Here is a 57,671-nt window from a genome sequence, read left to right on the forward strand (position 1 = left end):
CGATACAACGAGTTTAGCTATCTTACGTTGCAGGTACAGCCGAATACCGCTTGGACTATCATTTAATCAGTATGGATTTTATCCTTTGTCTATCATTTCATCCTACCATTCAGTCGCAACTTGATAGCTAATTGACTCATGGCTTTTCCTACATGCTACACTCCCCATCGTCTTTCGTTGAATGGATAAGTAGGTGGATGATAGGTCATTTCAATGTACTCTTGCCTAATTCCTTGCTAAAGGAATAGTTATTTATGCAGCCTTGACGGGCGCACCTTTGATTATGTCCAGAACAAAGAATAGCATGGTCGATTTGGTTTGTTCTCTATTCAGACTTATTTCTCCTAGTTTTTTGACGACATTATCATCGCCGGTACCGTTGAAAGTATGGGTGGCAACAGTATCTAGTAATGCATTGTATATAGACACTTTGACTTGATAAGGTTCTTTCTCTAATGTTTGGCAGTCATCAAGTAGATAGACAGGAAGACTGACTTCTTGACTGGCAAGGTTGCTGCGGTCAAACAGCATGACTGCTGCTAACGGGGCAAAAGACTTTTGCACAAAATAGTGAACGGGTTTGATGATACCATAATAGTCTACACATGACCATGATACACCAGGATAGTTATCATTCATCTTATAATAAAGTGCTCCGGTAGTATGAGGCCATAATGTGCGTGCTCGTTCTAATGTATGGCGCACTCCTACTACTTGTGCTAACTGTGACCCGAGGATGAAAGAAGCCAGCGAATCCTTTGGCATAAAATAACCGGAATATTGAGTGAGTTTCTCCATTTCTCTCATCGTTCCGAAGATAGGAGTGTGGTGCGTGAAATTACCGCTCCTTTGGGGAGGCCACACTTCTTTTTCCTCGTCCAAATATCTACGCACTGTCTCGATGTGAGGCAATGATGCTATCCCAAATTCTCCCCAAAAAGGAGCGGTCATATTCAAATTGTGATTAAGATGAGCATCGTCCCACCAGCAGTTGTAATTGTGCAGGCTGCCTCCCCAGGCTTCCCCACGATGGAAGGGACGTGTTCCGTCAAGTTCTATACTAAGTCGTCCCATCATGTCAATTGCAGGTCCGAATGGTTTATCTGATTCATTCCCTGCTCCCCACATAATAAGAGAAGGGTGATTTCTTAATCGTTTGGTATTTCTTTCCACTGTTTCTTGCAGGATAGTGTACGGTTGCGTGTTATGGCTATTCCAGGCCGTTGGCCATTCTTGCATGACTAAAATACCATATTTATCGCATAATTCGTAAAAATCATCGGTTTCGGGCATTCCTCCTCCCCAGGCTCTTAACATTTGTATGTGCTGGCTTTGGGCTATCTGGAGCAAATGCTCGTATTTATTTCTTGAGAAGTCCATTAATGCATCCATAGTGCACCAGCCTGTTCCTTTTATGAACATCGGCTTGCCATTGATGACGAATGTCCAGTTATAATAATCTTCTTTAGCACCATCAATTAATGGTCTCATCTCAATAGTCCGTATACCGAACGACGTTTTTATATGGGCTGTCTTCCCTTTTTGTGGAACGAAGAATAGGTTGAGGTCGTATAGTGATTGTTCTCCTCTGTCATTGGGCCACCAAAGATGCGGATCTTTGATTTGAAAGTCTAAAGATAAAGTTTCCTGTTTTTTCTGACTATTTATGTCGAAACGATAATATTGTGTTATTCCTTTGAAGTTCTTGGGAGATACTTCTGCATATAATACTCCTTTTAATGGAGATGATTTTTTATGCAGATCAAGAGTTAAGCGCATTTGACCATCGAGCGAACGAGTAGCGATGAAGGGTGATTCTATTTCTACTGCGGCTTGTTCTTTTAATTGAACACTACGCCAGATTCCTAATGATGGGATTTGTGCATAATGCCATCCATAAACGCAATTGAATACAACTGTATATTTCCAACTTTCATTTGCGTTGGGAGGCCAGTTGCCCAGAAACATTTGAGGGATGGCTTCTAGTTTTACTATGAGAGTGTTTTTATTCTTTAAATAGTTACCTATTGAAAAATCGGGCCCTCCGAACATACCTTCGTGTGTTCCTAAAAGTTTTCCATTGAGCCATATTGTACATTTGTTAGCAATTCCGCCAAAAGATAATATACAGTGAGATGAGGGGGAGTCTAGTTCGAACTCCCGCTTCATCCACCATGTCTTGTAAGATTGTTTTTCTGCAATAGAGTCATTCTGTCCGATGTATGGATCGGGTATGATTCCATTTTCTACTAATGCGGTGTGAATACTACCAGGCACATGGGCAGGTATTTGATCTGTCCAGATAGTGTGTAAACGTTCTTTTTCAGTTCCTCCTTCTGCCAGTTGCCAGGTTCCGTCCAAAGAGATTTTCGCAGGAGTATCCCTGACAAGAGGAATATTTCCTGCTTCAGTCATCTGTATACCTTTTACTTCTATTGGAGATAGCTTTGCTGCAAAGCTTTCCCTGTCTATCTTATCCATTGATTTTTGTGCAATAATCATTGGAGTAGATAGCAGTAAAGTGATAATGGTGATGATTCGAGTTCTCATGGACAGTATTTATTCTGATTATTGTTGTGTACTTTTATATTTCAGGAGCGTGCTTAATTGCGGACGATCCTGTGTGTAATTATTGGTCGGTTGGACAGATAAGGGATAATCACCCCATCGTGGACCGGCAGACCAATAAGTTCCGTTTATTCCATTTTCTTGTAGATATTTAAGTGCTGCATCAAGAATATCCAGCCAACGACCGTCAGTATCAGGTATTCCATATTCACCGACGAATCCACGTTTATTATTCTCTTTCAGCCAGTCAACAAAAGGTTTCAAACGAGCCACCCCTGTTTGAACGGTTGCACCATCTTCATCATATCCTTTATTATAGTTTCCGGAAGAATCCGAATCGAAATATATATGTGCCTGGAATATCAGGTTATTACTTGGATCTGTAAGAGTTTTCAGATTGTCACTGCATTCTTTCCATCGTCTGGCAGAACTGAATTCGTCTCCGCTAACTATGATGGTTGTTTTAGTATCTATAGTGCGGATGGCATTAATGCAAGCTTGGGCTATGTTAACCCACGGTGTCGATGCCAGCATTTCGTAGGGTTCATTCATAATGTCGTAACCCCAGATATTTTTATAGTCTTTAAACTCCTTTGCCAGTTTTTTCCATACGTCACAGAAATTGTCAACAGTGCATCGTGCATTACCAATGATTGCATATTGATTATTTTGTGAACTTTGCCCGTCGCAATATACACAATATCTTCCAAAGTTATGCATATCCAATAGTATCTGTATGTTTCTATCTTCGGCAGCTTTGACGAATTTCTTCATTTTTGCCAGTTCTGTTGCATTTAATTCTCCATTCATTGTGGGTTGTATGCGTTCCCAACGAAATGGAAAACGTACCAGATAAAGACCTTTGGCTTTAAAGTAATCCAAGTCTTTTTCTGTGGGATAACCATAGTGAGTACCATCTACCCCCGGATATACATTCCCAAATTCAGCTCCTGACAGGTTAACTCCGAAATAAGCTGTTTGTTTGGTTGGTTGAGGTTCATCACCATTTTCTTCTTCGTCTGATTTGGAACAAGATGAAAATAGAAGTGCTATAATCGTTAATAATGAAAATAAGTCTTTTAACATAAATCGAATTGTTTTTGTTTATGAGGGAACGCTTTAGTACGAGCGTTCCCTTTTTATTTTTACTTATGAACAAACCTGAAATTACACATACTTAAATCAAAATCTTGAGCAGATTCGGGAGAAAATATGATTTTGAAAGCTGTGTTGGTACTAGGATCGATAGGATTAGGCAACAATGCTTCTGTATCGGCACTGATCCGTACAGTTTGCCATCCACCATAAGTATTAACAGGAATTCCTCCTTTGGAAGGATACCATCCATAATCTCCTAAAATGATACGCGCCTGGGCTGATATCGGAAATTTAGCTCCAGTACAGATTTCAAATCTTAAATCGTAAGATGAAGGGTCTGCGGCTACTTCTGCCGGTACAGTAATATATCCGGCCCACATAACCATCCATCCCCAAGCTTTCACGGAATTATTGAAGCGAATATATTTTCCTCCTTCTACTAATGGTTCCGGTTGTCCTTCTAATGTGCCGTCACATAAGAAATCTTTCGGGGCATCAGGGAATTGGCTGGAATGTGTAAAGGCACCGCTTCCCGGCCAATTATTGAAATCGAAAAGTTGAGATACTCCCGGATCCATGTATGTGAGCTTGTATGCTTCATCCATGTTTGCCCCTTTTATAGTAAGAGTAGATTTCGGAGCGGCATTTGCAGGAATTTCTATTGTCAGCTCTGTACGAGTAGCATCAATTACATTTACTGGTAAATTGCCTAGATTAACAATTGCTTCCTCGATTGTAATACCGTAGAGGTCAAAATTGTCACCTGTAATAACCGTCGTATCTCCCGGCTGGGTAAATTCATTCTTGAGTCCATTGATTGTTAAATCAGGGATGGAAACGACAAAAGGAATACTTAGTTCTCCGTGTTTGGTTGTAATATAAATTGTGTTTGTCACTTCTTTAGGAAGTGCACGGGGAATAGGTGCGAGAAGCATATCGTATGTCGAATATATCTCCTTACTGTCCACCTCGATATCATTGAATTTTAGGGAAGTGATATCTCCGAGGTTTGTTCCCTCGATTCGTACTACTTGTTCGAAATTTGCTCCCTCAATGGGAAATTCAGCATCTGTTGCCAAAACGACTTTGTCTACAGTCGGAGCACCTGTTGACGGTTTGTTTTCTTTGGCTTTCAGATCGTCGACTTCAACAATATCCGTACAGGATGTTAAAGTAAATATGGATGCTGCGATTATTGCAAAATATTTTATTTTCTTCATAATCTGTTTTTTACATGGTTATAAGTGATTAATCCCAGCCAGGATTATTCTCATTAATTCCTTGGTTTGTCAGGATTTCAAGAGTCGGAATCGGGAATAGCAGATGTTTGCTGGAACGTTGTTTTACGTTGTTAGCTTCATCCATTCCGCCTAGAGCATTCATTGCCTGCAAATAAATTCCCCAACGTATTAAATCCCAACGACGATCGCCTTCCAAGGCTAATTCCATTGCACGTTCTTCAAGGATTGCAGAACGCAGGCTGGTTTTATCTGTAAAGTTTGCCAGTTCTTTGCCTGTTGCATTACTACGGGTGCGAACATCATTTAAAGCATCTACCGATTCTTTTGTCGGGCCATTTAATTCATTAGCTGCTTCTGCAAAAATTAGAACAATATCAGCATAACGTAAAAATGGGTAATTGGCATCTGTACGAGGTTGAGTCTGATCGGCTATTTGTTGTGAATATTTGGTCGTGAAAGCGAAGAACTGTTCTGATCCTCCTTCATCACATCTCCATCCGGAGGTTACTTTAGGATTATCGAACGGAGGTTCTTTGGCTTCAACCATACGTTGCCATTTCCCAAAGTTCGGATAGTATGAACCACCCCCCCAACTTGTATCAGAGTTCTGACGTATCCAACAATGCAACACTCCCTTGTCCACGCGGTAGTCTTTTTCTTCAAATAATAGATACCAGTGTTTTCTACATCCTACCGTTAAGCTATTGTCTATATTTCCTGCTGCATTGAGTCTGCCACAGTAGTGCGAGCTGAATAATGTACCGTATAATTCATCACCGGACTTAGTTTGTAAGCTGAATAAATGTTCGCTACAAGTCTTGCCGGAAGGAGACCAAACCAAATCATAGTCCTCAAGTTTGTGTATTCCATATTCTCCTCCTATTATATCTCCTGCAATTTCGTAGGCCAGTCTATAATATTCTTGAGAGGAAAAGCTTTCGTAACCGGCAACTTGATCCTTGGAGAATGTTGTCGGAACAGGTTCTGTATATACTTTGGTCATAGTGCCGTTTACATTCTGCATGACAAACGGTGCGCCGGTTTTTACTGTTATTTGTTCTCCGGTAGCCATGGACGCAGAGCCGATAGTCGCATATACTTTGGCTAACAAACCTGCCGCAGTTGCAGCACAGACTCTTCCGGGTTTAAATCCATTGTCCGAATTTTTATAAATCATATCTTTGGCGTCTTTAAGCAAAGGTATGATTGTTTCCGTGTATACTTGTGCAATTGGAATGCGCGGATTATTAGTATATTGCCCGGATTCGTTTACACTGACGGAATAAATAGGGATAGCTCCATAAGCACGTACCAGATAGAAATATGCCCATGCTTTAAGAAAATAGCATTCTCCTAATGCATTCTTTTTAAATACTTCTGATACATTTTGCATCTTGTTGATTTCAGAAACCGCTATATTTGCTCGGTTAATCAAAGAGTACATTCCGGTCCAAAGTACATCGGCTTGTCCGTCACCTCCCTGGAAGTTACCACTTCCAAATTGGCTGAACTGCCATACTGCACCGGAAATATAGTCACAGTCATAATCCAGCGGACGTGGGAAACTACCGTATCTGAACATGGCTTCGTGTAATGTGTTATATACTCCTGTTACCCACATGTCGGCACCGTTATCAGAATCCTCAACATCTTCAGGGACAATGAAGTCGAAAGGCTTTTCTTCGATCATACTTTCGCATGATGTCATTACTGCTCCGGATAATAGGAGGCTGGATGCCATCAGATATATGAATATATTTTTCTTTTTCATTATTTCTTGAGATTATAACGTTAATTTAAAACCTATTGAATATGTTCTGCTGCTTGGATATGAGAAAATATCAACTCCTCTTCTGGAAGCGTCAGAACCAAAGGCGTTTACATCCGGATCAAACCAACTATAACCTGTAATCGTGAATACGTTTGTTACTGTACCGAAAACAGACAAGTTGCTAATTCCTTTTATGACTGAACCGAAATTGTAGTTTAAGTTGATCGTTTTTAGTCTGAAGTAAGAACCATCTTCTACATAACGGTCGGAGAGTTTCATGTCACGGGTCATTGCAGTAGTGACGCGAGGCCATTTGGCGTTAGCTGCATTCTCTGGTGTCCAGCGGGAATCATAAGCATCTTGAGTGATGTTTGCAATACTGCTCATTCCGATATTTGTCAAGTTACCATTAAAAATATCATTACCATGAGTACCTTGGAAGAACAATCCCAGAGTCAGATTTTTCCATCGTAAATTGGCATTCAGCCCGTAAATAAAGTCTGGATTAGTATCACCGATGATAGCTCGGTCTTCTGACGTTATTTTTCCGTCATTGTTTTTGTCCAGGTATTTGATTTCACCGATCATTCTGCGAGCCTCATCATCAGATGCTTTGGCATATATTGGATCTGCACGGACTTCTGCTATATTATCATAGAAGCCGTCTTCTATATAGCCGAAGAGTGTTCCGATAGGTAATCCATTTCTTTGCAGAAAGACTTCTTTGGCACTATACCATAATTGGTTAGCATATTGATCGGCCGTTAAACCTCCGATTTCATTTTTATTAAAAGAGATGTTACCGTCGAAGTCTAAGGTCCAGTCTTTTTTATCTAATGCAATGATTTTACCGGTTAGCTCAAGTCCTTTGTTTTTTACATGACCGAAATTCGTCCACATGGTAGTATAACCGGTACTATTCGGTATAGATACATTTTGTAGCAGGTCATTAGTTTTTTTATAATAATAGTTAGCTGATAAACTAATCCTGTTATTCCAGAATCCCATGTCGAGTCCGACATTATATTGGTCGGTTGTTTCCCATTTGAGTTTGTCATTCAAAGGACCTTTGTAAGTTTGTCCTGCAAATCCACTGCTCAATGTTCCGTCCAGAGGGTAATTGGATGGTGCAAGTGAAGCGATGGTCTGGTAACTGCTGATCGCTTGATTACCGGTTTGACCGTAGCTGAATCGCAACTTTAAGTTACTGAATATATTTAGGTTTTTGATGAATTCTTCTTCAGATATAGTCCATGCTACTGCTCCTGAAGCGAAGTTCGCGAATTTATTTCCGGGAGCGAAACGGCTTGAACCATCACGACGGAACGATGCTGTGAAAATATAGCGTTCCTTGAGTGTATAGTTGGCGCGTCCTAATAAGGAGACTAGAACTGCTTGTCCTCGATAGCTGGCTGGTGTCTCAATATTTAATGCCTGGCTCATATCGAAGTCCTGTGTGATGTCAGTCGGGAAGTTGGACGCATTCATTGTTTTGCCACCCCAGTCTGATTTTTCGTAAGTGAAACCGGCTACTACATTGAGATGATGTAGTTTGTTGAATGTCTTATCGAAAGTAACCAATGATTCTGCTGTTAAGTTCTGCCAGAAATTGTCGCTTTTACCAGCTCGTCCGTTGGAAGCTTTACCTTCTCCTGTTTCACGATTGTAGTAACTTGCACGATCGTTTACTGAATAACTGATACCTAGATTCTGACGGAATTTCAAACAGTCGAAGATTTTAATCTCGGCAAACGCAGAAGTAAATACATTGATTGACTTCAGCTCATCTTTAGCTGTATTAACGTATGTACGTGGATTGGCTGACAACCATGCATAAGAATCATCTTCTGTCTTGTCTCCTACATATAATGTCGGTAAATAAAGCATGGCAGAACGGATGATACTATAATCATAAGAATTTGACTTGGCAAACTTAGTTAACGAACGGGTGAAGTTGATATTTAGTCCCGTATTTAACCAGGGTTTCACATGGCTTCCGATGTTGGCACGAACAGCAAAACGTTCATAACCAGAATTCTTGATAATACCTGTCTGGTCTGTATAGTTGCCTGAAAATGCATAGTTGCTCTTTTCATTTCCTCCTGATACACTAAGATTGTATTCCTGTGTTAATGCATCTTGTAGGATCTCGTCCATCCAGTTGGTACCCTCTACCCATTCTTTATTGCCGTATTCGTCTTCGCGATAACCCGGATTGAGATAATCTTCCGGTGAAGCATAGTATTTACCGGAGTTGGGAACGATTTTATCGTTCTCGTCGCGACGGTAGTTCCATTTACCACGATAAGGAAGGTATGAATAAGGAAGATTGTCATAAGCAGCTCCATTGATTACACCCTCATTTACATAATTAGCATAGGTGTAAGCATCCAGCATTTTAACCATTTTGGCTATTTTGGAAAGTCCGAAATTGGTCGAGAACTCAACTTTAGCGTCTCCGGCACGACCTCTTTTAGTGGTAATCAATACGACACCATTCGCTCCGCGAGAACCGTAAATGGCTGTTGCCGAAGCATCCTTTAAAATGTCGATTGATTCGATGTCATTAGGATTGATCAATGACAGAGGATTAGTGGTGGAGTTGTTGCCCTCGTTGGCTTTACTGCTTGGAGTATCTCCTACTTCAAACGGAATACCGTCGACAATGTAAAGTGGTTGTGAATTTGTAGAGAATGAGTTAGCACCACGGATGGTGATACTTACACCTGAACCGGGAGCACCGTCACTCTGGTTTACTTGTACACCAGCTAATTTTCCTTGTAGGGCTTGGGAGATGCTGGTCGGGTTACCAAGCATCAAGTCATCACTTTTAATAGAAGCAACGGCTCCGGATAAATCTTTTTTCCTCATTGTACCATAGCCGATAACTACTACTTCATCCAAAGATTGAGTATCATCTTTGAGTGAAACATTGATTGTTTTACGGTTTCCTACAGTGACTTCTGTTGTTTTATAACCGATAAAAGTATACTGAAGAACAGATTTTTGGCTTTCTACTGTTATAGTATATTTACCATTTAAATCACTGATGGTACCATTGTTTTTTTTAACTCCTAACTCAACAATATTAACTCCGGGAAGAGGTTCACCTTTACTGTCTGTTACAGTACCTTTAATTTCAATACCTGCTGCTGATGCAGCTGTATTTATCATCCAGAACATAATCAAAAAGAGCCAGACTCCTTTTGATCCTTTTAGCATCCGCACTTTTGAGCGGGGAAAAGAAAAGAGATTCTTTTTCATTTTTATCAAATTTAAAATTAACTTTAGTATAAAATCTCGTATATTTATTATTGATGCAAAGCTAGTAAATAAGGAATGTAAATTATTGACGTTATTTGCCTAAAACTGATATTATTTTATCATTCTTTATTTTTATAAATATGTGAGTTGTATTGTCGGATAAACTTACGGCTTTGACGTCCTGCAGGTTTTATTAAAGACTCGTCCCATCCTCCGTTTTTGTTTGCTCGCGGAAGAATCATGGAGCAAGTTTCGTTCTTGTCTGAAATGGACCAGTTAACCCAGCTGATCTTTTTGCTTTCCAGCCATTCTACCCAACGGGTCCATTCTGGTATATCTAATGGGCCATCGCCAGTACATTCCATGCCTGCACATTCAGACACAAAAATGGGAATTCCTTTTTCCCATGCTGCTTCAGCTCTATCCCGTAACTCTTGTTTATGAGTGGCGGCATAGAAATGGAGGGTATACATTATATTATCGGATCCTTCTAAAGGACTTTCTGCTACCAGGTGTAAGTCTTGGTCCCAGTGTGGGCTGCCTACAAGAATAATATTATCAGGATCATATTTACGTATTTCAGAGATAATATCAGTTGCATATTCTTTCACACTTTCCCAACTGTCTTCCATAGGTTCGTTGTATATTTCATAAATAATATGAGGATATTTTCCGTATTTCTGTGCCATCATTGAGAAAAATGCTTTTGCTTCTTTTTTTTGTGGATAATAAGTATGCCAGTCGATTATTATATAGAGGTCGTTTTTAATTGCCGCTTTAATCACTTTATTCATGCATTTTAATGCAAATTCCGGATTTTCAATGTAGTTGTCTTCAATAACTGTTCCCATGGCGGCGCGTAAAACGGTACATTTCCAATCTTTTTTCAACCATTTCACAGATTGCTTATTGTAAAATCTGGGCCATAGGTTGTGCCAGCCATAACTAACCCCTCTTAATACAATAGGGTCTCCGGTTTGGCTGCATAATTGATTACCTTTTACTTGTAGTTGTCCCCATTGTTTTACAGGATCTTTACTGTAACTGAATAATGATATCATGGAGAATAAGGTGATAAACAAAATGACTTTCTTCATTTTCATAATAAATTAGGTATAACATATAAGATGGACGTTGCAAAGTAAGCACAAAAAAAATATGTAAAAAAGTGCTTTGTTATCATATACTGATACTTTTCTTACTATTTATTTAAGGCAAGAGTATATTACCTTATTATATATATACAAAAAAGATTAAGCCGGAAAATAAATATGATAACAGATGGCTTGAAGGTTAAAATAGTATATTGATTTGATAATAAAGTGGTTGTATGCTTATATAAGTTGCCGTACTTTTATGAATTAAATTTTATAGATAGATTCATGTTTTATTTTATATTTATCACCTTATGAAAAGAAGTATTTTTTTAGTTTGTTTTGTTGTTTTCGGGGTTGTGTCATTGTCGGCAATTGGCTCGATAGTCTCTGTAGCACAGTCGGGTTGGCAGACTGATAGTATATCTTATGGTATATCTCGAATGGTTGATATTGCATCTTTGCCCCTGTTAGATCGTGGAATCTCTGTCCATTATGAAGGTAGTATTGATAAAAGAGGAAAGAATGCCGACTGGGACTGGAGTCTTTACCAGGATCAACGTGGAGAATGGGTAATATTTGATGTTGATGGTCCGGGATGTATTTATAATCTTGTACAACATCGCTATATGAGTTCAAGTGATCCGCTCTTCCGTTTTTATTTTGATGGAGAAGAAACACCTCGTTTTAGTTTACATTTATCTGAATTCGGAGAGAAAGAGCCTTTTATAAAACCTTTGGCTGAAAGTTATATTGGCCCGTTTGATAACGGAAGAGGGCCCATACGTGTTGCACGGAGTTTTGTTCCAATGCCGTTTAACAAGGGATGCCGTGTAACTACCGATGTGAAACTGGAAGGTTATGAAAGAACCAAAGGTGAAGGAGGTTGGGGACATGTTGTATACCACACTTATGCGGACAATGGTATCAAGACCTTTACCGGGAAGGAGAATTATGATACTTTGATACAATTATGGAAGAAACAAGGTAGTAATCTTTTGTGCAAAGATCAATTGGCATATCATCGTAAGTCGGAACAAAAGATTAATGCTGGCGAATCCATTACTTTATTGGATGAAAAAGGAGAGGGAGCTATTGGTTCTTTAAAATTTTATCTTCCGGAGATTAATGAGCAGCACTTGCAGGATGTATGGATTCATATGTTTTGGGATGCTCATCAGCAACCCGATATTTCTTGTCCTTTAGCGTGTTTGGGAGGCAACTCTTTGGGCTTTCACGATACCAACTATTTGCTGTCAGGATATAACACAGACGGTTGGTTTTATAATTATTTTCCAATGCCATATTGGAAGCATGCGAAGATAATAATTGAAAATCGTAGTGGCGTTCCTGTTTCTTTGGGATTCTCAGAAATAGCTGTTTCCAGGTCGGTTTATCCCACATCTAATACCGGATACTTTCGTAATACACCATATTATACCCGAAAACATGTGGCAGGAATAGATAGTCCGATAGCTGCTATTCAAGGAAGAGGGAAGATGGTTGCTGCTCATGTTACATGTCATGCCGAACGTTCACATATCATTTCTTGCGAGGGGGATGTTCGTGTATATATTGACGGCAAACGAACACCACAAGTTGAGAGTGACGGTTCTGAAAGTTATGTTTGTTATGGTTGGGGATTCCCGACCCCGCCTGAAGTGCATCCAATGGGAGGGTATGACGGTCTTTCGGATAACCCATGGTCTATGACTCGTTTTTGTATAGGCGATAGTTATCCTTTCTATTCAGAACTGAAGTTTGGAATAGAGTCGGGCGAATATAACAATCAGTATTTGGAACACTCGGGTACTATATTCTATTATGGTCAAGATAAAAATGTACTGGTGAAAACTGATAGTTTGGATTTAAACTCTTCTCGTTCTATTAAACGGCACTCTTATAAAGCTATGGGTAATGTACGCAGAACAAAATTGGAAAGTTTCTTTGAGGGAAATGAGGATCGTATTTTATATGTAGGAGAAACCGTCCGGTTTGAAAGTTTTAGTAGTTTTAGAGTGAATATATCTTCTCAAAATGAAGGAGTGCGTTTGCGTAGGTTGAGCGACCAAAACGATGTTCGACAAGCAGCCCGTGTTTTTGTTGATGGTGAAGAGGTTACAGAACGTTTATGGTATGTAGCTGATAGTAACCCTTATAAACGCTGGCTGGAAGATGACTTTGAAATTCCAGCCAAGTATACTAAGGGAAAGAAATCATTAAATATTCGTATCGTACCAGTTTCTATGTCTAAAGAGGGAAAAAATACTTGGAATGAAGCTGAATATCAGGTGTTTTGTTATAATAATTAAATATTATAAATCAATACCACCGTGTACGCCACATAACAAAGTATCATAATCCCTCCTTCGATTCTTGTGATAGTCCTTTTGGCAAAGAACAGCCCGAATAACCAGAGCAGGATACCGGAACCTACTAGCGTAAACAGGTCGAAGTTGGTAATTCCGCTAAGACGGAGAGGAGTGATGCTGGCGCTACATCCCAGTACAAAGAATATATTGAAGAGGTTACTACCGATCACATTTCCAATGGCAATTTCCGGATTCTTCTTTAATGCGGCAACGATAGACGTAGCCAGTTCAGGAAGAGAAGTACCTCCTGCAACCAGTGTCAATCCGATAATCGATTCGCTGACACCCAGGTTGCGGGCGATGCCTGTGGCGCCGTCAACAAACAACTGACCTCCAAAAATGAGGGCAGCCAAACCTCCGATGATATAAAGAATGGATTTCCACCAGGGGAGTGATTTGATTTCTGTCTCCTCTTCTATGGTCGGAGCTTCTATCTGTCCCGCCTGTTCTGTTGTGCTCGGCTTGGAGGCGATGGCAAAGGTGTAACCCATGAAGATAACAAAAAAACAAAGCAATAATAAGCCGTCTACTCTGTTCAGGATATTCTCCGGAGCTTTATCCAGGAATACATCATTGGCACAAATCAGCAAGACAATAGAAGAAAGTATGCAGAGTGGTATCTCTTTTCTAAGTGTATTGCGGGTGATGACAATCGGGGCGAATAAGGCCGTGCAGCCCACAATCATCAACGTATTGAAAATGTTACTTCCCACCACGTTGCCTATGGCAATATCCGCGCTGCCTTTGATGGCAGAAGATACACTGACCGTCAGTTCCGGGGCAGAAGTGCCGAATGCAACGATGGTAAGTCCGATCACGATGGGAGGGATATGAAAACGCTTGGCTACCGAGGCGGCACCGTCTGTTAATCCGTTGGCTCCTAGAAGAATGAGGATTAATCCCCCGATAAGTAATAATATATTCATGCTTTTTTCTCTTTTAGTGGCAAAGATAATCAATTTGGAAATGGTAATGTCAAAAACAATCCGTATGTTTGCTCTGTTTTTAATGAAATGTTAGATTAACCTTAATTATAATCAAGGAATATAAGGTATGGAAATAAATAAAATAAAACGGTCGTTACTGGTGTTGTTCTTTTCTTTCCTGGCAATCGGGGCGCAAGCACAGTTGGAACAGGCGGTTAAGAAGATATTTGCCGGAGATACAATAACGGGCGGACATGTTCCTTTGAAACGGGATTCGGACTCTATCCATCTGGTAAATATGCAGAAATCATTGGAAGAAGCCCGGCTCAATGAGGCGAATATGAGGATGGAAATGGAGCAGATGAAACTCCAGATGGCTACCGCCGACTCCGTAAAATATGCACAGCAACGACAGCGTATCGACTCCCTGCGGCAGTTCACAAAAGGAATACCGGTAGTGGCGGACGGTGATACCTTATTTTACCTTTTCACCAAACGGGGTGGATATACTCCCCAGCAACGTGCCCAAATGACCGGTGCGGCAATTGAAGAAATAGGAAGACGCTTCAATCTACAACCCGATTCTGTGGCTATCGACCATTCGGACATAGTTTCCGATTTGATGTACGGCAGCAAAGTATTGCTTTCTCTTACCGATCAGGATGCCTTATGGGAAGGAGTTTCCCGTGATTCGCTAGCTAAGGAAAGACAGCAGAGTGTCATTACCAAACTGCATGAGATGAAAGCCGAGCACGGACTTTGGCGAATGGCAAAGCGTGTGCTCTATTTTGTGTTGGTAATTACAGGACAGTATTTCCTGTTCCGCTTGACCAACTGGTTGTTCCGTAAACTGAAAGCGCGTATCCTGCGCCTGAAAGACACGAAGATAAAACCGGTAGCCATCCAGGGATATGAATTGCTGGATGCGCAGAAACAGGCGAATCTGTTAGTATTCCTGTCCAGTATCGGGCGGTATATACTGATGGGATTGCAGCTACTGTTTACCGTACCGTTGATTTTTATCATCTTCCCACAGACAGAAGGACTGGCATATCAACTGTTGGGCTATATATGGAATCCGATTCGCGGTATCTTTGTGGGTATTATCGATTATGTGCCCAAACTGTTTACCATCATCGTCATCTGGTATGCCGTGAAGTATTTGGTACGTCTCGTCTTGTATCTGGCACGTGAAGTGGAAGCAGGACGACTCAAAATCAACGGCTTCTATCCGGACTGGGCGATGCCGACTTTCCATATCGCCCGTTTCCTGCTCTATGCATTTATGATTGCGATGATTTATCCTTATCTTCCGGGCTCCGATTCCGGTGTGTTCCAAGGGATTTCGGTATTTGTCGGATTGATCGTTTCGCTCGGATCAAGTACGGTTATCGGTAATATTATTGCCGGACTGGTGATTACTTATATGCGTCCGTTCAAGATGGGCGACCGGATCAAATTGAATGATACCACCGGAGATATCATCGAAAAAACTCCTCTTGTCACCCGCATCCGGACTCCTAAAAATGAGGTTGTGACTGTTCCCAATTCATTTATCATGTCGTCTCATACAGTAAACTACAGTACTTCAGCGCGTGAATATGGATTGATTATTCACTCGGAAGTATCTATCGGTTATGATATTCCCTGGCGGCAGGTTAATCAGATACTGATTGATGCTGCGTTGAACACTCCCGGAGTGGTGGATGATCCGCGTCCGTTTGTGTTGGAAACTTCGTTGAGCGACTGGTATCCGGTCTATCAAATTAATGCTTATATCAAACAGGCAGATAAGATGGCACAGATTTATTCGGATTTGCATCAGAACATTCAGGATAAATTTAATGAGGCCGGCATTGAAATTATGTCACCGCACTATATGGCAGTTCGGGATGGGAATGAATCGACAATTCAGAAAGGCGCTGTGAAAAACAGCGGTCCTGCGAAGACAGCGGAGCAGGGTGATGTATCGGAAAAGGCATAGAGTTACGTCCCGATGATGATTGCGCATCCGGAGAACACTAATAAGATGAAGTAAGTAGCTGACTATTGGTTGGCTGCAAACGTATATTATCCCACAAAATAGGTTCAAGGGTAATTATATAAAGAAGCGTCCCTTTCATCGCGAAAGGAACGCCTCGGGTTGTGTGTTTTTTCACTGAGAGTAGAATTTATATCATCAAGAGAATTTATTTCTTTCGGGTCACCGTATAAAGTATATTCCCTTTTTTATCTATCATACGAAGGTTGAGCTCTTTTTTGTCGATAGAGCAGACAGAGAAACCCGGTTCGGGGCTGCAGAACTTTGTACCTTCGATAGGTTCCACTTTGCGTGCCAGTGAGCCGGAGGAGTTAACGACATAATCGATGTCACTTCCCGGAACCCGGATATGCTGGAAGTTATGGATGTGTCCGCAGATGTACATATCTACCTTGTGCTTGCGTAAGATGGTGTCAACCCGTTTCTGCATGTCCAGTCGTTCGCTTTCCTCTTTGGGAGTATAAGCGTAGATGGGATGGTGTCCGGCTACGATAACCCAGTCTTCTTTTGCATTGGCAAGCACAGATTCCAGCCAGGATAGTTGCTTGTTGACATCCTGTTTGCAGGCATCGGGATATTTATCACTTTCCTGGCGGTATTTCTCAATCAGAGGAGTCGTGTCAATCCAGACGATGCGGATGGTGGCACCTTTCTCTTCGAATGTTTGGGTGTAATAACGGGCGGGCATTGTCCAGCGGCGGCTGATATGGGTGTAATCCAATACGGCTTGCGTGTTTCCGCGATATTCATGGTTTCCCAGGATAGGGAACCAGTCGATCATTAGTTCCGGATGGGAGTAGATTAATTCGTAGTTGGTCATCCACAAAGGGTCGTTCACGCTGCGAACTCCTTCGAAGTGATGGACATCTCCGGTGGCCAGAACAAATTCAGGACCGATCTCTTCGCCCATCGTACCCATTAATTCGGCTATTGGCTTTTGGTCGTAATATCCGTTGCGGCCTAAATCATTCGCTACGTAGAAGTTAAACTTCTTGTCAAATATAGAGTAGTCCGTCAACTGTGCCTGAACGAATGTACAGACGGAGACTAATGCGAGAATCAATAAACTCTTAATTTTCATATTCATATTCTGTTGTATATTAGTTGTTTATATATAGATAGTTATTCTGAATCTTTTGGCTTGTTGGTTTAAAAGGAAGAGAACGTTTCTTTTAAACCAATGCTCTGTTCCTTTTAAACCAACGGGGGCTTCCTTTTAAAGGAATGAATATCGTTGTTTGGCTCGCATCAGAAGTTCACTTTTACGCCGGCGTTTATCTTTACACCGTAGTGTTCAGACTGCATGGTACGGTCTTTAGTGCCCTGATAATAACGCAATGGTTGGTTCAATAAGTTGGTAGCATCTGCGTAGAATGTTGTTTTGAACTTCTTGCCGAATGTATAGCTTGCGTTCAGGTCCATATAGTTCACGGCATCATAGTAACGGTCTAGTGCGGCAACTTCTCCCATTTCGTCGATAAAGCTGGATGCAAAGTTGTAGGAGAGACGTACGTTAAAACCTTTCTTTTCGAAGTAGAGTGAGGCGTTTGCCGTATGTTCGGGAGAACCGGGTAAGGAGAGGTCTTTCTCATTTTCGCGCCCTTCGAAATTGAAGTTGTTCACTTTGGTGTGAGTGTAGGTGTATGTACCGTAAAATCCGATGCATTTCAATGCCGGAGCGATGAAGCTGAAATCACGTTGATAAGCCAGTTCCACACCAAGCAAGTCGGCATCACCTGCGTTTTTGGGTTGGGTGAACTTCTTGTATTCATTGTTTTGGTAGGTATAGTCACCAATCACCTGATCGACAATGAAATCGTTGATTTTCTTATAGAAGATACCTGCACTGACCAGACCGACGCTCTTGAAATAGTAATCGGCACTTAAATCGAAGTTGTATGAGAGGGTGGGAGTCAGGTCAGAATTACCCATCACGAGTTCATTGTCGCTGCGGTTGATATTGACACATGGAATTAATGCGGAATATTTGGGGCGGCTCAATGTTTCTGTGAAAGAGGCGCGAACTTTGAAATCATCGGTCACATCGTATTTCAATAATACGCTGGGGAGCCAGTTGACATAGTTGTTTTTATGATCTCCGGTCGGTTCAAGCGTTTCGTTTTCCTCTTCATCCACCATCCAGTTCCAGCCGTCGTATTTGATATGAGTGGCTTCCATGCGGAGACCCAGCATCATTTTTAGTTTCTTTCCCAGGTTTTGGTCGAAGCGGAAAAAAGCGGAAGTCACATTCTCTTTAGCATGATAGTTGCCGGAAGATTCTTCGAGCACCTGTTCACCCTCCATGTTTTTCAGGTCGAGCGAACCCAGATATTCTTTGGATACGAAATCGGTGGCTTTATACTGATTGCCGGGCATGAAGCCGTCGCGAATCTCACTCGTGAGGTTGTCCATATACGCTGTTTTGTATGCATCCTTGTAGGCGTCTGCGTAGTCGTAGACGGTTACATCGCGATTTTTAGTCTTGGATGCATATTTGGCTCCGAATTTCAGGCTGTTTCCATAGATTCCGTTGGCCAGCGGCAGTTCGAAATCTACTTTGAACTTCAGGTCTTTTTCGTAGATTTCCTGGTTGCTTTCGGTTAGTTCTTTCACTTTCCATTTTCCTCTTTCACCGTCCACTTCTCCGTTGTGCAGGTTTACATCGGTTGTCACATACGGAAAACGGCCGCCTGCATCCACGATGTCAAATCCGAGAAAGTCTTGTTTCAGATTGAAGTATCTTTCGTTCGGACGGTCTTCGCTGGCACGTGCGTAAGAAGCTCCCCAGTTCATTGACAGTTTGCCGAACTGATGTTCTCCGCCCAGGCTGAAATCCATTGTCTGTTGCAGTTCCAAGCGGGCGTTTTTGTTGTTGGGAGTACCTCCCTTAGTCTCTATTTGGGCAGATTGCTGCATTTCGCCTTCATCGTCCGGTCCTGTTTTGTCGAGGTCTTTGTAGGTGACGCGATAGCGGTTTTCCCAGTCGTGACGGCGGTTGTAGATGCCTTGCAGTGTCAGTCGGTGATTCGGGTTTATTTCGTAATCGAAAGCCAGTGAGTAGCTTTGGCGTTCACGTGTCACGTAGTACTGGCGTTTTTGTGCTTCTACCATTACTACTTCTCCTTTCTTATTCACATCGTATTCAAATTCTACATCATCCGAACCTACCGGAGCATTTTGATAAGAAACGGCTGCCATCATTCCCAATTTGTCGTTGAAGAAGCGGTCGCCATAAGTGAAACCCAGGTTCAGTTGGGCTTTCTGGCTAATCCAGTTGTATCCGGTTCCTGCTGTGGCACTGATGGTTCGTTTATAAGGAGTACTTTTAGTAATCAGATTGATAGAACCGCCAATGGCATCTCCATCCATATCCGAGGTGACTACCTTGCTTACTTCGATGGTTTGTATCATATCGGCAGGAATAAGGTCGAGCTGCACATTACGTGTGTCGCCTTCGGCAGAAGGGAGACGGTTGCCGTTGATTGTTACAGAACTAAGATCGGCCGAAGTTCCGCGTACTTGTCCGAAGCGGGCTTCTCCCTGATCGTATTGTACGTTAATACCATTGATACGCTTCAGTGCGTCTCCGATATTGGAGTCAGGGAATTTACCCACCTGATCGGCTGAAACGACATTGGTGATCCCTAGTGTGTTCTTCTGCGAGTTGATGGCGCGGCGTTGCCCCTGAAAAGCTCCGCCTACTACTACCTCTTGCAGTTCGAGTCCTTCATTCAGGATTACGTCTTTTTCGAGTGTCTTTCCGGCCGGAATGGTGATTTTCATTTCAACGGGTGAGTAGCCTACGTAGCTTACTTTTACGGTGTATGTGCCCGGAGTAAGATTGGCGAAAGTATAATAACCGTTGACATCACTGGTCACCCCGGTATGTAGCTTTTCGATATAGATGGATGCTCCCGGAAGGGTCTGTTTGGAAGTATCTACGATGCGTCCGCGGATAGTGCCTTGTTTGACTACGTTCACTTTTTCTTCTGCGAAAGTGTTACCGCTTGTGCTCATGACCAAAAGAACAAATGAGACAAATTTCAAAAATCGTTTCATAAATGTTAGCGTGCGTTAATTATTTGCTGCAAAAGTAGAGGGTTGACGTTTCTTACTTTTTACAGTTGGTTGAAGAACGCGTAACAAATATGCTACGTTTGTATTACAGCTTCCGGAACCGGTGATTGACGGGTTTTCTATCCTGGGAAACTATGGATTTTGCGGAAATGCATAGGCTGTATCAGATTATATCAGGATTGGGCTCCGGTATTACTGTTGTGTTCCGTATAATGAATATCAAAACGTCCGTTAGTCAGCCGTTTGCCGTTACCGAATGTGACACTGATAATTTTCATTTCTGTGTCGAAACGGCTTATGAAAGCTGTTCCGTCTTCCAGCTCTTCTCTTCCGAACTCTATATCGGTAATCGTTGATTCTTTGCCTTCTTGGGGCGATAAAATAGTGAAAGATAGATTGATACCGGGCTTTACGGAAACACTAACAGAGAGTTTGTCTTCTTCTGTGTAATAGTGGAATGAATCATACGTCCATACATACGAGTGTCCCCAATTCAGGTATCGCCCTCCCACATAAATCCAGCCGTCCATCAGGCAACCGAATGTGTTGGCTCCTGTAGTGGTGGCAGAAGGCAAAACGGTGATGTCGATCGATTCATCTTCCGTTTCTTTACAGCTCCAGAGGCTGATGATGGAAAAGAGAATGAGTATATATTTCTTCATAGTGCTTTTTTTAGTGGATGTTAGAAATAATAGGATAATCCCGTAGTGATGTTTAGTCGCGTGAGGTTGACATCATCATTTGAATTGAGTTTTACAGTAACCTTTTCTTCGTGATAGTAAGTCCTTATTCTAAGTAGCTCACTATACATATATTGTACTCCTAAACTGACTCCCAGGTTGGAATTCAGCTTATAGGTAAGATTGGCATTGGTGAGGAGACCGATAGTGAAGGCTCTCACTTTTCGTGTGTTGCCGAATACCTCGCTGTTGTTCCGCAGAATGACTCCGCCGGGACCGGTTGTCACCCGGATTTGCCAATGTTTGGTATTGGCATTACACATTCCGATTTGCGTGCCGATGAAATGAACCCATAAATGGTCTTTTCCTTCAGGATGGCTTCCTTTGGAAGAAAATCCGGTGTAGATTCCTCCGAAGATAAAGCGTTTGAGAGGACGGAAATGGTATTGTCCATCCCAGCTTACGCCTTGTGCAAGTGTACGTTGGTAGCTGTGGGTACTTAACGTTAGTGTGGGAGGATTATGAAACATCACACCGTAGCCGGCATGGAACGAGAACTCATGTCGCTCAAAATCTCTCTGTGAGAAAAGTGGAGTGTGACAGGACAGAGTGAATACGATTAATAATAGAATCGCTTTTATGGGTGTTTGATTCATCTGAATTAGTTTAGATTGTGTTTCTTTTCGCAAAAATAGCAAATAGTTCAGACTTTCTCACAGCGGATGATAACTTTTTGTCCATTATTTAATGTGCTGGCAAATAAGTAGGTATCTCCTCCCTCTGTCAGATGGAGCCGTTTGCGAAGTTCGGCTACTGTGGCGGGAAAGTTGCGGACAGTCACATTTGCTTTTTTCAGGTCTGCCAGATTCTCTTTTACTTCTTTTTTATTGAAACTGCACTGGTTGACAATCCGGAAGATTCTTCCGGGGAAGTTTTCAATGAAAGAATCGGAGGTATAAAGATGACTGTTGGGGTGCAGTTTCCGGACAGGGTAGGCTGCGGCAATGCTGCGGAAGGCACCGGCTTTCAGAAGAGATGCATTCGGCTCGTAAAGGTAATTTCCTAAAGAATCGGTATAAGTACATTGGCTACGCTGCTCCTGTTCGCGGGTGAATACGAGGTGTTGTTCTTCTTGAGTCCCTTTCGTGAGGAGGTTTACACAATGAATGGTGATTTCTGTCGGTGATGTTTGTCCGAGTAGGATGAGTAGTTCCTTACATTCGTTATTGACGGATAGGATATGAATTTCCTGCGTATGTTTCAGCTCTTTCAGTGCCAATGAAAGATCGAGCATGGGAGAGAGTTTTATCATTACCCGGTTGGCTTTGTTAAGCAGAAGAGCTTCGAGTTCGGCTACGTTCGGTTCACAGTCAGAGATGGCGACCGTTTTTCCGCCGTGTTCATTGCGGCGGGCAGGGTCGAGGAAGATACAATCTATGGGGGACATTGATTGCAGATAGGCTACTCCATCCTCATTTCTTACGTTTATATGGTTTAGATTCAGGATGGGAAAGTTGTGTGCCGCTATTTCACAAAGCTCTTCTTGACGTTCTACGTAAGTGGCGGACTTGAATCCGGTGGCAAGAAAAGAACAGTCTATGCCGAAGCCTCCGGTGAGGTCGGTCAGCGAATCTCCCTGAAAAAGACGGGCTTTGTAGCGGGCAGTGATTTCAGAAGAGCATTGCTCTAGCGACAGATGTTTCGGATACCATATCTCTTCTATTTCCCGCCATGAAGGAATCTTTTCGGCGGCAACCTGTCTTCCAGCAATTTGGGTGATGGCAGTCGGCATATTTATATCCGGATACTTTTTAGCTTGTAAAGCTAGTGCACGTACATCGTCCGATGAATGTTCGCGGATAAAAAGTTGAGTTTCGGGGGAGATTTGTATCATGGCGTTATTGTGTTATAGGATATTACAATGAATTGTTGAGCACTGGTTATGATCTTGCCGAGCACCGATTTATGGTATTAACTTATATTTCTGTCTGGCTACATCCCGGCTGCAAAAATTGAAATGCCACCACTCGCTGGGTAATGCACGGAACCCGGCTTCTTTCATTACTTTTCGCAGCAGTATCCGGTTCTGACGTTCTGTTTCACTCATTTTTCCGTTATGTACCAGTTCGTTTTCGTTTGTGATGTGGGCTTCCACACCTAAATGGTCTACTTGGGTTCCCATAGGTAAAGGCTGCCCTAAAGAGTCTTGAATACTGATGTCTACTGCCAGTCCGTAGTTGTGTAGTCCGCCTCCACGGTTTGGGTTAGAGACATATTTGTATTTGGACGTTCCTTTCACTACGTTCCACATCTTCTTTTGTACCGACATGGGGCGGGCTGCATCGTAAATGATAAGACTATAAGACGGGTGTAGCTTTTTCAAGGCTTTTTGTGCTTCTATAAGAGCGTATGCCGCATCCGGATGCAGATAGGCTTCCGTTAAGTTGTCGTAAAGCACTTCGCCAGTGAAATTATCAGCTTGCGTATACATTAACTTAACAACGAGGCTGCTATCCAGATCGGTTACGTTGACGAGTCCCAGTGAATCCATGTAGAGAGCCATTGCGCTTCGCTTTGGCGGTGGCGGTAAGACGGTGGCACTTTCTTCGCCGGATTGCATATCGTCCGTCGTATATTCATATTCCGTCAGGGCGGGGTTCTCCTTTTCCTTTTGGCTGGAAAAGAAGGAGCATCCTGTCAGCAGCAAACAGAAGATAGCTAAACTATATTTTAGAATAATCATTCAACCTTTTGTATTTAGTGTGCCAAAGATACTTCTTTTTGGCTTTTGCTCCAATAAGCTACCTTTAAATCCTGATTGTTTAAGTGGTCAGGTCGTGCCACTATATTGGCACAGTTATGCCTCTACGTTGGCACAACTTTGCCACTTCGATGGCACAGCCGTGCCAATACGGTGGCACAAAGTAAGAGATTAAGTAGTTGCAACAATCTTCTTAATGTTGGATATTAGCCACTGCTTTCTTCAGATTAGCGACCCCTTTCCAAACATTCAACAGGTGTAAAACCTGTTCGTCTTTGGCTTTGCTGTGGTTGATTGATAACAGTTCCGCATAGATCTCCAACAACTTCTTTAAATCTTTGATCGGCTTCTCCGGAAGTCCGGCCAGCATTGCTACGATTAGATTCTCCAATTCCCGGTTGTGCAGGGGACTGACATTCATCATTTGTTGCTGTATCAAGCCGGTGAGTCTTTTCAGCGGTCCCCAGCCGGTATGTTGATGTGAACCTAAGATTTTACCTATGCGCTTACTGTCTATGCATCCTTTGCTGACACGGTCTATCCAGATTTCGGCGGCATAAGAACGGGAAGTCTTATCTGCTACCAACATACAACTGGCTTCCAGTATGTAAGACGCCTCATGCCAGGTGTGTCTTAACTGATGAAGTGCTTCGATGGTGGCTTTGGTGATGCCTATTTCCCTAACCTCATTTAACATCGGATCGTAAATGGCACTGCGGATACACCATACTAATAATGGTTCCGGCATATTGGGAGTTAACCATGCTAAACGTGGCAAGTCATTTTGTATATCGTCGAAGCGCTCTATCAGCGGATACATTTCGACTACTAACGGATGCGAATCGTATGAATGGTAACTGATTTTCTCATTGTATTCGTTTTTATTGGCTACATGAGAGTTCTTGCTTTCCGGAATATCGAAAGTAAGAGTTGCAGAGTTCCATTCTACTACTTTTTTGTTGTAATCGGTATATGAGTGAGTACGCAGATAAGTTCTCCACGTAAAGTTTCCAGTCAGGAACTCGCGTGGACCTTTATTGTATGAGAAATCTTTGAATTCGGAGTAGATTGTTTCCGGCGACTTGATTAGTCCTGCTGTCATCCACCAGGAAGGATGGGTGAAGGGTGCTTGGGGGAGTACATCTTCTGCTCCCAACAAGAAAGAAAGTAAGCGCTGGTATTCTTCCTTTAAGTCTTGGAGGATAATAGGAAGTTCTTGTGATGAATTATCCAATGCCACTCGTGAGAGTGCTATTTGCATATCCATATCGTCTGGCTCAGTGTTTGCTTGCTGATATTGTTTTAACCTTTCTACCAGGGTTGCCGGAGCGATAAACATAGGAGTATGGGTAGGAGTGGACAATAGGGGTAAAGGTTTCTCCTTACTCTCTAAAAGATCTAATGTCCGGCATAATAGCTGCTTGTGAACAGGGAATTTCTCTTTTTGGTTCGTTTTCTGACGGATGGTGAGTTTCTGCAGATTACGATAGTTCCATTTACCTTTCTGCAGTTCGTCTTTCTGTACCATTTTCTGATGCAAGTCACTTAGCTCTTTTCCTTCTTTAGGGAAGCGTTTAACCAGTAGTTTTGCATAATCAAGGAGGAAAGTTGCCATCAGTTGGTCTAATAGGCCGTTTCGTGAACTTCCTCCGCTCATCAGTAGTTTGTAAGCGCGTTGAAGGATGGGTGCCCATTGTGAGATTTGTTTTGTGTCCTGTTGACGGTCCCATTGCACTAAGGCACCGAGTAACAGGTCGAAGTGATAGATCTCGTTCCCATCCAGCACTTGGCTGGCAAGAAATAGCAGGTCTTCGGGGGAAGCAATTTCCTGTATCCGGTTGTCCTCACGGATAATGGGGAGTATCGGTTCATACACGAAAGAGGCGGAATCGTTGTCGGGCTGCTCGGAGTGGGCGGGAGCTGCTTCATTATGGGCAGAAGTATGGCCAGACTCATTATTCTCCAGATAAGCCTTCAGCTCTTTTTTAGTGTTTGCCAACATCGTTTCCGTATATACGGCGAGTGCTTCTCTTAATGTGGCAGATTCCGTCTCTCCATACGCCAGGATCAGTTTGACTATTTTGCTTTGAGTAGATTCTTCCCGGCTCATCAACCCTTGTGCGGCAACACAACAGATGGCGTCACGAAATTCTTTTCTTTCTTTTGCCAGTTTATTGAGTACGGCCAATGTGTTTTGGTGAATTGCCTTCACATCTGAAGCGAAAAGAACGGAAGTCTGATTCAGAAACTCTTCGATCCGGAATTGCGGATGATTGCATAAGCCCTTCAGCAGTCCGAGCATGATATTGACCGGGCGGCTGTGAGGGGCGGACAGGACGGCTAATATTTCCGGTTGTAACGTGAGTTGTTCTTCTATGCTGGGGGTAAGTGCGGTAAACATGCCTGCAAACCAGCCGCATAGGTTCTTGTTCATATTTCGGTTGACAGCGAGCAGAGATTCTCTTAATACACGCATACGGTCTAGTTTCCCGTTTTCGATAAGATATTTGTAAGGATAGTAGGGGTGTCCGCCATTTCGGTTATCCATCCAGTTCTGTCCGCAGTCGTACTCAAAGAGATACCAAATATGTTCTTTAAGTGTGATTTCGCGTTTTTGCAGTATAGCAGTGGTGTTGATGTAGCTTACCAGATAACCCGCAATGGTTTGTGGAGAAGGTGTCACGGTGAGTATTCCCTGCTCTATCCAATCCATCAGGACTTCGTAATCCATTCCGTAGAAACCGCCGAATTCTTTGCCTTCACCTTCTTTGAAAAAGCTGTCGAGCCAGGAGGGGACGTACCACGGGATCAATTCATTCAGTTGCTCGGTGTTGATTCCCCATTGGTGTTTACGGAATTCTTTCAGCGAATAGATGACGAGAGCGGTAAGGTTGATGATACGATGCTGTGCGGAAGTCCCCCGTGTACCGTATGTGTTCTTGTTAAGTTGCACGAATTTACTGTAGTATTCTTCCAGTTTGTTCAGGCGGGGTACCAGGCTCTTTCGTTCTTCCTGTGTGAGTCCTTGCAGAAAGGGGATGATGGCATCCCCCTGTTGCTTTTCTACTATTTCGTTGAGGCGTTCTTCTAGGGTCATAATTATGAATTAATTATAGTTTGTTGAGTGAAGTGGTCACTTTCTTCAAATTGCTGTTCGTTGCCCATTCTTGCAGGCGTTGCAAGAGTTGTTCGTTTGTAACTTTGCTGCGGTTGATGGTCAATAGTTCCAGATAGAGTTCGAGTAGTTGTTTGAGTCCGGTGACGGGTTTGTCGGGCAATCCGCTGATAAATACAGTGAGCAGTTCTTCCAGTTGGCGGTTGTGGAAAGCGCTTCGTTTGTACATGCTTTCGTACACTTGTGTGGTGAAGCGTTTTAACGGAGCAAGTTCCATGTTGATAAGCCGGGCCAGGATTTCTCCTACCCGGTGGTTGTTTATTCTTCCTGTGGAGAGTCCTTCTACCCATAACTCCGCTGCATAGGAACGGACTGTTTTGTCTACAAAAAGCAGCGAGCCGCTTAATAGGAGTAGACTCATTTCTTTGAGCGGGCAATGGAAAGACAACAACATGCGCAAGGCACAGGCAAGGGTACGTTTGCTGTCTTCCTGTGGACTGCCGAAAGCCATGTAATTGGAGATAATCTGGGCTATCAACGGTTCCGGGCGGTTAGGGTAGCAACACAATAGAGGTTCCATGTAGCGGGAGTCATCCATGTTGTATTTGCTGTTAATAATCAGATGTTCCTGCCATAGCTGATGGCTGTTGCGTTCGATATATTTGTGCCATTTGTGAAAATCAAGTTGAAGCAGGCGTCTGTCCGTTTCGTATGAGTTTTCTTTGGGTTTCACTTCTTTCCACTCGTAGTCTCCTGTCAGATGATTGTGTGGCAATGTGTTACAGGAGAAAGACTTGAATGCTTTAAATTCCGTCTCCGGTGCTTTTACCAGTCCGGCGGCTATCCAGGCGGTTGGATGGTTGTAGGGCGGTTCGGGTTGCGTGTTTTCGTCCAATAAGAACAGGCAGAGATGCAGGTACTCATCTTGCAACAGTTGCCGGGCGGTGACGATGGCTTCTTCTTTGTCTTCCAGAGCACAACGGGCAATAGCCAGTTGGAAATCCCACGAACAGGGTTTCTTTCCTGCTTCCTGATATGCAGCAAGCCGGCGTATCAGTTTGGTGGCTTGTAGGTATGCCGGGGTATGGGTGGGAGTAGAAAGCAATGGCAATGAATTTCCTCCTTTTATTTGGCGGATCACATTCAGCCATAACTGTTGGATAGGTATGAAACAGGTTGCGTTGCTGTAACCGGGTTTCCAGTCAGCAAGTCGTTTGAAGGAACGTTCGTCGTAAGCTCCTCTGTTTTTATCTATTCCTTTCAGTTTCTCTTCCAGCCGGGTGAACATATTTCTCAAAACTCCTGTATTGGAGTTGTCTGTCTGTGCCCATAAGCGTTGGTATTCCAATAGGAAAGTGGCAAGGAGATCTTCGTATGGTTCCCAACTATTGGCAACAATATTGGCTGCCCGTTGGAAAATAGGTTCCATCCGGTTGAGGTCTTCTTTATCCAGTTGGGGATGGAAAGCAATGATAGCGGCAATCGTTGTTTCTATCTCCCAGTTCTCCTCCATGTCGAACAAACGGCTAAGCTGAAACAGGAAATCTTCTTTGTCGGCAGGGAATGGAATACGGTTGTCTTCCCGGCAAATGCGGATGGCTTCCAGAGATGGCTCTTCGGAGAGGAGGGAGTTATCGGTACTATTTTCATCTGTACTATTTCTTTCTGTATTCTTTCCTTCTGTATGAAGAATGTCTTCTGTCACACCTGTATCTGTTGCATTTGCTTCTTTTGCAAGGTGTGGTTCTGTAGACTGTGAATCTATAGACTGTGGCTTGAAAGATGCGAGTATCGCTTGCACGCTTTGAAACATCTCCGGTTGATAAGACTGTAGTGTTTCTTGGAGATTGGACGAAGAGGCGTCCCCATATTTTGAAATAAAGTTGGCAGCTTTCTTTTGCAGGCTTTCGTCCTTCTTCAAGAATAGTTGGCAGAGAGTGATACAACAAGGCTCTTTCATTTCGGAATGTTGCGCAACGATCTTTTCAAAGATGGAGTAAATGGTTAATAGCGAGTTTTTGGGACTGGAGAAGAAAAGGGTGGTTGCCCGTTCGATGAATTCCTGATAACGGAATCCTTCTTCGTCTGCAATGCTCTTCAGCTGTTGCAACATTATATTTACCGGCTTGGTGTAGGAAGAAGTGAATGTTTGCATGATCTCTTCCTGTAAGGATAACAATTCTCCGGCGGTCGGTTGCAGCGTTTCAAAGAATCTGGCAAACCATCCTGCCATGTCTTTTTTGAAGCTCCGGTGAAAAGTGGCGAGGGTGGCTCTTAGTAGCTGTTCTCTATCCAGATGTCCGTCCAATGAAAAGCGGTAGAGGGCCGCGCTGATACTTTCATCCCGTGTTGTGATTCCTTTTTTATAAGCATTTTTGGCACAATCATCCTGATAACCGATGATTGATTCGTGTTCGAAAAGCGTCCAGATGTGTTCTTTCAGTGTAATATCCCGTTTGAGTAGTAGTTCACTGTTGAAAGTATCGTCTCCTTTGGGATTCTTATTTCTGATGCGGGTAATCCAGGGGAGTACATGTGCAATGCGGCTTGGAGCGATTTCTTTGAGGTAACCCATATCCATGAGCTGCATCAGTTCTTCGTAATTGAGATCGAAATTGAACCATGTTTTGTCATCGTTGATAAAATCTGTCATCCAGGTAGGGTTGTAAAGCGGGAGTAGTTTGCAAAGCATATCAAACTTCACATGATATGCCATATCCATCTCCCGTCTGTTGGCACATACAAACTGTACTGCCGATAGAAAATGTGCCCGTGCCGCACTACAGGTTGTCTCACTGCTGAAACCAGCGAATCTGCCTTTTATCCATTGCAATTCCCGGATAAGCGGCAGCAACTTCCGCCTGTCCTTCATTGGCAACTCCAATAATCTCTTGATAAAAGGGATTAATATTTTCTCTTCATTCTCCGGAGTATCCACATAGGCTTTGGATAACTTCTCCAGTTCTTTTTTTAGTTCTTCCATTGCGCTAGTTTCTTTACTGCCAAAATATGTTTGCAAGCTCCCCGTTCTCCCTGATTACTGCTGAACCAAGTGCAAGTGCAACGTTCTTTTTCGTTCTCCCTGTCCAGAATGACGGTATGCCTCACTCCTCCGCTTCCTGCAACACGGGCTTCCGTCCGGTTGCCATCATTCGCAATGATTTCTACTTTGTCTTCTTCCAGCAACTTTTCTGCAGCTATCATTCGCGGGTTGAGGCTCAAAATACGTTCGGTTTTGAAAGGCAGGCGGCGGTAGAAGAAACTGTTTTCATCCAAATCGAATCCCAGCAAACCCATTGCTGCCAATCGTGCCGAGAGAGAATCTACCTTATCCAGGTCAATATGTTCTTCTATGGCAAAAAGCGTAGGGTTGAACTGTTGGTTGGCGTAACTGTATTTATCCATCGCCTCTATCCATCTTTCAGGTACGTCTTCGAGCAAAGATTCCAGTGCGGCACCTTCTCCGGAGAATCCTCTCCAACATTCGCGGGAAAGGGAAAGACTGAAGCGGACCGGACCGAAATAGAGTTGCCAGATAGTAGATTGCATAGTAGGATGTGCAAATACTTTCAGTTCATCGGCAAAGGGAAGCAAAGGTTCAAGCAAGCGCAAACGGTGGAGTCCTCCGATGCAGATGCCATTCATACTTTTCACCGGTGAAAAGGCCGGTTTTTGACCGCGCATCACTAAAAAATAGTCACATTTCACACTACTTTTCGGTAGTGTCTGGAAGAGTTGTAAGGTTTGTATGCGATTGAAGGAATAGACCTTTTCGGCAACGGATTGATAAATCTGTACCGTAGTCAGTCCCTTTATCCATTTTACGGGAAGAGGCACTTTTCGCTCTATCACCTTCTCACCTTTATTATAGAGTCCCACTTCTTTGGGGCCGACCGACATTACTACATTTTCTTGTCTGCCTATTCCTCCTAAAGCGGAAATCATTCCGGGATTAAAATCTACATTCGTTGTCCCGTTTTCCAAGAATTCTCCGTTGTGTCCGTCAGGAAGTACATCGACCCTGGCGTATACACCTGCACAATTAGAAAATCCTTCAAAGCGCAGACGGTTATTTCCAGCTGTTACAATCGGATCTTTCAGCATTGTAAGTTGTGCCGGTGTCAGGTTGAAACTGGACTGCACAACATTGGATAACGCAATGAGGCAGCGTGCCGTCATATAAGGTTGCGTCAGCTTTCCCCAAAAGAAACAGGGGGCTTCTCTCTTTTCTATTTCGCTATATTTGGCAAGAAACAGTTCGTCCTGATCGGCCGACCGTTGCAATGTGGAAGGAGCTGCATATTGATAAGAAATAGTATCAGTCATAGATAATAAATTGGTATTTGGTTGTACATTGCCCAAATATAGAAATTAATTCTTACGTGAAAAAAGAAGTTGGAGAATTTACATCACTTTGGAATGTGTGATATTATAGAATATCACCGAAAGACTAATTTATGCCTCTTTTGTACTAAGTTATGAAATACAATTCTTTATAGTTGGGCACAATTTTTTATACATAAAACAATTATTCTTTATAACTATTCTTAAATCATGCGTTCCTTTTTACCAGAAAGTAATATTTTTGTTCCCATAAAAAGAATGTTTAAGCGACATATTCTAAATTAAGTCTTATGAATTTTTTAATATAAAAAGACAGCTGTTTGTGAAAATCGCTAATATTGTTTGTTTTGTTTGTGTTATCCCATTTTGAGTCAGGTGTGACTTCAAAATGGGATTTTTGCTATACCGGCCATTAAAACCACCTGAATACTATCAAAAATGACCTAAATTCTATCAACCGATAGATTTTCCCCTAAACAATGTCTGTTCTTCACCTGCCACATTTGTTGAAAACCCGTAAACTTGCAACATCAAAATTATAACAACGAATACTCACAATTTAAAAATAGCGTATATGAAAAGTTTAAGCTTCAGGAAAGATCTGATAGGAGTACAGGATGAATTACTCCGCTTCGCATACAAACTGACAACCGATCGTGAAGAAGCAAACGATTTGTTACAGGAAACCTCATTAAAAGCATTGGATAACGAAGACAAATATACCCCCGACACAAATTTTAAAGGATGGATGTATACTATAATGCGGAACATCTTTATTAATAATTACCGCAAAGTAGTGCGCGATCAGACATTTGTCGATCAGACTGAAAACCTCTATCATCTGAATCTGCCACAAGAGTCAGGTTTTGAAAGTACAGAAAGAGCTTACGATTTAAAGGAAATGCACCGCGTAGTCAATGCTCTGCCTAAAGAATACAGGGTTCCGTTTGCTATGCACGTTTCAGGATTCAAGTACCGTGAGATTGCAGAGAAGTTGAATCTTCCGTTAGGTACTGTAAAAAGCCGCATATTCTTTACCCGTCAGAAATTGCAGGAAGAGTTGAAGGACTTCCGCTAAACGTTAACTATCATTTTTCAGTAGGTATCAATAGGTATAAGGCAAAAGGATCTCGTTTCCTTTTGCCTTTTTTGTTTTATGTATTGGAGGTATACCTGCTATGGGGATTTTTTCAGTAACTTTGTCGCTGGGTAATAGACTGTAAATAAAAAATATAGATGTTATGATAAAAGCAATCATGCTCGATGTAGATGGAACATTAGTGAGTTTTGAAACTCATAAAATATTGCAATCTTCTGTTGAAGCTCTTAAGAAGATTCATGACCGTGGGATTCGAATAGTCATTGCTACCGGTAGAGCGGCAGGCGACCTTCATGAAATAGCTGCTGTTCCGTATGATGGAATTATTGCATTGAATGGAGCTGACTGTGTCTTACTGGATGGCACTGTGATAAGGAGACACCTTATTCCAAAGGATGATTTTAAGAAAGCCATGGAAATAACAAAAGCTTTTGATTTCGCAGTTGCTATTGAACTGGATGAAGGCGTGTTTGTCAATCGGCTGACTCCGACTGTCGAACGGATAGCCAAAATCGTGGAACATCCCATCCCCGCCGTTGTAGACATTGAAGAACTATTTGACAGAAAAGAGTGTTGCCAGCTTTGTTTTTATATCGATGATGAAATGGAACAGCAAGTAATGCCGCTTCTGCCTAACCTTTCCTTATCACGCTGGCATCCCTTATTTGCTGATGTGAACCTTGCAGGAATCAGTAAGGCAACCGGACTTTCAGCTTTTGCCGATTATTATGGAATTGAGATGGCGGAAATAATGGCTTGCGGTGATGGCGGTAATGATATTCCTATGCTGAAAGCTGCCGGAATCGGAGTAGCTATGGGAAATGCATCGGAGACTGTCAAGGCGTCAGCCGATTTTGTTACTGATACCGTTGAGAATGACGGTTTGTGTAAGGCTTTGAAGCACTTTGGAATCATTTAGTATTGATATTCTTATTTCAATATGGAGCACTGTTCCTAATTTTGTAAATCTCATTATTCTGACCGTATAAAAGAAAAACTCCTGTAAGTATTTCATTTACAGGAGTTTTTCGTGGGCCATCTTGGGCTTGAACCAAGGACCTCCAGATTATGAGTCTGTTGCTCTAACCAACTGAGCTAAAAGCCCGATGTATCCATTAACTGGATGCGGTGACAAAAGTAGTATTTTCCCTCGAATTATGCAAATCCTTTTGATAAAAAACTACGATACTTTATTTTTAGAACTTATATTTGCGCTTCGGGTTCTTGGGGAACCATCCTTTTTGTACCCGTTCTTCCTGTTCGAAAACCTCTTTGATCGTCCAGAAGGAAGAAAACGCAAACACGCCTAATAAAGAAGATAAGATCACATTATCGATACTTAAGGAGGCAATCACACCGGCAATGCCGAGTACCAGGAATATCCACCAGCATTTTGTGCCCCAGTAATATTCGGCCTTTACCACGACGGGGTGAAAAAGGCCGATAATCAAAAAGGTACAGATTCCGATGAATAACCCTGCAAGGTGATATTCATTTAGAAACTCCATCACAATTATTTTTCAACGCGGATGGGAATCTCTTTCTTGATACTCTGTTCCAGAGAAATCAGAGTCTCGGTAGCTACTACACCCGGTATTTCTTGCATTTTGTTATTCAGCAAATCCATCAGATGTTCGTTGTCGCATGCATAAAGTTTTGTCAGCATTGTGTACGGACCTGTAGTGAAATGACATTCCACAATTTCGGGAATCTTTTGTAGTTCCGCTACGACAGATTTGTACATGGAGCCTTTTTCCAGTTTGATACCCACGTAGGTACAAGTTCTGTATCCCAATGATTTCGGGTTCACATGGTAACCAGAGCCTACAATGACACCTAGGTCAATCAGTCTTTGCACACGCTGATGGATAGCTGCGCGTGACACTCCACATTCGGCTGCTACGTCTTTAAAAGGGATGCGGGCATTCTGGGAGATAATCTCTAGGATCTGCCTGTCGAGGTTGTCTATTCTTTCCATAATAATAAATTGTAATTTCCTGTTGTTATCAAATAGTAAGCAAATATAGAGATTTATTTTAATTATTCTTCTTTTCGGAGAAAAAAAATAGGAAAAAGCAAAAAAAAGAGGCACAAACGTTTTGCGCCTCTTTCCTTTTTCTATTTAGAAAAGAACTTTCTTATTTCTTATCTTTTTCGATGCTCAACAGTTCAACTTCGAAAATCAAAGTAGAGAACGGTTTGATTTGGTTGCCAGATTCTCTTGCACCGTAAGCAAGTTCTTGCGGGATATAAAGTTCCCATTTAGAACCTACAGGCATCATAGTCAATGCTTCTGTCCAACCTTTGATTACTTGGTTAGCACGGAAAGTAGACGGTTCGTTACGTTTGTAAGAGCTGTCGAATTCTGTTCCGTCGATCAAAGTACCTTTGTAGTTCACTTTCACTTTGCAAGTGTCAGCAGGAATTTCACCTTTGCCTTCAGTGATTACTTTGTATTGCAGACCGCTTGCAGTTGTTTTTACGCCGTCTTTAGTCTTGTTTTCAGCGAGGAATTTTTCGTTTTCAGCTTTGTAGTCAGCATATTTTTCTGCCAAAGCTTTTGCTTTGATAGTTTCCATAGCTGTACGAGTATATTCTTGAGCTGCTTCCATAGTCATTACGCCACCTTTTTCTAAAGTACCTGCGATGAAACCTGCCATGAAGTTTTCTTTGCTGATGGTTTTAGTAGAGTCAGTGCCAAACAATTCCTGGTTGATACCTTTCATCATCTGGTTGCTGATTTGCTGACCGATTTGCAGACCTGCCATGTAAGCGATGTCTTTTTTGCTAGTCTTGTTTGCACCTTCATTCAAACCTTTGATGAAGTCTGCCATATAAGCAGTATCAACGTCCAGACGACCTGTCAGATAGCCTTTCAGACCTTGAGTCTGCGCCATACCGATAGAATAAGACAGTGAGTCGATGTCTGATTTCAGATTTGCTTTAGGAGCTTGAGCTGTACAAGAAGCAAGGCTTGCAGCAGCGGCGATTGCCATAAAAATACTAACTTTTTTCATTTTGCTTTGAAATTTTTTATTTATAATACTTCGAGTAATTCTACTTCAAAAATGAGTGTGCTATGAGGAGGGATCATTTCTCCGGCACCTCTTGCGCCATAACCAAGTTCTGACGGAATATACAGTTTCCATTTAGAACCTTCCGGCATCAGTTGCAAAGCTTCCACCCATCCCGGGATTACTTGGTTGACACCGAATACAGCCGGTTCTCCGCGTTGGATAGAGCTGTCGAACAGTGTACCGTCAATCAATGTTCCTTCATAGTGGCATCTTACCTGGTCGGTAGCTTTCGGCTTTTTGCCTGTACCTTCTTTGATGATTTCATATTGTAGTCCGCTGGGAAGAACAACTACGCCCGGTCCTTTTTTGTTTTCTTCGAGGAAAGCTTGTCCTTGCTCGATAGCAACGGCACCCATTTTAGTTTCCAGTTCTTCGAAATACTTGTTTACTATTTCGCGGGCTTCATTGTGGCTGATAGCCGTCTGATTGCCTTCCAATACGTCTTTGATTGCTTGTGCGAAATCATCTACCGCAAGGTTTCCGATTCCCATGCTTGATAAGTTTTGACCAATTCCGAGGCCAATAGAGTAACTGAATTTATCCATATAATGTTTTTTGTTGGCGATTGAAATGTATCACCTTCATGGTTTTAGCTTTCAATCAATTGCAAATTTATGAATCGCAAAAGTACGTGTTTTATTTGAATGATTTAGCATTTGCTATTTAAAAATTCTTATATCTGTGAAAGATAATCGCTTTTCTTTAAAGAATTAGTTTTTTTGTTCGTAGGATTTAATCGGCTTATTCTTATATTTTAGATTTGTTTATGCAGGCAATTAATCGTCTGACAGCTGTTGAACTTGCGTCTGACAATTGTTGTTTTTTCGTCTGACAACTGTCAGACGAAAGAATAACAGTAGTCAGACGAATAGTTGTTGCCATAAATGATGCTAACTATCTGCATCTTTCATCTTAAAGTTCTGCATAAATAGGATTATATTAAGCGTGAGAAAGTGTTCTTTTATTCGATGATTCTGATTACATTTGTGTGGCTATTAAAAAAGAAGGAGGAATAGTAATGAAGAATCTGGTAGTTTTGACGGGTGCGGGTATGAGTGCCGAGAGTGGGATTAGTACATTTCGCGATGCAGGCGGTTTGTGGGATAGGTATCCTGTGGAGCAGGTGGCCACTCCTGAAGGTTATCAGCGTGACCCGGCTTTAGTGATTAATTTCTATAATGAGCGTCGGAAACAGTTGTTGGAGGTGAAACCGAACCGTGGGCATGAACTGTTGGCGGAACTGGAGAAAAGCTTCCATGTGACGGTGGTGACACAGAATATTGATAACTTGCACGAACGTGCCGGGAGTAGCCACATCATTCATCTGCATGGCGAACTGACGAAAGTGTGTTCCAGCAGAGATCCTCATAATCCCCACTACATAAAAGAACTGAAACCGGAAGAATATGAAGTGAAGATGGGAGACAAGGCCGGCGACGGCACTCAATTGCGACCTTTTATCGTATGGTTTGGAGAAGCTGTGCCGGAAATTGAAACCGCCATCCAATATGTGGAGAAAGCGGATATTTTCGTCATTATCGGTACGTCGCTTAACGTATATCCTGCGGCGGGGCTGCTTCATTATGTACCGAGAGGAGCAGAGGTGTATCTGATTGATCCGAAACCGGTAGATACGCATACTTCCCGTTCGATACATGTAATTCAGAAGGGAGCTTCTGAAGGAGTGGCTGAATTGAAACAGTTGTTGGGAGTTTGAGAGGTTTTCTTTTCCCGGTTTTATTCCAGTTCGGTGGCAAAAATATGATTGTTCCGGAGTACTTCCGATATTTCGAGTGCAGAGATATCCCTGCACTCGATTCTTAATATTTTCTCCCAGTCCTCAAAGTCCACATTCCATTTGTCTATTTGGGGGAACTCTGCCAAAAGCTCTCCTATGCGCTTGATGTCACGCCTTTGGGTGATAGAAGTTCGAAAAATCAGAATCTTATTTTCTTTTTCCATATTCTTTAGGGTTTTATTTTAATGAACGGAACTCCCGGATCGTCATACTGAAATGCAACCTGAAATTGCGACTTAAAAGTGAAAGGCTGCTAAAGCCGCAAAGACGGGCGATTTCGGTGGCGGAAAGTTCCTTGTTTCGTTTTAATAATAGGGCTGCTTTTTCAATCCGGGTGCGTTTGATATAATCCGTAGGCGTTTCGCCCGTCAGGATTGTAAATACGCGATGGAAGTGGAAAGGAGAAAAGCAGGCGATACCTGCCATTTTCTGTAATGATAACGGCTGGTCTATGTGATTGTGAATATAGTCGGTCACTTTATTGATCCGTAACTGATATTCCTGTTTATTGATATCTTTCGTCTCCATGTTTTCTGCAAAGTAAAGGATAATAAATGCCGGAGAGTTGTCCTATCTTGCTAACTTCTCCGGCAGATAATCAATCTTTTTTTTGTCCTATATAGAATACGTAGCCGTAGTATTCTTTATACTTATTATATAGGCTCTCTTCATACCGTTGCCCGGTGATGAGGTCTGCGGCTGCGTCATTTCCTGCATATTCCTTCAAAAAAGCTTCCTGAACAGGGAACTGGGGAGCGTAAAAATGCTCAAGCCAGCAATTTTCCGGTAAAATGAAATGGGCTGTCGGGATATATCCTGCTTTTTCCATTTGCATTATCTTTCTTGGAATCGTATCGATTTCCGGGTAATTGGCCATCCAGAAGTCTTCTATTTCGGAGGGACGTTCCGGGGTGAACCAGGAGGCTTCCGTTACAGCGATAAATCCGTTCTTTTTCAGGAATTTGTTCCATTCGTTCATGCCGCGTTCGAATCCTATGTTATAGATAGCGCCTTCGGACCAGATCAGATCGAGTTCTTCCTCTTGAAATGGCAGAGCGTCCATGGAACCGACGATACCCTTTACTCTGTCTTCACAATGGGCTTCTATTGCATTTTTGTTGAATAGCTCGATAAAGTCGGGGAAAAGGTCGATACCTGTAATTTGCCCTTTCGTATAGTTGGCTAATGCCATTGTCTGCCCGCCTGTGCCACAGCCAATATCGGCTATTCTGGCATTGTCAGACAGTTCGTTGGTGAAACTTAAGGCTTTTTGTGTGACTTCAGGGCTTCCCGGACCTTGACGTTTTAGTCCTTTGAAGTAATTACATATCAGTGTAAAATCGAATTCGTGGATTGTTTTTAATTCGTTACTCATTGTTTTTTAATGTTTTAGCAGTACGGTAAATGAAGGCATGTGACGATGCTTGTGACCATTTGACCATACAAATAGTTTAAAATTTAGATATAGAAAATAACTCTGACAAGAATATGTCAGAAAACATAAGGGATAATCTGTAATGAGAGGAAGGCTTACAGATTATTTACAGAACGGAATCCTTATGGAATGAAAATGAGTTAAACATCCAATTTTTCTTTTAGTTTGTGACAAAGATAGGATTTTAGGTGTAAAACTCAATGATAACTTTGATGAAAAAATACTGTAAACCTGCATTTTAGCAAGAATCGTCAAATAGAGACCCGTTTGTCTGTCCGGTTGTATGGATGAGATTGACTGCCCAAATTGATTGAAACTACCTATTTTTGAATTACATTTGCAGGATATTAGATACAAATCTCTCATTTAATGTATAATACCGATGAAAAGCAAATTATTACTCGCATGTACCATTCTGTTTTTCTGTTCCTCTTTTCTGTGCGGACAGAATCAAACATCTAAAGTTGCAAACTCTGCTGAAACGAATAATGGAGCTGTCCGGCATCCGTGGCAAGGAAAAAGAGTGGGATATTTAGGAGACTCTATTACAGATCCCAACTGCTATGGTGACAAAATAAAGAAATACTGGGATTTCCTGCAGGAATGGCTGGGGATTACTCCTTATGTATATGGTATCAGCGGCAGACAATGGAATGATGTGCCCCGTCAGGCCGAGAAACTAAAGCAGGAACACGGTGGAGAAGTGGATGCTATCTTGATTCTGATGGGTACGAATGATTTTAATGACGGTGTGCCTATCGGAGAGTGGTTTACGGAAACAGAAGAACAGGTGATGGCAGCCCGCGGACAGGTCAAAAAGCTGGAAACCCGCAAGAAACGTACGCCTATAATGGATGGAAACACGTATAAAGGACGTATCAACATCGGAATCCACAGGCTGAAACAACTGTTTCCGGATAAGCAGATTGTACTATTAACCCCGTTGCACCGCTCACTGGCGGATTTTGGAGAGAAGAACGTGCAACCGGATGAAAACTATCAGAATAGTTGTGGTGAATATGTGGATGCCTACGTGCAGGCCGTCAAGGAAGCCGGTAATGTGTGGGGAGTGCCCGTAATTGATTTTAATGCGGTAACCGGGCTGAACCCGATGGTGGAAGAGCAACTGATTTACTTCTACGACGCAGGATATGACCGTTTACATCCTAGTACAAAGGGGCAGATACGTATGGCACGTACGCTGATGTACCAGTTGCTTGCGTTGCCTGCAACATTTTAAAGAGAACCAGCTTTACCGGTGAATCACCGCACGGATCACAAACCATATATGATGTGCTACGGTGCCAATCAACCCGTAGTGCTTTGCCATGATGCGAAATCTCTCTTTCAGGGAGGCTTTCTGATTGCGGGTAGTCATTCCTTCATCCAGATAATCGATAATCGTCAGATGGGTATTGTGTAAGGTGCGCGCTTTCTTCATAATACGGATGCACCAGTCGAAATCGGCAGAAAAACGATATTTCAAGTTGTAGGGCTCTACCAGCGTATGACGGGGAAAGAATGCCTGATGGCAGACTAACATACCCTGTTTGAAACTTTTCCAGGTAAGCGTTTCGGGAGCGGACAATCTGCGCATCCGCAGGAAATGCCTGTCCTGGTCTACGATAGCGGTTTCTCCGTAAAGCACATCGGGCAGTTCGCTGCCGTTGATGGTATGCACCATTTGTTGTAGTGTGTCGTCCTCGTGAAAACAGTCGCCCGCGTTCAGGAAACAGAGATAATCACCGCTGGCAAGGGCGATGCCCTTATTCATAGCGTCATACAGTCCTTTGTCGGGTTCGCTGACGACGGTGTGTATGCGTGACCGGTAGCGGTTGATAATAGAGAGGGTTCCATCCTTGGAAGCTCCATCCACGATAATATATTCTATATGATGATAGGTTTGTGAAATTACACTTTGAATCGTGTCTTCCAATACCTTTTCAGCATTGTATGTCACCGTAATGATAGAGAACTTGGGAGTAGGATGGACACTATGCATATTTCCCCGTTATTTTATTGTAGACATCTGTATATTTCTTTGCAACGATACTCTCCGAATAATTACCCAGAACCTTGCGGCAGGCCTGTGCAGAGAGTTCGTTGTATTCCGGTTCCGTCAATATCCAATGTATGCCGTTGGCAAAATCTTCCGAGGATTTGTATTGTGCCACGTAGCCGTTGTGCAGATGATCGATCATTTCGGGGATACCTCCCACATTAAAACCGACACAAGGCACTCCACAGGCCATTGCTTCCATAATCATATTGGGAAGATTCTCTTCCAGAGACGGGATGGCGAAGAGGTCTACGGCATTGTAGATATTCACTACTTCATGCTCATTTTTGATATAAGGGAGCGGGTATACATGGAAAGGAAGTTGTTCCTGTAACTGCTGCGACTGGTTGCCGAATACGACTACACCCAGTGAGTCTTTCCATTCCGGATGCTTTTCTGCTAACAGTTTGCATGCCCCAATCAGATAGTCGACCCCTTTTCGTTTATCGGTGATCTTTAATGAGCCGAACAAAACTAGTTTCTTACCTTCCGGCAACATGAATTTGGCACGCGCTTCCTTCTTGTTCATGGGTTTGAACAAGTTGGTATTAATAGCGTTCGGAATATTGGTCACGCTTTTCCCTTCAAATAATGCACTGGTCTGGGCTTGTTCCTTCAGCCAATGGCTGCACGTGACGAAATGAATGGGAGCGTAGCTGTATAACTTTTGTTTTTTGCGGAACGTGCGATAGGATAAATCCTTTCGTCCCCCGCCTTTGTAGATGTACGGACAGTCGTGACATTCCTGCTGATAGTTGTTGCACTCCCGTGCGTAATGGCAGATGCCGGTGCATGGCCACATATCGTGCATGGTCCAGACTACGGGTTTGCCGGAGGTCAGTATCTTTCGTATATCGTTCAGTGAGAGCATTCCCTGGTTGATCCAATGCAGATGGATCACGTCGGCCTGGCGGAATTCCGGGAGTGAGGTGATGTCTGTACCTGTGTTGGCGATGTCTACGTCAAACAAATGGTAACGCCGGAAACGGTTGGCACTCCAGATCACAATCCGTTCCCACATGAACTTCCACACTTGCAACCAGTTACTTTTTAAGCGGACAACACTGATTTGGTCGGTCTGTTTGTCACGTACCAGCATTTTGGCTTTGATGCCGTTGTTTTTCAGTGACTCCATCAACCGGCTTGCTGCGATGGCTGCTCCTCCTATTCGTTCAGATGTATTTATAATCAGGACTCTCATGGGCAAAAGTTTATGCAAATGTACGGTTTTTAGAGGAAATGTTTGATATTTCCAGCAAGCTTTCTGCTATTTCGCGTGAAAAGATTTCGAGGTTGAAACGTTCTTCCGCCAGTTTGCGGGCATTCTCTCCCATGCGCCGTGCCTCTTCGGGGTGGTCGGCGATGTAGCGGATAGCGTCTATCCAGCCTTGTACGTCGTTATATTCTACGGTAATGCCGATTTCTTCCTTGTCGATGTCTATTTCGAAGTTGGGGTTGCGCGAACAGATGACGGGGATGCCGAGGGCGAATGCTTCCACGAGCGTGGTCAGTCCTACGGTATAGGGGAAGTCCAGGCAGCAGATCACGATACAGCTTTTGCGTGCCACCAGTTTCCCCAGTTCGTAGGGAATCACTCCGTCGGTATAATGGATGCGAATGGAGTCGGGCAATGCATACGGGTCGATGATCTTTTTATAGTTGATGTTACCGCATGAGACGGCAATGTACAAATCCAGTTTCTCGTTCGTTGCGGCAAATGCCTGGAGCAAGGTGTCTACGTCCCGGTTTTCTTTGCCGGTGGAGATAAATCCTTCGGGCTTCCGGTCGGGCATTTCTGCAAGCAGGTGGTCGTAGAAAGGAAGATCCGGTCCCCAATGGATGAGTTTCAGTTTGTGGGACGGTGCTTTCCGGGTTTTCTGCGAGTCCTGAATCAGTTTCCGACTGAACAGGAACATTTGGTCTATACCTTTGTAGAAAAGGCGGGAGATTTGTTCGCGCCACGGTTTGGGATTGGTGACGACAGCCGTATGATGCCAGATCACGATGGGCTTGCGGTACAGTCCCAGTGCACGGAGGAAGATGACGGGCTCTATACCCCGGAAAGAGGTGGCGTAGAGGACGTCGTATTTCTCCTTGCAGAAGAGAATCTCTTTGGTGGCGTAAAGCATGAGTTTCAGACGGCCGGAGAAATATTTGCATTTGTGCATCACGGAGTGTATTCCGTAATTCTCCAGTAAAGGAAGTCCGTATAAGATGTGTCCGGGGAATTTATATTCTTTCCATTCCTCGTAGCTTTCCCGTGTGAGGCGGGTATGGTAAAAATAAATAGTAAGCAACTTATTTAGTGGTGCTTGTTTCTTTTCAGCCATTTGTTGATTCGGTTTTTGACAGCTTTCGTAATGATGGAGAAATTGCCGTATTTCAGGTTGAGGAACAGTTCTTCGAACGAACGTCCGATCTTGATCCACGGATGATCCCAGCCCATGATGCGGTAAACGCTCTCTTTGTAGGCAACGTTTTCGATGACGTAGCGGGGATGTTTCAGTGGAAAATCCACCTCATAGCGCTTCATCGTGAAGATGCGGCGGTAACCTTTGGGCAGGGTATGAATCGAGCCGGCGAAATGGGTGGAATCTGCCGTTGCTCCCAAGTTATTAATCATGTTGCGGGTAGGCACGATGCTTAGCCCGGAGTTGAACAGTATGGAGGCGTGGAAGATCGTTTCATAAAAGGCTTTCTGCTGTTCCCGGTGACGCTGGCACATATAGATAAAGTCGCTCCGGAATTTGCGTTCCTTGATAAGCTGTTCCAGTTGTTGCATATTGAAGGAGTCGTCCAGGAAGTTGTAGAACTCATCCCATTGGTCGACTACCCGTTTCCAGCTTGCCCATCCCCAGATAGAGAAGGTGGTGGTAAAGAAATAGTCGTAGGGCATATCTTGGGTGATTTCTTCGGGGTTAAATCCGGCAATCATGCTGATGCGGGTGTCATATTCGTATTTATCCAGCATCTCCTTGCAGAATTGGAAAAAGGAGACGGCGGGCACATCGTCGTCTTCCAATACGATGCACTTGTCGACTTTCGAAAAGGCCCATTTCTGCGAAATGTACTCCGAAGGGTCGCAGCCGAAATTCTTTTCCTGATAAAGCCGTTCTACTTCACATTCCCAGTCTATCTGTGATACGATTTCACGGCAGGCTTTTATTCCGGGCAGGTCACGTTCGTTTCGTGCTCCGTCCTGATAGAGGAAGAGGCGGGACGGACGCGCTTTCTTCACTTGCTCGAACACTTGCGACAACTGTTGCGGGCGGTTGAAGAACAGGATAAGTACCGGGACGTCTACTAAAGCGGATTTCATATTCATAGTTCTTGTTTTGGGGTTGTACTGAATGACAGGGCGGCAGGATAGTGGTTGTTCACTTTTTCCTGCTCTTCTTCTGTAAATCGATGCAGGGTTGGATAGTTGTAACGCAAAAATCCTTCCAGGTCGTCGGGGGCGGTCACTGTGAGAGGGCCGAATTTCACGGGTTGCAGGTGGCGGATGCTTTCTACGGTTACGTGGTCGGCAGTGGCCATTACGTTGTTATAGTAACGGGTGTTTCGTGAGTTGAAACAGCTTTGAACTGACACCAGCATGCGGTAGATTGCTTTTTTAGAGAAAAGTAGGTCGACTACCCTGTTCAGGAAACAGGAGAAGGCTCCCCGGTTCGTGGGGTTCTCTATTTCACATGTACCGAAGTGTTTCCACATCCATATCTCTTTTCCCATCAGGCAGCATTTGAGGAAGCCGAGTGCTTCGGATTGTATTCTTCGCAGCAGCTTGTTGTCGGGAATCTTGTCGAATGGGAATATATCGACAAAAATGCCCGGATGCATCGGGACATTCTTGAACATTTCTTCTACAAAAAGGGTGTCGTTTTTCTTGACTTTGGCAAAATAATACGGGGTATGAGGGTCTGTCTCTATCCATGAAAGGAAGTAGGAAGGACCCAGTTCCCCGGGAGCTACTTTCAGAAATTTGTTGTAGTTCTCCCGCGTCATGCCTATGTCAATATCATCATCCCAGGGGAGAATCGCCTGGTCGTAGAGTGCACCGATTGCCGTGCCGCCAATCACAAAATAGGGAATGTTGTGCTTCTGACACACCCGGATGGTTTCTCCCAATATGTCGTAGAGTTCGGTATGTAATAAATCAAGCTCTTCGGCTGTATATTTCTTGTTCATCGGAAATGGTTAATGCACGTTGTATTGCAAATGTAGTAATTATATTGCTAAGTTACTATAACTTTAAGTTTCCTTGCATAAATTCGGTGGCCACTCGCCCGCGTCCCGGAATGGGGAGAACGGATGCTTGCGGAAAGTCCTTGAGCAGACAGTCTGCCGGATTGATCTCCGGATAGAACTTCTTCAACAGGAACAGGCTGGGACCGGTGGTGATACTTCCTATAAAGACGGAAGCATCCATCAATAGCTGTATCGAACAGAGGAAACGTGCCATTTGTTTCTGTTTCAGCTCTTTGGCGGTCTGCGTGAAGGCACTGTTGACGTATCCTTGCTCGTTGGGGCTGCAAAGGGTGTACCAGTGTATGTCCGGGGCAAGGGTTTGCACTTGCTCGAAGAGACGGTAGTCGTCGGTCAGTACAAAGACGTCGCGGATGGCTGTTTTTTCTTTGATGAGGCGTATGTAGTGTTCCGGTGGCAGCAGGTTGGTTTCGGTTATCTTGTCTCCTCCGCGTATCTGGCATCCTGCGTATTGAGGCGGAAGTTGCAGGGTGGTGGCAAATTGGCGACATTCCTGTGCGGTGGTGTCGTTGAGTTTCCAGGTGATTTCCGTCAGCTTTTGGAAGGTGTGGAGGTAGTCACCGTCTATTCCCAGTTCGGGGATATGGAAATGCTGGTTGGGGTTGAACGTCACTTGGAAGTTGAGTCGGATCGGTTTACCATACGTGAAGAAAGCAAGGGCTTTTCCGATGATGTTCTTGCAGGTTACTTTCAGTTTCCATTTCAGTAACTTCGTTTTAGATAGTTTTTTGTCTTGCATCAATGCTTGCCATGAAGGCAGGCGATGGGTGTTGTAGGTGTGGTGAAACGGTTCGTGCACTTGCTCGCAGAAAGGTGCGAAACAGTCTTCCCAGCCCTTTTCCCATCCGAAGTTGGCGTCGTCGGAGTAAAGCTTGAACTGTATTTTGTGTTGCAGGCAATAGAGCATTGCATGGAGCATATAGGTGTATTCGGTAAAGAATCCGGCGTCTATACCTATGTGATAGATCATCGTCTTTTTGAAAGAACTGTTCAGAAGGCGGTATTTAGTGGCAAGATCATTAGGGTTCATGTGGCTTCTTTTTGATGAAATACTGGATGCTTTCTTTAAAGGTGACCGAACGGCTGCCCCACATGGCGGCTACGTAGAGTGCTGCTGCGAGCACTATCTTGCTTGCCAGGCGGAGATAAATATTCTCGATGGAACGGGTGGAGTAATAGGTGATTACCATGACGGTGGTGGCAATGACAGCGTATGGAAGTATGTCTATCAGTGCATGGCGTAGCTTTAGTCCGATTTCTTGCCATACGAAGTAGTGCCACGTCAGTAGCCACAGTATATTGGTGGATACATAGACGGCGAGCATGGCATAGATCCCGTGTGAATGGACTAACAGAACGCCTGACAGTAGAATAATGCCGAGCGCTATGGTGTTCCACATATAGATGCGGGATTTTCCTTTGCTGATGATGAGTTGCTGATAGAGGTATGCAATGGGAGTGAAGGCTCCGCTGATACACAGAATCTGCATGATGGGTATGCTGGAATACCACTTGTCGGTGATGGTGATGGTAATCAGTTCTTCTGATACGATTCCCAGTCCGAGCATGGCGGGAAACGAGACGAAAGCGGTGAAACGCAGCATTTTGCGGAATACCCGTTTTTGCCGTTCAAGGTCGTCCGACACTTTGGTGAGTACCGGTTGCGCCACTCCGTTTATCATGCCGGATATAAAGAGCTGTCCCATGCCGCACCATTTATTGGCCTGGTTGTAATATCCTACTTCCTTTTCGGTGTAGAACTTACCCAGTATCACAGAGAACAGGTTGTTGTTGATGTGATTGAATACATTGGTTACCAATAGCTTTCCGCTGAATCCGAACATTTCCTTAATCGGGGTGAAATTGAATTGCAAGCTCGGTCGCCAACGGGTGAAATGCCAGTAACAGGCTGTGTTGACGGCTACATAAACGATGCTTTGCGTGGCAATACCCCAATAAGAGAAACCGAAGTAGGCAAGAGTGACTCCGGTGATTCCGGATACGGTAAGCCCGATAACGGAAGACAGGGCCCGCTGTTTCACCATCAGGTTTCGCAGAAGATAGGCACTGTGGGATATTCCCAGGCTGGCTATGAAGAATCCGATGAAGGAATAACGTGCCAGTGGTGTCAGTTCGGGAGTATGGTAAAAATCGGCAATGAGCGGTGCGCACAGGAATAACAGCAGATACAAGGACAGGCTGATAGCCGCATTGAACCAGAAGACAGCATTGTAATCGTTATGTGTCACTTCCTTCTTGTTGACAAGGGCGGCTGTGAAACCGCTCTCCTGTATCGAACTGGCAATGAGGGAGAAGATAGCCAACATTCCCACCATTCCATAGTCTGCCGGAGTGAGCAACCGTGCGAGGAATATTCCGAAAAGCAGGTTTAACAACTGCTGTATGCCGTTGCTGAATCCTCCCCAAAATAGTCCTTTGGCTGTCTTTTCTTTTAGTGACTGATTCTCGCTCATGTTATTTGCAAAGAATACATGAAAAGGCTATGCGCAATGATAGCTTTTCATGTATTCCCTATTTAAGTTTTATTATTTTACTTCGCTACCCGGCTTCACCTCACGTCCCGGCATGATAACTGCCAGACTGCCGTCGTTGTTTTCGGCACTTAGAATCATGCCTTCGCTGACGATGCCTTTCAGTTTGCGCGGAGCAAGGTTGGCGATGAAGCAAACCTGTTTGCCTACCAGTTCTTCCGGTTGATAATGCTTGGCAATACCCGATACGATGGTACGTGTTTCCAGTCCGTCGTCGATTTTGAATTGAAGCAATTTATCCGCTTTCGGCACTTTCTGACATTCAAGAATGGTACCTACACGGATATCCAGTTTCGTGAAGTCGTCGAATTCGATGTTCGGGCGGATAGGATTAGCCTTGTAGTTGGCTTCTTCGTTTGCTTTCTTTGTATCGAGCAATTTTTGTACTTGTGCTTCGATAGTAGCGTCCTCAATCTTTTCGAACAATAATTCCGGTTTGTTCAATTGGTGACCTACAGGCAGAAGGTTGTCGCGTCCCAGTTCAGACCATTCGAAAGTATTCATGTTCAGCATTTTGCGGAGTTTTTCCGAGCTGAACGGCAGGAACGGATCGAAAGCGATGGCAAGGTTGGCAACCAGTTGCAGGGAGATGTTGAGGATGGTACCTACACGCTCCATATCTGTTTTTGCCAGTTTCCACGGTTCGGTGTCGGCCAGGTATTTGTTGCCGATACGTGCCAGGTTCATGGCTTCTTTCTGTGCGTCGCGGAATTTGAATACGTCGAGCAGTTTTTCCACTTCTGCTTTTACGTCTGCAAATTCTTTCAGCGTTTCCTTGTCGTAGTCGGTCAATTCGCCTTGTGCAGGTACGCGCCCGTCGAAGTATTTTTGAGTCAATACCATTGCACGGTTCACGAAGTTACCGTATACGGCTACCAGTTCGTTGTTATTGCGTGCCTGGAAGTCTTTCCAGGTGAAGTCGTTGTCTTTCGTTTCCGGTGCGTTGGCGGTCAGTACGTAGCGGAGTACGTCCTGTTTGCCGGGGAAGTCCGCCAGGTATTCGTGCAACCATACAGCCCAGTTGCGGGAAGTGGAGATTTTGTCTCCTTCGAGGTTGAGGAATTCGTTGCTCGGCACGTTGTCCGGCAGGATATAGCTGCCTTCTGCTTTCAGCATGGCGGGGAATACGATGCAGTGGAACACGATGTTGTCTTTCCCGATGAAATGGATCAGGCGGGTTTCAGGATCTTTCCACCATGTTTCCCAGCTGTCGGGGAGAAGTTCTTTGGTGTTGGATATGTAGCCGATAGGTGCGTCAAACCATACATAAAGCACTTTTCCTTCTGCTCCTTCTACGGGAACAGGGATACCCCAGTCGAGGTCACGGCTCACGGCACGTGGTTGCAGTCCCATGTCGAGCCAGCTTTTGCACTGGCCGTATACGTTGGGACGCCATTCTTTATGATCTTCCAGAATCCATTTGCGCAGCCATCCTTCGTGCTTGTCGAGAGGAAGATACCAGTGTTTGGTTTCTTTCATTACCGGTTTGCTGCCGCTGATAGCACTTTTCGGGTTGATAAGATCCGTAGGAGAAAGTGAGGTTCCGCATTTTTCGCATTGGTCGCCGTAAGCACCTTCGGAATGGCAGTGGGGACATTCTCCAGTGATATAACGGTCGGCAAGGAATGTTTTTGCTTCCTCGTCGTAGTATTGTTCAGACGTTTTCTCGATGAATTCGCCTTTATCGTACAATGTTTTGAAGAAATCCGAAGCCAATTGGTGATGCGTCGGTGAAGTGGTGCGGCTATACACGTCGAATGAGATACCGAATTCTTCAAATGATTTTTTTATCAGCGAATGATAACGGTCTACTACATCCTGCGGAGTAATTCCTTCTTTCTTGGCACGAATCGTGATAGGTACCCCGTGTTCGTCCGAACCTCCGATGAATAATACATCTTCTTTTTTCAGACGCAGATAACGCACATAAATATCTGCCGGTACGTATACACCAGCCAGGTGACCGATATGGACAGGACCGTTCGCATACGGAAGTGCCGATGTGACGGTGGTTCTCTTGAATTTCTTTTCCATTATATAGTGTGATTTTTGTTGTTTTCAACTTTGCAATGTGCAAAGATAGTGACTTTTCACCACAGATTACACGGATTAACACAGATTATTTCATTGAAAAGTGGTCACAGAATGAAACAGGAACGTTTCGTAATAAAAAACAGGTAAAAAGAAAGTGTTTTACCCTGATATAAGTTGGCTAGAAAATAGCCAATTTGTATCGGGGTATTTTTATATTTTCTATTATGTTCTATTTTTAAGATTGAAACAGATTAGGAGTATCTAAACTGTATTCTAATAAAAGAAGTGACGTATAAAATACTGTATGAATATGCGGAATAAGTCATCTTTCTTGAATACAAATGAGTGAATATTCATGATTGTTGATAGAATCATGGATCATTGCTTTTAAAGGAAGACTTCGTTCCTTTTAAAGAAACGGTTTATTGGTCAGTGAGAAGTGCTTCCTTGCTTTTAAACGAAAGGACAAAAGGGTATTTAGAATACTTGTTTTGTGCTGGTTGCTGTCGAATAGGTAACATGTGAGTTGTTTCTATTTGAACTTATATTTGCAATAATCTGCTCCTGAAATTAGGAATTTTGCCTTTTTGATGTTGAATTGAATGATTTAAAGTCTGTTTTGTGTGAATGTGGATTATGCGACTTGCTTATCCTTCAAGTTTTCCAATATACTCCGGACTCATCTTGTATATTTTTGATTCTGTATGAGTTTTATGTCCATTTTTTCTGCATAAAGTAATATTCTGTTCTAATGATAAGAATTACATGGTAAGATTATAGCTTTGCATTTCAATAAGTCAGTATAATCTATATAATTTCTTGCTCATTTCCTCTTTTATCATCTATTTCCATCTATATTTCTCCCCTTTTTCTTTCTTTTTTCTCGTAAGAAAGAATATATTTGTACCTAAGTTAAACGAAAACCAAAGCATGATATGATAACAACCCAGTTGCTTCGTCCTGAAAGTATTGTCGTAGTAGGGGCATCGAATAATGTGCATAAGCCGGGTGGCGCAATATTAAAGAATTTGATAAACGGAGGTTATCGGGGAGAACTTCGGGCGGTGAATCCGAAGGAAAAGGAAGTGCAGGGAGTTCCTGCCTTTGCGGATGTGAACGATCTGCCGGACACAGATCTGGCGGTGTTGGCTGTGCCTGCCTTGATGTGTCCTGATATGGTGGAAACATTGGCTAGCAAGAAACAAACCAGGGCATTTATCATACTCTCGGCTGGTTTTGGTGAAGAAACCCACGAAGGGGCGCTGTTGGAAGAATGTATTTTGGAAACAGTTAATAAATACGGCGCTTCACTGATTGGTCCTAATTGCATTGGATTGATGAATACATGGCATCATAGTGTATTCAGCCAGCCGATTCCTAACTTAAACCCCAAAGGGGTGGACTTGATTTCCAGCTCCGGTGCTACGGCGGTATTTATTCTCGAAAGTGCCGTAACAAAAGGTTTGCAGTTCAATTCAGTCTGGTCGGTGGGAAACGCCAAGCAGATCGGTGTAGAAGATGTATTGCAATTTATGGATGAGAACTTCGATCCCGAAACGGATTCTCATCTGAAACTACTCTATATTGAAAGTATTCAGAATCCGGACAGGCTGTTATTTCATGCTTCGTCTTTGATTAGAAAAGGGTGCAAGATTGCGGCAATCAAAGCCGGAAGTTCGGAGAGCGGAAGCCGGGCGGCATCTTCCCATACAGGAGCAATCGCCAGTTCCGATTCGGCAGTAGAGGCTTTGTTCCGTAAAGCAGGCATTGTGCGTTGCTTCTCTCGTGAAGAATTGACTACTGTGGGTTGCGTGTTTACTTTACCCGAATTGAAAGGAAAGAATTTTGCCATTATCACTCATGCCGGAGGGCCGGGAGTGATGCTGACAGATGCGTTGAGTAAAGGCGGACTGAATGTGCCTAAGCTGGAGGGAGAAGTAGCCGAGGAACTAAAAGCTCAACTATTTCCCGGTGCTGCCGTCGGAAATCCTATTGATATTCTGGCTACCGGAACACCGGAACATCTGCGCCTTTGCATTGACTACTGCGAGGAAAAGCTTGACAATATAGACGCCATGATGGCTATCTTCGGAACTCCGGGATTGGTTACTATGTTTGAAATGTATGATGTGCTTCACGAAAAGATGCAGACTTGCAAGAAACCGATTTTTCCCATTCTTCCTTCCATTAATACAGCCGGAGCAGAGGTTTCCGCCTTCCTGGCAAAAGGGCATGTGAATTTTGCAGACGAAGTGACCTTGGGTACTGCCCTTTCACGTATCGTCAATGCTCCTAAACCGGCAGTTCCTGAAATAGAACTGTTCGGAGTGGACGTTCCGAGGATTCGTCGTATTATTGATTCTATTCCGGAGGATGGTTATATCGCTCCCAATTATGTACAGGCATTGTTGCACGCTGCCGGTATTCCGTTGGTAGATGAATTTGTTTCCGACAATAAAGAGGAGATAGTAGCTTTTGCCCGTCGGTGCGGATTTCCGGTAGTTGCCAAGGTTGTTGGTCCTGTGCACAAATCAGATGTCGGTGGTGTCGTTTTGAACATTAAAAGTGAGCAACATCTGGCACTGGAATTCGATCGTATGATGCAGATACTTGATGCAAGAGCAATTATGGTACAGCCGATGCTGAAAGGTACGGAACTGTTTGTTGGCGCAAAATATGAAGAGAAGTTCGGTCACGTGGTACTTTGTGGTTTGGGAGGTATTTTTGTGGAGGTGCTGAAAGATGTATCTTCCGGTTTGGCTCCGCTTTCTTACGAAGAAGCTTATTCAATGATTCATTCTTTGCGTGCTTATAAAATCATTCAGGGAACACGTGGGCAAAAGGGAGTCAACGAAGATAAATTTGCTGAAATTATTGTCCGTTTGTCCACTTTACTACGTTTCGCTACAGAGATCAAAGAAATGGATATAAATCCGCTCTTAGCAACAGAAAAGGCCGTTGTAGCAGTTGATGCGCGTATCAGAATAGAAAAATAGGACTATTCTTTCATTCATTGAGACATAGTTTTTATATATATTTCGAGAAATATTATTCCAAGATCCAAACTTTCTCCATCTTATTTTGCCAAGTGTTTCCAAAACAATTTGGAGTATTGCCAATGGATTTTGTAAGTTAATATTGATTTAGAACTATAAAGATTAGGTAAAAAGAATCTCTTAAAAGAATGATTTGATGAAAAAGTATGTAAATTTGTTCGTCTTCGTATTCATGATAGATGCCTGTTTTTCACGGGGGGGGGGAAAGCACAGACAAAGTCTGCAGTGGGTTATAAAAATCTGATTGTAGATATTGCCAGGCCTGACTCTACGGTGAGTAAAGCTGCGGATGGGTGTTTTTATGTGTATGTTACCGAATTTACCAGAAATGTTCCGATAATGAAGTCGAAAGATTTGGTAGAATGGATGTATTGCAACACGGCATTCCCGATAAGACTCGTCCTTGGTTTGAGCCTAAAGATGGAATTTGGGCACCCGATATTAAAATTATATGGACGGTAAATATGTGTTGTATTATGTAATGTCGGTGTGAGGAGGATCTCCTTCTTACGAAACACAAAAAGCACCTGTATTTAATAACTGATTTTCAAATAAACCAATTATAATCTTAAATACCACAAGCATGAAACATACCCCTATTAGCAGGCGGGATTTTCTAAAGAATTTAGGCATAGCCGGGGCTGGCACTCTTCTTGCAGCAAGCCCTTGGCTTTCTGCTTTTTCGGAGGTGATGAACACCTCAAACGAGAAGTGTCGTCTGGCAATTATCGGGCCTGGTTCCCGGGGACGGTTTTTAATGGGATTTTTAGCTAAGAACCCCAAAGTCGATATTGTAGCATTGTGCGACATTTATAAACCGTCTATTGAGAACGCATTGAAACTTGCACCTAATGCCAAAGTGTATGGTGATTACCGGGAAGTGTTGGAAGATAAGTCGATAGATGCTATACTCGTAGCTACTTCTCTTAGCTCGCATTGTAAGATCGTATTGGATGCTTTCGACGCAGGAAAGCATGTGTTCTGTGAAAAGTCAATAGGTTTCACGATGGAAGAGTGTTACCGTATGTATCAGAAGCATCGTAGCACGGGAAAGATTTTCTTCACAGGACAACAGCGTCTGTTCGATCCTCGTTACATTAAAGCAATGGAGATGATTCATGCAGGTACCTTTGGTGAAATAAATGCCATCCGTACTTTCTGGAATCGGAATGGGGATTGGAGACGTTCGGTACCTTCACCCAATTTGGAACGCCTGATAAATTGGCGTCTTTACAAAGAGTTCTCAAAAGGACTGATGACGGAACTCGCTTGCCATCAACTTCAGATCGGAAGCTGGGCTTTGCGTAAGATACCCGAAAAGGTGATGGGACACGGTGCCATCACTTATTGGAAAGACGGCAGAGATGTGTATGACAATGTGAGCTGTGTATATGTGTTTGATGATGGGGTAAAGATGACATTTGACTCTGTTATTTCCAATAAATTCTATGGACTGGAAGAACAGATCATGGGTAATCTCGGAACGGTAGAACCGGAAAAGGGAAAATATTACTTTGAAAGTGTAGCTCCTGCACCGGCCTTCCTGCAAATGGTGAATGACTGGGAAAACAAAGTGTTTGACTCTCTGCCTTTTGCCGGAACAAGCTGGGCGCCGGAAACAGCAAACGAAAACAAAGGAGAATTCATTATCGGAGAACGTCCCAAGAGCGATGGTACATCATTGTTGTTGGAAGCTTTTGTTGAGGCCGTCATAACACAAAAACAACCTAAAAACATCGCAGAAGAAGGGTATTATGCAAGTATGCTCTGTTTGTTGGGACATCAGGCATTGGAAGAAGAACGGACACTCTATTTCCCTGATGAGTATAAAATAGACTATCTGAACCATCAATCTGTAAAAACATCCGAAGCAATATGAAAGACACGATTGTAACCGCACGACGTAAGAAAATAGAGTTAATCACTTTACTCGTTTGTTTCGTAGTATCTAATTTGCTACATCTTTATGCAATTATTGCTTATCATGCACCATTTACGGAGATGATAACGTCTATTTTTTATATAATTATATTTACTTTTGTGCTTTATGCTTTCTGGGGGATTTTGCGTCTCTTGTTTTATGGAATGCAAGCACTATTTAAAAAGAAAAGCAGGAGTTGATAGTTTTCTTGCATAATTTTAAAGAAGAACTTAATCAATATCAATGAAAATAAATAATTTATGGTAACACGAAGGGATTTTTTGAAAACGATGTCGATGGCTTCAGCCGGATTGGCATTGGGAACCGGTGATTTATTACATGCGCAAACTGCTTCACCTAAAAAAGGAAGAGGTGACAAAGTGAAGATTGCTTATATCGGCATTGGTAACCGTGGAGAGCAGATTATTGAAGACTTTGCACGGACAGGTATGGTGGAAGTGGTGGCTTTATGTGATGTAGATATGGGTGCCAAACATACACAAAAGATAATGGCTAAATATCCGAAAGCAAAGCAGTTTAGGGATTTTCGCCAAATGTTTGATAAGGCCGGTAACGAATTTGATGCTGTAGCAATTGCTACTCCCGACCATTCGCATTTCCCGATCAGTATGCTGGCTTTGGCATCCGGAAAGCACGTATATGTAGAGAAACCGCTGGCACGTACCTTCTATGAAGCGGAACTGTTGATGCAAGCTGCGCTTAAACGTCCGAACTTGGTTACTCAAGTAGGAAATCAGGGACATTCTGAAGCAAACTATTTCCAGTTTAAAGCCTGGATGGATGCGGGAATTATCAAAGACGTTACTGCTATCACTGCCCACATGAATAACCCACGTCGTTGGCATAAATGGGACACTAATATTTATAAACTTCCTTCCGGTCAGCAACTGCCGAAAGATCTGGATTGGGACACTTGGCTCGGAGTTACTCCTTATCACGAGTATAATAAAGATTATCATTTGGGACAATGGCGTTGTTGGTATGATTTTGGTATGGGAGCATTGGGCGACTGGGGAGCACATATCCTCGACACGGCTCACGAATTCCTGGAACTGGGATTGCCATACGAAGTCACTATGCAATATGCAAAAGGGCATAATGATTACTTCTTCCCGTATTCTTCCACGATTCTCTTCCGTTTCCCGCAGCGTAAAGGAATGCCACCGGTAGATATTACCTGGTATGATGGTTTGGATAATCTTCCTCCTATTCCTGCCGGTTATGGAGTTTCGGGACTAGATCCGAACATCCCGGTAACTAATCAGGGAGATACTCCGAAGTCTAAGTTGAATCCAGGAAAGATCATTTATACTAAGGATTTGATCTTCAAGGGTGGTAGTCATGGAAGCACTTTGTCTATAATTCCGGAGGAGAAAGCAAAAGAGATGGCAGACAAGTTGCCGAAGGTTCCTAAAAGTCCTTCCAATCACTTCGAGAACTTCTTGTTGGCATGTAACGGTATTGAAAAGACACGCTCACCGTTCGAAATCAATGGAGTGTTGAGTCAGGTATTCTCACTGGGGGTGATGGCTCAACGACTTAATACACAGTTGTTCTTTGATCCTCGTACGAAGCAGATTACAAATAATGAATTTGCTAATGCAATGCTGGCGGGACTTCCACCGCGTAAAGGTTGGGATGAATTTTGTAAATTATAAATAGAAAATAGCCTTTTCCATTCCTTCTTCTAATATAAGGGAGTGGGAAAGACTAATCAATGATTATGAAGAAGAATATCGTATTAACTTTACTTTTATTCTGTACCGCTTCTTTAGGTGCGCAGAATTGGGAACCTCTTTTCAATGAGAAAAACCTGAAAGGATGGAAGAAATTGAATGGCAAAGCCGAGTATAAAATTGTAGATGGTGCCATTGTCGGTGTATCTAAAATGGGAACACCCAATACTTTTTTGGCAACGACAAAGAATTATGGTGACTTTATCCTTGAGTTTGACTTCAAGGTAGATGACGGTTTAAATTCCGGAGTACAGCTTCGTAGTGAAAGCAAGAAAGATTATAAGAAAGGTCGTGTACACGGTTATCAGTTTGAGATCGATCCTTCCAAACGCGCTTGGTCAGGTGGTATCTATGATGAGGCACGTAGAAACTGGCTTTATCCTTTGACGCTGAATCCGTCGGCAAAAACCGCTTTTAAGAATAATGCATGGAATAAAGCTCGTATTGAGGCTGTGGGTAACTCAATCCGTACTTGGATAAACGGAGTACCTTGTGCTAATATCTGGGATGATATGACTCCTGTGGGCTTCATTGCTTTGCAAGTGCATGCCATTGGAAATGCGGCAGATGAAGGTAAAACTGTTAGTTGGAAAGATATCCGCATTTGTACGACAGACGTAGAACGCTATCAGACACCGGAAGCGCAAGCTGCACCGGAAGTGAATCTGATTGCCAACACGATTTCTCCGAATGAAGCAAAAGAAGGATGGACTCTATTATGGGATGGTAAGACTACTGATGGATGGAGAGGAGCTAAGCTTTCTACTTTCCCTGCAAAAGGCTGGAAGATAGAAGATGGAATTCTGAAAGTAATGAAGAGTGGTGGCGCTGAATCTGCTAATGGCGGTGATATTGTGACTACCCGTAAATACAAGAACTTTATTCTGAAAGTAGATTTTAAGATTACCGAAGGTGCCAATAGCGGAATTAAATATTTCGTAAACCCGGATATGAATAAAGGTGCAGGCTCTGCTATCGGTTGTGAATTCCAGATTCTTGATGATGACAAACATCCTGATGCAAAACTGGGTGTGAAAGGTAACAGAAAGCTAGGTTCGTTGTATGATTTGATTCCGGCTCCTAAGAATAAACCTTTCAACAAGAAAGAGTTTAATACTGCTACCATTATCGTAAAAGGTAACCATGTAGAACATTGGTTGAACGGAGTTAAATTGATTGAATATGATCGTAACAATGATATGTGGAATGCATTGGTAGCATACAGTAAATATAAAAACTGGCCTAATTTCGGAAATCCGGAGGAAGGA

At 43.1% G+C, this 57,671-nt stretch carries 42 protein-coding genes and 1 tRNA gene (1 of these 43 running past the window's edge); 11 read left to right on the forward strand and 32 right to left on the reverse strand.

Translation table 11 applies throughout. The features are described from left to right. Positions 1–252: 252 nt before the first annotated feature. The 6 genes from BSAG_RS09495 to BSAG_RS09470 form a co-directional block, all read right to left on the reverse strand. On the reverse strand, positions 253–2,550 hold the full coding sequence (locus BSAG_RS09495) for a glycoside hydrolase family 2 protein (RefSeq protein ID WP_008997598.1): 2,298 nt from the start codon (positions 2,548–2,550) through the stop codon (positions 253–255). 18 nt (positions 2,551–2,568) lie between these two features. Beyond that, positions 2,569–3,654 carry a glycoside hydrolase family 5 protein gene (locus BSAG_RS09490; RefSeq protein WP_004302613.1) on the reverse strand — a complete coding sequence of 362 codons (1,086 nt, stop codon included), beginning with the start codon at positions 3,652–3,654 and terminating at the stop codon, positions 2,569–2,571. 59 nt (positions 3,655–3,713) lie between these two features. Beyond that, a complete protein-coding gene (locus BSAG_RS09485; protein ID WP_004302612.1) occupies positions 3,714–4,886 on the reverse strand; it encodes a glycan-binding surface protein in 1,173 nt (390 codons plus the stop codon). Positions 4,887–4,914: 28 nt separating this feature from the next. After that, entirely contained in the window at positions 4,915–6,678 is a 1,764-nt protein-coding gene (locus tag BSAG_RS09480; protein WP_004302611.1) for a RagB/SusD family nutrient uptake outer membrane protein, read from the reverse strand. A 12-nt stretch (positions 6,679–6,690) separates the two neighbouring features. Next, positions 6,691–9,942, reverse strand: a complete 3,252-nt coding sequence (locus tag BSAG_RS09475; RefSeq protein ID WP_008016106.1) for a SusC/RagA family TonB-linked outer membrane protein — start codon at positions 9,940–9,942, stop codon at positions 6,691–6,693. A 119-nt stretch (positions 9,943–10,061) separates the two neighbouring features. Beyond that, positions 10,062–11,039, reverse strand: a complete 978-nt coding sequence (locus BSAG_RS09470; protein ID WP_008997599.1) for a glycoside hydrolase family 5 protein — start codon at positions 11,037–11,039, stop codon at positions 10,062–10,064. Between the two features lie 311 nt (positions 11,040–11,350). On the opposite strand from BSAG_RS09470, the gene BSAG_RS09465 reads away from it, so the two are divergent. Then, the gene (locus BSAG_RS09465; RefSeq protein WP_008770544.1) at positions 11,351–13,348 is read left to right on the forward strand and encodes a DUF2961 domain-containing protein; all 1,998 of its coding nucleotides are present in this window, start codon (positions 11,351–11,353) and stop codon (positions 13,346–13,348) included. On the opposite strand, the gene BSAG_RS09460 is transcribed toward BSAG_RS09465, so the two are convergent. Further along, positions 13,345–14,334, reverse strand: a complete 990-nt coding sequence (locus BSAG_RS09460; RefSeq protein WP_004317083.1) for a calcium/sodium antiporter — start codon at positions 14,332–14,334, stop codon at positions 13,345–13,347. The two genes, BSAG_RS09465 and BSAG_RS09460, sit on opposite strands and share 4 nt — an antisense overlap. A gap of 127 nt (positions 14,335–14,461) precedes the next feature. Here BSAG_RS09460 and BSAG_RS09455 point away from each other — a divergent pair, with 127 nt between their 5' ends. Next, positions 14,462–16,318 (forward strand): mechanosensitive ion channel family protein, encoded by a 1,857-nt coding sequence (locus tag BSAG_RS09455; protein WP_004317084.1) that lies wholly within the window; start codon positions 14,462–14,464, stop codon positions 16,316–16,318. 205 nt (positions 16,319–16,523) lie between these two features. Here the strand turns inward: BSAG_RS09455 and BSAG_RS09450 are convergent, their stop codons facing one another. From BSAG_RS09450 to BSAG_RS09410, 9 genes are all read right to left on the reverse strand, one after another. Beyond that, positions 16,524–17,456, reverse strand: coding sequence for a metallophosphoesterase (locus BSAG_RS09450; RefSeq protein ID WP_004317085.1), 933 nt, complete (start codon positions 17,454–17,456; stop codon positions 16,524–16,526). 167 nt (positions 17,457–17,623) lie between these two features. Continuing rightward, complete coding sequence (locus tag BSAG_RS09445) at positions 17,624–20,434, reverse strand: TonB-dependent receptor (protein ID WP_008997600.1); 2,811 nt, start codon at positions 20,432–20,434, stop codon at positions 17,624–17,626. Between the two features lie 191 nt (positions 20,435–20,625). Further along, the gene (locus BSAG_RS09440; RefSeq protein WP_004317088.1) at positions 20,626–21,114 is read right to left on the reverse strand and encodes a hypothetical protein; all 489 of its coding nucleotides are present in this window, start codon (positions 21,112–21,114) and stop codon (positions 20,626–20,628) included. A 20-nt stretch (positions 21,115–21,134) separates the two neighbouring features. Further along, on the reverse strand, positions 21,135–21,788 hold the full coding sequence (locus tag BSAG_RS09435) for a hypothetical protein (protein WP_004317090.1): 654 nt from the start codon (positions 21,786–21,788) through the stop codon (positions 21,135–21,137). A 47-nt stretch (positions 21,789–21,835) separates the two neighbouring features. Further along, positions 21,836–23,026 carry a THUMP-like domain-containing protein gene (locus tag BSAG_RS09430; RefSeq protein ID WP_004317091.1) on the reverse strand — a complete coding sequence of 397 codons (1,191 nt, stop codon included), beginning with the start codon at positions 23,024–23,026 and terminating at the stop codon, positions 21,836–21,838. Positions 23,027–23,095: 69 nt separating this feature from the next. Continuing rightward, positions 23,096–23,875 carry a M15 family metallopeptidase gene (locus BSAG_RS09425; RefSeq protein ID WP_004317092.1) on the reverse strand — a complete coding sequence of 260 codons (780 nt, stop codon included), beginning with the start codon at positions 23,873–23,875 and terminating at the stop codon, positions 23,096–23,098. Positions 23,876–24,086: 211 nt separating this feature from the next. After that, positions 24,087–26,990, reverse strand: coding sequence for a DUF6493 family protein (locus BSAG_RS09420; RefSeq protein ID WP_004317093.1), 2,904 nt, complete (start codon positions 26,988–26,990; stop codon positions 24,087–24,089). Between the two features lie 13 nt (positions 26,991–27,003). Beyond that, positions 27,004–29,991: a DUF6493 family protein gene (locus BSAG_RS09415; protein WP_004317094.1), complete on the reverse strand. Its 2,988-nt coding sequence runs from the start codon at positions 29,989–29,991 to the stop codon at positions 27,004–27,006. Then, positions 29,979–31,334, reverse strand: a complete 1,356-nt coding sequence (locus BSAG_RS09410) for an SWIM zinc finger family protein (protein WP_004317095.1) — start codon at positions 31,332–31,334, stop codon at positions 29,979–29,981. The genes BSAG_RS09415 and BSAG_RS09410 overlap by 13 nt, the downstream gene beginning before the upstream one ends. A gap of 592 nt (positions 31,335–31,926) precedes the next feature. Between BSAG_RS09410 and BSAG_RS09405 the strand changes: the two genes are divergently transcribed. Together BSAG_RS09405 and BSAG_RS09400 are read left to right on the forward strand one after the other, a co-directional pair. Continuing rightward, entirely contained in the window at positions 31,927–32,430 is a 504-nt protein-coding gene (locus BSAG_RS09405) for an RNA polymerase sigma factor (protein ID WP_004296608.1), read from the forward strand. A gap of 163 nt (positions 32,431–32,593) precedes the next feature. Continuing rightward, positions 32,594–33,370 (forward strand): Cof-type HAD-IIB family hydrolase, encoded by a 777-nt coding sequence (locus tag BSAG_RS09400; protein ID WP_004317096.1) that lies wholly within the window; start codon positions 32,594–32,596, stop codon positions 33,368–33,370. Between the two features lie 112 nt (positions 33,371–33,482). Here the strand turns inward: BSAG_RS09400 and BSAG_RS09395 are convergent. The 5 genes from BSAG_RS09395 to BSAG_RS09375 all read right to left on the reverse strand — a co-directional run bounded on the left by BSAG_RS09395 (position 33,483) and on the right by BSAG_RS09375 (position 36,073). Further along, positions 33,483–33,556 (reverse strand) — tRNA-Ile (locus BSAG_RS09395). A gap of 91 nt (positions 33,557–33,647) precedes the next feature. Beyond that, entirely contained in the window at positions 33,648–33,959 is a 312-nt protein-coding gene (locus BSAG_RS09390) for a DUF4491 family protein (RefSeq protein ID WP_004296605.1), read from the reverse strand. Positions 33,960–33,964: 5 nt separating this feature from the next. Further along, positions 33,965–34,429, reverse strand: a complete 465-nt coding sequence (locus BSAG_RS09385) for an Lrp/AsnC family transcriptional regulator (RefSeq protein WP_004302580.1) — start codon at positions 34,427–34,429, stop codon at positions 33,965–33,967. Positions 34,430–34,589: 160 nt separating this feature from the next. Then, positions 34,590–35,468 carry an FKBP-type peptidyl-prolyl cis-trans isomerase gene (locus tag BSAG_RS09380; RefSeq protein WP_004317097.1) on the reverse strand — a complete coding sequence of 293 codons (879 nt, stop codon included), beginning with the start codon at positions 35,466–35,468 and terminating at the stop codon, positions 34,590–34,592. Positions 35,469–35,488: 20 nt separating this feature from the next. Further along, entirely contained in the window at positions 35,489–36,073 is a 585-nt protein-coding gene (locus BSAG_RS09375) for an FKBP-type peptidyl-prolyl cis-trans isomerase (protein ID WP_004311130.1), read from the reverse strand. Positions 36,074–36,546: 473 nt separating this feature from the next. Between BSAG_RS09375 and BSAG_RS09370 the strand changes: the two genes are divergently transcribed. Continuing rightward, positions 36,547–37,245 (forward strand): SIR2 family NAD-dependent protein deacylase, encoded by a 699-nt coding sequence (locus BSAG_RS09370; protein ID WP_004302577.1) that lies wholly within the window; start codon positions 36,547–36,549, stop codon positions 37,243–37,245. 20 nt (positions 37,246–37,265) lie between these two features. Here BSAG_RS09370 and BSAG_RS09365 read toward each other — a convergent pair whose 3' ends face one another. From BSAG_RS09365 to BSAG_RS09355, 3 genes are all read right to left on the reverse strand, one after another. Then, a complete protein-coding gene (locus BSAG_RS09365; protein WP_004311131.1) occupies positions 37,266–37,490 on the reverse strand; it encodes a hypothetical protein in 225 nt (74 codons plus the stop codon). A 13-nt stretch (positions 37,491–37,503) separates the two neighbouring features. Then, a complete protein-coding gene (locus BSAG_RS09360) occupies positions 37,504–37,854 on the reverse strand; it encodes a helix-turn-helix domain-containing protein (protein ID WP_004302575.1) in 351 nt (116 codons plus the stop codon). A gap of 70 nt (positions 37,855–37,924) precedes the next feature. Continuing rightward, positions 37,925–38,701 carry a class I SAM-dependent methyltransferase gene (locus BSAG_RS09355; RefSeq protein WP_004317099.1) on the reverse strand — a complete coding sequence of 259 codons (777 nt, stop codon included), beginning with the start codon at positions 38,699–38,701 and terminating at the stop codon, positions 37,925–37,927. A 442-nt stretch (positions 38,702–39,143) separates the two neighbouring features. On the opposite strand from BSAG_RS09355, the gene BSAG_RS09350 reads away from it, so the two are divergent. Beyond that, positions 39,144–40,001 carry an SGNH/GDSL hydrolase family protein gene (locus tag BSAG_RS09350; RefSeq protein WP_004296597.1) on the forward strand — a complete coding sequence of 286 codons (858 nt, stop codon included), beginning with the start codon at positions 39,144–39,146 and terminating at the stop codon, positions 39,999–40,001. 12 nt (positions 40,002–40,013) lie between these two features. Here BSAG_RS09350 and BSAG_RS09345 read toward each other — a convergent pair whose 3' ends face one another. From BSAG_RS09345 to metG, 8 genes are all read right to left on the reverse strand, one after another. Beyond that, entirely contained in the window at positions 40,014–40,763 is a 750-nt protein-coding gene (locus tag BSAG_RS09345) for a glycosyltransferase family 2 protein (RefSeq protein WP_004296596.1), read from the reverse strand. Continuing rightward, positions 40,756–42,021, reverse strand: a complete 1,266-nt coding sequence (locus BSAG_RS09340; protein WP_004296595.1) for a glycosyltransferase family 4 protein — start codon at positions 42,019–42,021, stop codon at positions 40,756–40,758. The genes BSAG_RS09345 and BSAG_RS09340 overlap by 8 nt, the downstream gene beginning before the upstream one ends. Positions 42,022–42,031: 10 nt before the next feature. Further along, positions 42,032–43,150, reverse strand: a complete 1,119-nt coding sequence (locus tag BSAG_RS09335; RefSeq protein ID WP_004317100.1) for a glycosyltransferase family 4 protein — start codon at positions 43,148–43,150, stop codon at positions 42,032–42,034. Then, positions 43,123–44,145 carry a hypothetical protein gene (locus BSAG_RS09330; RefSeq protein WP_004311137.1) on the reverse strand — a complete coding sequence of 341 codons (1,023 nt, stop codon included), beginning with the start codon at positions 44,143–44,145 and terminating at the stop codon, positions 43,123–43,125. The genes BSAG_RS09335 and BSAG_RS09330 overlap by 28 nt, the downstream gene beginning before the upstream one ends. Next, the gene (locus BSAG_RS09325; RefSeq protein ID WP_004296592.1) at positions 44,142–45,005 is read right to left on the reverse strand and encodes a phosphorylcholine transferase LicD; all 864 of its coding nucleotides are present in this window, start codon (positions 45,003–45,005) and stop codon (positions 44,142–44,144) included. The genes BSAG_RS09330 and BSAG_RS09325 overlap by 4 nt, the downstream gene beginning before the upstream one ends. Before the next feature lie 55 nt (positions 45,006–45,060). Beyond that, positions 45,061–46,113 carry a hypothetical protein gene (locus tag BSAG_RS09320; RefSeq protein WP_004317101.1) on the reverse strand — a complete coding sequence of 351 codons (1,053 nt, stop codon included), beginning with the start codon at positions 46,111–46,113 and terminating at the stop codon, positions 45,061–45,063. Then, positions 46,103–47,557, reverse strand: coding sequence for a lipopolysaccharide biosynthesis protein (locus tag BSAG_RS09315; protein WP_004317102.1), 1,455 nt, complete (start codon positions 47,555–47,557; stop codon positions 46,103–46,105). Before BSAG_RS09315 ends, BSAG_RS09320 begins: the two co-directional genes overlap by 11 nt. Positions 47,558–47,629: 72 nt before the next feature. Then, positions 47,630–49,669: a methionine--tRNA ligase gene (metG, locus tag BSAG_RS09310; RefSeq protein ID WP_004317103.1), complete on the reverse strand. Its 2,040-nt coding sequence runs from the start codon at positions 49,667–49,669 to the stop codon at positions 47,630–47,632. A 935-nt stretch (positions 49,670–50,604) separates the two neighbouring features. On the opposite strand from metG, the gene BSAG_RS09305 reads away from it, so the two are divergent. The 5 genes from BSAG_RS09305 to BSAG_RS09285 all read left to right on the forward strand — a co-directional run. Continuing rightward, positions 50,605–52,665: an acetate--CoA ligase family protein gene (locus BSAG_RS09305; protein ID WP_004317104.1), complete on the forward strand. Its 2,061-nt coding sequence runs from the start codon at positions 50,605–50,607 to the stop codon at positions 52,663–52,665. A gap of 643 nt (positions 52,666–53,308) precedes the next feature. Continuing rightward, positions 53,309–54,604 (forward strand): Gfo/Idh/MocA family oxidoreductase, encoded by a 1,296-nt coding sequence (locus tag BSAG_RS09300; RefSeq protein WP_004317105.1) that lies wholly within the window; start codon positions 53,309–53,311, stop codon positions 54,602–54,604. Next, positions 54,601–54,846 (forward strand): hypothetical protein, encoded by a 246-nt coding sequence (locus tag BSAG_RS25680; protein WP_008016134.1) that lies wholly within the window; start codon positions 54,601–54,603, stop codon positions 54,844–54,846. The genes BSAG_RS09300 and BSAG_RS25680 overlap by 4 nt, the downstream gene beginning before the upstream one ends. A gap of 60 nt (positions 54,847–54,906) precedes the next feature. Further along, a complete protein-coding gene (locus BSAG_RS09290) occupies positions 54,907–56,325 on the forward strand; it encodes a Gfo/Idh/MocA family oxidoreductase (RefSeq protein WP_004317106.1) in 1,419 nt (472 codons plus the stop codon). A gap of 65 nt (positions 56,326–56,390) precedes the next feature. Further along, positions 56,391–57,671 carry the 5' portion of a DUF1080 domain-containing protein gene (locus BSAG_RS09285; protein ID WP_004317107.1) on the forward strand. It continues 69 nt past the right edge of the window, so 1,281 of the gene's 1,350 nt are visible here — the first part of the coding sequence; the start codon lies at positions 56,391–56,393; its stop codon lies beyond the right edge, outside the window.

The organism is Bacteroides sp. D1 (assembly GCF_000157095.2).
GTDB lineage: Bacteria > Bacteroidota > Bacteroidia > Bacteroidales > Bacteroidaceae > Bacteroides > Bacteroides xylanisolvens.

Excerpts from the sequence above, each read along its gene's own strand:
- BSAG_RS09495 (WP_008997598.1), bottom strand. The coding sequence starts at position 2,550 with ATGAGAACTCGAATCATCACCATTATCACTTTACTGCTATCTACTCCA.
- BSAG_RS09315 (WP_004317102.1), bottom strand. The coding sequence starts at position 47,557 with ATGAGCGAGAATCAGTCACTAAAAGAAAAGACAGCCAAAGGACTATTT.
- BSAG_RS09320 (WP_004317101.1), bottom strand. The coding sequence starts at position 46,113 with ATGAACCCTAATGATCTTGCCACTAAATACCGCCTTCTGAACAGTTCT.
- BSAG_RS09455 (WP_004317084.1), top strand. The coding sequence starts at position 14,462 with ATGGAAATAAATAAAATAAAACGGTCGTTACTGGTGTTGTTCTTTTCT.
- BSAG_RS09360 (WP_004302575.1), bottom strand. The coding sequence starts at position 37,854 with ATGGAGACGAAAGATATCAATAAACAGGAATATCAGTTACGGATCAAT.
- BSAG_RS09300 (WP_004317105.1), top strand. The coding sequence starts at position 53,309 with ATGAAACATACCCCTATTAGCAGGCGGGATTTTCTAAAGAATTTAGGC.
- BSAG_RS09465 (WP_008770544.1), top strand. The coding sequence starts at position 11,351 with ATGAAAAGAAGTATTTTTTTAGTTTGTTTTGTTGTTTTCGGGGTTGTG.
- BSAG_RS09350 (WP_004296597.1), top strand. The coding sequence starts at position 39,144 with ATGAAAAGCAAATTATTACTCGCATGTACCATTCTGTTTTTCTGTTCC.
- BSAG_RS09375 (WP_004311130.1), bottom strand. The coding sequence starts at position 36,073 with ATGGATAAATTCAGTTACTCTATTGGCCTCGGAATTGGTCAAAACTTA.
- BSAG_RS09380 (WP_004317097.1), bottom strand. The coding sequence starts at position 35,468 with ATGAAAAAAGTTAGTATTTTTATGGCAATCGCCGCTGCTGCAAGCCTT.
- BSAG_RS09490 (WP_004302613.1), bottom strand. The coding sequence starts at position 3,654 with ATGTTAAAAGACTTATTTTCATTATTAACGATTATAGCACTTCTATTT.
- BSAG_RS09345 (WP_004296596.1), bottom strand. The coding sequence starts at position 40,763 with ATGCATAGTGTCCATCCTACTCCCAAGTTCTCTATCATTACGGTGACA.
- BSAG_RS09340 (WP_004296595.1), bottom strand. The coding sequence starts at position 42,021 with ATGAGAGTCCTGATTATAAATACATCTGAACGAATAGGAGGAGCAGCC.
- BSAG_RS09435 (WP_004317090.1), bottom strand. The coding sequence starts at position 21,788 with ATGAATCAAACACCCATAAAAGCGATTCTATTATTAATCGTATTCACT.
- BSAG_RS09390 (WP_004296605.1), bottom strand. The coding sequence starts at position 33,959 with ATGGAGTTTCTAAATGAATATCACCTTGCAGGGTTATTCATCGGAATC.
- BSAG_RS09400 (WP_004317096.1), top strand. The coding sequence starts at position 32,594 with ATGATAAAAGCAATCATGCTCGATGTAGATGGAACATTAGTGAGTTTT.
- BSAG_RS09365 (WP_004311131.1), bottom strand. The coding sequence starts at position 37,490 with ATGGAAAAAGAAAATAAGATTCTGATTTTTCGAACTTCTATCACCCAA.
- BSAG_RS09480 (WP_004302611.1), bottom strand. The coding sequence starts at position 6,678 with ATGAAAAAGAAAAATATATTCATATATCTGATGGCATCCAGCCTCCTA.
- BSAG_RS09420 (WP_004317093.1), bottom strand. The coding sequence starts at position 26,990 with ATGACCCTAGAAGAACGCCTCAACGAAATAGTAGAAAAGCAACAGGGG.
- BSAG_RS09385 (WP_004302580.1), bottom strand. The coding sequence starts at position 34,429 with ATGGAAAGAATAGACAACCTCGACAGGCAGATCCTAGAGATTATCTCC.
- BSAG_RS09460 (WP_004317083.1), bottom strand. The coding sequence starts at position 14,334 with ATGAATATATTATTACTTATCGGGGGATTAATCCTCATTCTTCTAGGA.
- BSAG_RS09475 (WP_008016106.1), bottom strand. The coding sequence starts at position 9,942 with ATGAAAAAGAATCTCTTTTCTTTTCCCCGCTCAAAAGTGCGGATGCTA.
- BSAG_RS09430 (WP_004317091.1), bottom strand. The coding sequence starts at position 23,026 with ATGATACAAATCTCCCCCGAAACTCAACTTTTTATCCGCGAACATTCA.
- BSAG_RS09440 (WP_004317088.1), bottom strand. The coding sequence starts at position 21,114 with ATGAAGAAATATATACTCATTCTCTTTTCCATCATCAGCCTCTGGAGC.
- BSAG_RS09410 (WP_004317095.1), bottom strand. The coding sequence starts at position 31,334 with ATGACTGATACTATTTCTTATCAATATGCAGCTCCTTCCACATTGCAA.
- BSAG_RS09355 (WP_004317099.1), bottom strand. The coding sequence starts at position 38,701 with ATGAGTAACGAATTAAAAACAATCCACGAATTCGATTTTACACTGATA.
- BSAG_RS09335 (WP_004317100.1), bottom strand. The coding sequence starts at position 43,150 with ATGGCTGAAAAGAAACAAGCACCACTAAATAAGTTGCTTACTATTTAT.
- BSAG_RS25680 (WP_008016134.1), top strand. The coding sequence starts at position 54,601 with ATGAAAGACACGATTGTAACCGCACGACGTAAGAAAATAGAGTTAATC.
- BSAG_RS09425 (WP_004317092.1), bottom strand. The coding sequence starts at position 23,875 with ATGATTATTCTAAAATATAGTTTAGCTATCTTCTGTTTGCTGCTGACA.
- BSAG_RS09370 (WP_004302577.1), top strand. The coding sequence starts at position 36,547 with ATGAAGAATCTGGTAGTTTTGACGGGTGCGGGTATGAGTGCCGAGAGT.
- BSAG_RS09290 (WP_004317106.1), top strand. The coding sequence starts at position 54,907 with ATGGTAACACGAAGGGATTTTTTGAAAACGATGTCGATGGCTTCAGCC.
- BSAG_RS09305 (WP_004317104.1), top strand. The coding sequence starts at position 50,605 with ATGATAACAACCCAGTTGCTTCGTCCTGAAAGTATTGTCGTAGTAGGG.
- BSAG_RS09485 (WP_004302612.1), bottom strand. The coding sequence starts at position 4,886 with ATGAAGAAAATAAAATATTTTGCAATAATCGCAGCATCCATATTTACT.
- BSAG_RS09450 (WP_004317085.1), bottom strand. The coding sequence starts at position 17,456 with ATGAAAATTAAGAGTTTATTGATTCTCGCATTAGTCTCCGTCTGTACA.
- BSAG_RS09325 (WP_004296592.1), bottom strand. The coding sequence starts at position 45,005 with ATGAACAAGAAATATACAGCCGAAGAGCTTGATTTATTACATACCGAA.
- BSAG_RS09330 (WP_004311137.1), bottom strand. The coding sequence starts at position 44,145 with ATGAATATGAAATCCGCTTTAGTAGACGTCCCGGTACTTATCCTGTTC.
- BSAG_RS09470 (WP_008997599.1), bottom strand. The coding sequence starts at position 11,039 with ATGAAGAAAGTCATTTTGTTTATCACCTTATTCTCCATGATATCATTA.
- BSAG_RS09405 (WP_004296608.1), top strand. The coding sequence starts at position 31,927 with ATGAAAAGTTTAAGCTTCAGGAAAGATCTGATAGGAGTACAGGATGAA.
- BSAG_RS09445 (WP_008997600.1), bottom strand. The coding sequence starts at position 20,434 with ATGAAACGATTTTTGAAATTTGTCTCATTTGTTCTTTTGGTCATGAGC.
- metG (WP_004317103.1), bottom strand. The coding sequence starts at position 49,669 with ATGGAAAAGAAATTCAAGAGAACCACCGTCACATCGGCACTTCCGTAT.
- BSAG_RS09415 (WP_004317094.1), bottom strand. The coding sequence starts at position 29,991 with ATGGAAGAACTAAAAAAAGAACTGGAGAAGTTATCCAAAGCCTATGTG.